The organism is Achromobacter sp. B7 (assembly GCF_003600685.1).
GTDB lineage: Bacteria > Pseudomonadota > Gammaproteobacteria > Burkholderiales > Burkholderiaceae_B > Achromobacter > Achromobacter spanius_B.
In genome coordinates this window covers 5,755,137-5,810,633 of record NZ_CP032084.1, presented here as the reverse complement: position 1 = coordinate 5,810,633, position 55,497 = coordinate 5,755,137, and the positions used below count along the sequence as shown (strand labels likewise).

The following is a 55,497-nucleotide window of genomic DNA, read 5'->3' as shown; positions in this document are numbered from 1 at the left end:
CATATGAAATTTGATCGAGTTAGGGATATACACACAAAAGAGGATCTTGCGGATTTTATTAGGGAGTTTAGAGAAGGGTTGGTGCTTAATCCCGATGACTGGGAAAATCCTAGCTTAGAGAGTTTTTTAGCTGCAATGGAAATCTGGATTAGGTCTATAGATATGTATGCAAAAAACTCTGGAGATAGTGACGTTGTTAGCCCTAGCTGGCGAACTTTTGCGAAGATATTATGTGCATCGAAAGTTTATGAATAGTTGTTCTGTATAGGCTTTACTGAACCCTGGCTCAGGGTTTGTGTTGTTTCATCTGCTTACTGCAAGTGTCGTTTTTCGTTGCTCGGCTTGGTCGTTGTGTATTGACCCAGTGAAAATCTGCTCACCTCATATTCGCGTCGTAAGCACCTCTGTCAAGTGGACGTTGGCGGATAGTCGATGGGAGCGAGGGTTAACCGTAGAAAATAAGGCGTCAGACTGCAATTTCAGTGAGGTTATGCCGGAAAACATAGTCTGGTACCTTATTTTCAGGAAATGGATCTATGTTCAATCAGAATTTATTGCTTATCTATCGACTGTTTATCTCTAAAGGCGGTCGAAGAGCAAATTGGATAGAGGAACGGTTCGGCTTCGATGGCGGTATTGCACTATCTCCTGATGACCGAAGGAATGAGCTGTAGGCGTATGAAACTCTTTTCTCGCCAGGTCAAAAAGCAGAGCTTGAGCAACTTTATCCAGAATTGTTGGATGAGATGAATGGAGTCCCTTACCCGCAATGCGGTGAGCGTCTTGATGCACTGGCTTTTATTCAAGAAATTTCAGCTACTGCATTGTGGAAATATTGTCAGAGAGGGGGTAGAAAATTTCGTCAGAGATTTTGACCGCCTTGACATCTCTGATGAACGTATCAGGCTTTACGATAGCGCGCAAAAATATTAAGGGTACGGCTCGAAGAGACGGAGTGAGTCTCGTAGCGCCAGCATCGGCTACTCCACCGGTGGCTCGCAGAATGGCTTCACCCTTGAACTGGGCGCCTCGGTCGGACGCGGAAAGGCCAACGGCCGCGACGAAAGCTGGACCAACAGCAATATCACGGCGGGTAATGTGCTGGCGATGCAGTCTGGCGGCGACACCACGCTAAAGGGCGCGGCGGGCCGCGCTGATCAGATCATCGCGTCGGCGGGCGGCAACCTGCTGCTGGAGAGCTTGCAGGGCAGCGGCAAGTACGACTCCAAGAACAAGAGTGCGGGCTTTGGGCTGAGCCTTTGTATCCCGCCGTATTGCGTGGGCTCGAGCAGCGTCTCAGCCAACGCCAGCACCGGCAAGATGAACAGCGACTTCAAGTCCGTCACGGAACAGACGGGTTTGTGGGCGGGTGACGGCGGCTACCAGATTGATGTCGAGAACAACACCAAGTTGGTAGGCAGCGTCATCGCCAGCAGCGACCGCGCGGTGGCTGACGGCCTGAACAAGTTGACGACGGGGACGCTGGTTACGGAAGACATCAAGAACACCGCCAAGTACAGCGGCAGCCAGGTGTCGATCGGGGGAGGTTTCGGATTTGGCGGCAATGCCAAGGCGAGCGACTCGGGCCTGGGCACAACCAAGGGCGGCCAGGTGGCTGGCGGCGCGACGAAGGATCACGGCACGTCGGTCTCGACTGGCAGCAGCGGCTTTGGCATGGGCACGCCGGTGGTGGCGGCGGCCAGCGGCAACAGCAGCTCGACTACGAAGAGCGCGATCAGCGGCGGCACGATCGTGATCCGAAATGAAGCCGCGCAGCAAGACCTTACCGGGATGACGGCAACAGAAACGATCGCCGCGCTGAACCGGGATACGACGAATACGTTGAATGCGCTGAAGCCGATCTTTGACAAGGAGAAGATCGAGGCGGGGTTTGAGATTGCGTCGGAGGCCCAGCGGCAGGTTGGTCAGTTTTTGACGAATCGGGCGAAGGAGGCTGATGCGCTGAAGAAGGAGATGGATGCTGAGCCTGAGGGTCCGCGCAAAAGGCAGCTTGCTGCGCAACATGCCGAAGCCGCTAAATGGGCGCCCAATGGCCAGTATCGTTTGATCGCTACGGCAATAGGCGCGGCTGCGGGTGGCAACGTCACCGGGGGAGCGACTCAGTTTGTTCAATCGGCAGCCGTGAACTATCTGCAAGGTCTGGGCGCGTCGAAGATCAAGGAGCTTTCGGGCAGTGTGGGCGGGGAAGGTTCCCCCGGGCATATCGCGCTGCATGCAGTGCTTGCCTGCTCGGGCGCAGCTGCTCAGGGTGCGAACTGCGCAGCCGGCGCGGTAGGTGCCTCGGCCAGCATCGTGGTCAGCAGCCTCCTGCAAAAGATCTCGGGCAAAGACTCGGAGATGCTCGGTGCCGAGGATAAGGACCAACGCGCCAACCAGTTGGTTTCGATCATCGCGGGCATTGCGGGCGCGTTATCGCCGGAACAAGCGGCGACGATTGCGAATGCTGCTCGTCTCGAAGCGGAAAACAATACGCTTCGGGATCACACGCAGGTTCATTCGGCGAGGTTCGACGAGAAGGTGAAGGCCTTGGCGGACTGCGTGGGAGAACGGTCATGCCAGACCGCTGCGGGCCACTTTGAGGGCTGGATTCGGGTTATTGATGAGCGAGAGCTTCCCGCCTGCGGGGGAGTTGGGATCTGCATTCAAAACAGGCTGGCCGAGCGGGACGCCTATACGGCGGGGCTGGCAACGGCTATCGGCAGATTGAAGGATCCGCTGATAGCGGGCATGGATTTGCTGGATGCGCGCAATAAGGGTCTCTATGATCGTTTGACGCTGAAAGACTCTTTGGTTCGTTTTCAGTCGGGGACGCCAGACTACACGAGCGAGGCAGATCGGTTCGTCGTCGAGGCGATGATGTCGTCACCGGTGGTGTTTGCGGCGGTTAGGGGGTTATCGGCGCTAGATAGTGACGGTGGTGGTGGCGGTGGGGCGTTGGCCGTGCGGCCGGGGAAGGGAGCGGCGAATAGTTTGGCCGCGAATCAAGGTAAGGGTAAGGGGAGCCCAATTCCTGTGCCCGAGCCTGCGCTTGCCTCTAACGGTCTGGTATACAAGTCAGACCCGAAACATACGCCGGGGCAGGAAGGGAATAGACTAAACGCGGGCGTGGACCCTCGAGATTCGATTGCATTGTTTGGAGTCTCCATTTTGCCTTCGCCGGGCGGTAAACATCGTTACTCCCTAGATGGAAAGGGCGGGGTGCATAGATTTTCCTTTGGTAATGACGGCTCTTGGCATTGGTCCGGCAGCACCGCAGATAAATTCAATCCACTCGCGAAATCTATTATTCCCGCTGATGTGGAGCGTAAATTTGGCCTGCCAGGAAAATGGAGATAATTATGATATTTGGCGATCCATACAAGTTTGCAGTGCTAGTTGAACATATACCTGAATGGAGCGGGCACGGTTTTAAAAATGGGCTATTTCATTATTTTATAGATGGCGAAATGTTCCCGGATAAGATCGTCACAGCTACTTTAAATGTGGAGTCCGTATTTTTGGACGATGGGAACTCCCTCGTATCTTTCCCCGAGAACAGCGAGCTCTTTGAAGCTCCTAAGGAAGATGCCTTCAAAGCCATGTTGGCCATGATCTCGCCCGAGTTGGTGGATGCAAACGCCGAAGTGCCAGAGGAATTCGAGTCGTCCTACATCTATCTCGCAGCGACCCCTACCAGCACAGATGCGGGTTTCTATTTTTTTTGTGTCACGTACGGAGATTTTGTACGCATTGTTGGCGCAAGAATACACTCCAAAAAACAGGACATGTTTGGAAGCTGGTACTGGGAGAGCGAGCAGGTATTGCACGTCCAAGAGGTTTTTTTAAAAAAAGAGCAAGTTCGGGAAGTAATTAACCAAGTAATTAACTACTGCCAGTAGTTTGTCTCGTATCCAGTGCATGTAATTGAGTGTGCAAGTGCTAAACCGCAGCATAAAATCAGGAATGGGGGGCGGCATTGCGGTCCGGGGTGGCAGGCTACACGAGTGAGGTATATCGCTTGGCTTTGGCTTAAACGGCTTCGTGGTTCGAGCTAAATTTGTCGGCACCTGGAAGCCATTGCCATGATCAGATTAAGACTAATGAGCGAATATTTGGCGGGACCGTTATTTTGTCAAGAGCCAGATAAAATGGGGCACGTTGATGTTGATGATTTGCCCCTTTCTCAAGGGCTGAAAGCTCGAATTAATGAGTGGGACAGTAGGTATCAGGCAACATCAACAGTGATATCCACCCGACTCTCGTTTTTCCTCGCGTAAGGCAGAAATTCAGCACGCAGTCGAGGGAGTAAAGCTGGCTAAATCAATACAACAAGAACTAGAGGGCAGTTATACAGTGGAGTATGGGCCACACCCGGTAATTAGCTAGTGCAAAAGGCGCAGGCGCCTTTGCTACTGCAGGCGGAAGCAAGGCGACGCCGAACTCGAAGCTGCCCAGCGCTAACGGCATCAGCATGGGCGTGCCCGTCGTCATGGTTGCCAGCGGCCAGTCCAACTCCACCCCGCTCAGCGGTATCAGCGGCGGAACGGTCGTCATTCGCGACGAGGCGGTCGAGTTCGGCGTCGCCTTGCTTCCGCCTGCGACCTCGCCCTTGCCGTCGGCGCCGATATTGCTCTGGTCCCTGCCAGCGTCCTTCCCGCCGCTTTTGCCGCCATCCTTGCCGCCGCCAAAGCTCACGCCCCCCGCCCAACTGAACGGATTGCCCTTCGTAGCTGGCGCGGCTTTTGGCGTCGCGGCTGTCAGGGCGCTGGCGGCCAGGACGTTCTTGCCATCGACGACCGCCTTGTCACTGCCGGCAATGACGCCACCGAATAGGCCCGTATTCTTCGCCACATCAATCTGGAAGCCGCCGTCGCCTGCCCACAGGCCCGTCTGTTCCGTGACGCTGGCGTACTGGCTGTTGATCTTGGTGTGGCCGTAGTTGCCGCTGACCGAGTTGGCGCCGTAGCACAGGGGGGTATGCGCGGGCTTACCTGCACGCCCACGCTGCGGTCGCGTGCGGCGTAGTGGCTGATGTCCTGCAGGCTTTCGACAACAAGTTTGCGCCCACCGTCGCCATAATCCAGTCGGCGCTGCCTTGCGCGCCGCGCAAGAGCGTGTCGCCGCCGGAGTGCATGGTCAGGTTGCCGCCGGCCTGGGCATGAGTGTTGTTCCACTTCGTATCCCGGCCATCGCCGCCTGCCGCCAGGTTGAGACTGACGCCGTTCTGGGTTCCACCGATCGAAAAGCCCACCCGGACACTGGCATTGCCGCTCTTGCCGTCAGTCTTCTGGCTGGCGGTACTCTGCTGGGCAGCAAGCAGGATGTCGCCCTGTGCGTCCTGCAGGATGTTGCGGCCCGCGGCCAGGTCGGAGCCGGCCACGACGATGTCGGATTGATCGGCCTTGCCCGCCGCGATGATCGTCAGGTCGCAGCCGGCCCGGCCCCTTGCAATTCTTGGTCGAGCCTGCCCCCAAGCAGCCGACTCAACTCCAACAGGACATGCGCCAGCAGTACGAGCGCCAAATCAAGACCTTCAGGAGGCGTATTGTGAGGCGACGCTGGAGCCGCGCGCCGGAAAAAAGTCGCAGCCCCTGCTAGGCGCGGACGAAAAGTGATCTCGACAATCCGCCAGAGACTGAAGCAGAGACATTGCAATTGCGTAAAGCTCAAAACCACCTGCGGTGCCGAGTTCCCCATGAGAACACACGGGTTGATACATACCCCCCGAAACAAACACCATCCGCATCTGTTTAATTACGCGAATTTTCGCAACTAATATAAGCCAAAACATTTAAGATCGGACCTCAGCTCCGTCGCCTCCTCAAATGGCAAACCATCCAAAAGAGAGGATATATCTATTTCGGAAAGCAGTTCTCCGATAATACGCATGTGGTAATTTCCGACATGCTCCGAAGACCTCCCGGCCGAAAGCACAAGAGCCAAAACCTCTAGCATTAATTTTTCAATCGGCATATCAAACGAGTTCTCAAGCTCACTATAGGCATAGCCCACTTCGCTTTCGCCCTCGACCCACGCACCCCCATGACCAATCTTAGTCCTGCAATAATCGTAATAACAACCTAAAAACCAGGCCCGCATTTCACCATAGGTCACACGTTCTTCCATCACTGCGTCTTCCTTGGCGGACGGAGCATAACTCCTTGATCGTCAAAAAATATTTACTTCGACATTCGGATACTTTGCCCTGAGCTGCTCGACAACATTAAGGCAACTCGCACAAGCAGCCCTTTCCGTCAGTATATTTACTGTTCCTCGTATCGACGTATTATTCCCCTGGTGGCCGGCAATATTATCGAAAATTTTATATTCGGTGTTCATCCCACGATGAACCATGTCTCCGGCCTTGTTGGGTACCGTTTGTGCGGTGAAGAGTCCGTTACCGAAGCCAATAAGTCCCTTACCCGCCTCGCCGGACAAGATTGTTACGGCGAATTTAAATGTGGAATCCGTATTTTTGGACGACAGCAATGCGCTTGTATCTTTCCCCGAGAACAGCGAGTTCTTTGAAGCCCCTAAGGAAGGTGCTTTCAAAGCCATGTTGGCCGTGAAGCACTAGCACAGGCGCGGTTTTTTTTGGCGTTACGCACGTAGATGTTATACGTATTGTTGGCGCAGGAATAGCCACGAAAAGCAGGACACGTTTGGAGACTGGTATCGGGAGACTGAGCAGGTATTGCAGGCCCAAGGTTTTTTAAAGAAGAAAAAATTCGAGAAATAATTGGTCAACTGGTCGAGTACTGTAGGTAGAAAATTTCGTTTCTGCGCGGTGAAAATGTCGTCAGAGAGTAGTGGCCGCGTTATTCGATGTTGTTAGAGGCCTTGGCTGGGCTGACAGTTCTGGTGGACGTATCGGGCTTTCTGGTTGCGGGCAGGAACGCGATTAGCAATACAGTGATCGGCATGCTCATGCCGGCCATTGGTGAAAAGTCCTATTCCGAGTACGTCGTCACGACAGGAATCTCTATTGACATCTACTCACGTGGCGACGGGTGGGGCCACCCAAATGCAATCGGTGTATCTATGTATAGCTCGGTATTCGGCGATGCGATTACTGCGGTTCTTGAGGCAGGAAAGGACTATGAGACGCTTTATCGGCATCCGAGTGCGATCTTGCGTGAGCTTGTCGTTGTGAATGGCGTGGTACGTACCAAGCCCGTCGCCGTGAAGAAATACAAGGATGCGAAAACGTCAACGTGGACAGGACTCCGCTTCCGATCGGAGGGAACTCGTAAGGCATTTTAGAAAAGCTTGGCCGCCAGTCAACGCGCACGACCCCATGCAAGCCGCCTCGGCGGTCCATCCTAGCCGCAGCCCCCGCCCCCCCAAAACCTACCCCGCCCCCCGCCGATAAACCGCCAGCATCCCCGCCAGCCCAATCATCACGCCGCCACAAACTCGGTTCAGCCACCGTAACCCCGAGCCTCTGAACACCCGCACCATCTGCGCACCCAACGCCGCATATACCAGCATCGTCAGCACATTAATCGTGGCGAGCACCCCCGCCACAATCGCGTATTGCACCAATAGCGGTGCCTGAGGATCAATAAACTGCGGCAGGAACGCAGACATGAATAACAGCGCCTTGGGATTGGTCAGCGCCACCAGAAAACTGCGCATCCCCAGCGCCAAGCCGGCCGGTCGCTCTATATCCGTAGCTGCAGACGGCAATACCAACGCAGCATCCGACCGCAGCATCTTCCAGCCCAGATAGGCCAAATACGCCGCGCCCATCCATTTAATAATCTGGAATGCGACTTCAGACGCGGCCAGCACCACTCCCAAACCCGAAGCCACCGAGCCGACCAGAATCAAGTCGGCCAGTACCGCGCCGGCCATGCCCCAGCTGGCGGCGCGCACGCCGTGGCGCGAGCCGTTGCTCATGGCAAGCAGCGTGGTGGGGCCGGGGGTGATGATGGCGACGGCCGAGGCCAGGATGAACAACAGCAAGGTGGCGGTGGACATAAAGCGGGCTCCTAGGCAGCGGCCAGTTTGATCTGGCCAGCGCCATTCGTCCAGGTCCGGCTACCATATCGGTCTTATTCTCAGAATCCCCACCATGTCCACGCGTTCCGACTCCCCCCATCTTGCCCCTCCGCTTTCCTCCGTACTTCTTTCCAGCGCGGGGGTGGTCGAGAGTGTGCTGGACGGCCGTTCCCTGACGGACGCGTTGACCGATGTCAGCGTTGCCTTGCGCCCGGCGACCCAGGCGGTATCTTTTCATGCGATGCGATACCTGGGCTGGGCCGATGCCGTGGGCCGTGAGTTGGTTCAGCGTTATCCCAGCGTGTTGTTCGAATCGCTGCTGCTGGTGTCGCTGACGCTGCTGAAAGAAGAGGGCGAGGCCGCCGCGCAGTTGCCGGGCATGCCGGTTTATGCGGCCCACACGGTCGTGGACCAGGCGGTGACGGCGGCGTCCAATACGCGCAGCCTTGCGTCGTTCAAGGGCATGCTCAACGCCTGCCTGCGCCGCTTCCTGCGCGAGCGGGTGGCGCTTGACGCTGCGGTGGCCGACAGCCCCGAGGCGCAGTGGAACCACCCGGGTTGGTGGGTCAAGCAATTGGGCATCGCGTATCCGCAGGATTGGCAGCGGATTCTGGAATCGGCCAATGTGCCGGCGCCGCTGACGCTGCGCGTGAACCGCCGCCGCGCCAGCCGCGAACAGGTCCTGACGGCGTTTCAGGACGCGGGCCTGGAGGCGCAACCGGTCGGTCAGGCCGGCCTGGTGCTTGGCAGCCCCAAACCCGTGACACAGTTGCCCGGCTTTGCCGAGGGGTGGTGGTCGGTACAGGACGCGGGTGCGCAGTTGGCGGCCGAACTGCTGGCGCCCACTGACGGCATGCGCGTGCTGGACGCCTGCTCGGCGCCGGGCGGCAAGACCGCGCACCTGCTGGAACTGGCCGATATCGATCTGGTCGCGCTGGACGCCGACGGCGAACGGCTGGAACGCGTGGAACAAAACTTGGACCGCCTGGGGCTGGCCAGCAAGCGCGTGCGCCTGGAGGCGGCCGATGCGGCCGACCTGGACGCCTGGTGGGACGGCAAGCCTTTCGACGCCGTGCTGGCCGACGTGCCGTGCACGGCATCGGGCATCGTGCGCCGCCACCCCGACATCCGCTGGTTGCGTCGCGAAAACGACGTGCGGCGCACCGCCACCTTGCAGGCCAGGATCCTGGATTCCCTGTGGAAGACCGTGGCGCCCGGCGGCCGACTGCTCTATGTGACGTGCTCGGTTTTCCCGATCGAAGGGGCGCGCCAGGCGCTTGAATTCCTGCAGCGCCACCCCGAGGCCCAACGGCTGGATGCGCCCGGCCAGTTGCTGCCAGTTGCGCTCGATGCAACACCGGTCGAGCAACATGACGGCTTTTTCTACGCCTTGTTTGCCAAGCAGTCCTGAATCACCAAGAATAGGGGCATGACGGTGTTGCGGTGTCGTATGTCCACTATTTCGCGTTTATTTCTAGGGTTGTTGCTGGTATCTACCTTGCTTTGTTCCGTGCCGGGCGGCGACGTTCATGCCGCCGAGCCCCGGGTGACGCGGGTAGAGCCCGCGGTACGCAATGGCAAGCTCGAGATCGATGCCGACATTGAATTCGAATTGAACCAGCAGTTGCGGGATGCCGCCCAGCGCGGCGTCCCCTTGTATTTCACGGCCGACCTGACCATGACGCAACAGCGCTGGTATTGGTTCGACAAGTCGCTGGTGGACACCTCACGCACGTGGCGGGTCGTCTATAACGCGCTGACGCGGCAGTGGCGCGCGGGCGTCGGCGAACTTTCGTTTCCGGTGGCCTCGCTGGACGACGCCATGAGCGTCATCCGCCATATCCGCAACTGGTCGGTGGCGGATGCCGCCGATTTTGACGCCGGGGTGCTGTACGGCGGGCAGCTGCGGCTGCGCCTGGACACCTCGCTCTTGCCCCGGCCGTTCCAGGTGAATGCGCTAAATAGCAGTTCGTGGGCGCAAGGCACGCCCTGGACGGAGTTCTCGTTCATGCTGAGCGACCAGGAGAAAGATCCCTCATGAGGCTATTGCTTCGGCTGGCCCTGATGGTGGGGGCCGTAAGTGGCCTGGCGTTGCTGGGCCTGCTGGCGTGGTCCACGGGCAATGCGTCGCGCTTTGCGCGTTACTACGATACGTTGCTGGTGCTGAACGGCATTTTCGCGCTGGCGCTGTTTATCTGGGTGGTGGCGCTGACGGTGCGCTTGGCGCGTCAGATCCGGCGTCGGCAATTTGGCGCGCGGTTGACCGCGCGCTTTTCGTTAGCCTTCGCCTTGATTGGCGTCGTGCCGGGGGCGCTGATCTACACCGTGTCGGTGCAGTTCATGTCCCGCTCGATCGAATCCTGGTTCAACGTGCGGGTCGATACCGCCCTGGAAGCCGGCCTGAACCTGGGCCGCGCCGCCCTGGACTCGCTGCTGGCCGACCTGGACGCGCGCGCGCGGTCCATGGCCGTCGAACTGAATCGCAATACCGATAGCGGCGTGACGCTGGCGTTGACCCGTCTGCGCGAGGCCAACGGCGTGCAAGAGGCCATGGTCTTCACGGGCAGTGGCCGCATGGTGGCGTTTTCCACCAGCCAGTACGGCCAGTTGCTGCCGGCGATGCCGCCGTCCACCGTCATGAATCAGTTGCGCCTGTCGCGCGGCTATTCCGCGGCCGAAGCCGACGATCCCGTCACCCCGGGCGCCGAGGGCGGGCTGCATTTGCGGGTCGTGATCCCGCTGACCGGGCCCGACCGCTACGACAATCTGCTGGGTGCCACGTCCGAGCCGCGCTGGCTGCAACTCTTGCAACCCGTGCCGGAACAGATCGCGCATAACGCCAATCTGGTGCAGCAGGGCTTTCGGGATTATCAGGAACTGGCCCTGTCGCGGCTGGGGTTGCGCAAGCTGTATGGCATCACCCTGACGCTGGCGCTGCTGCTGGCCGCGTTTGGCGCTATTGCGGTGGCGCTGTCCCTATCCAAGCGCCTGGTGCGGCCGCTGCTGAGTCTGGCCGGCGGCACGCAGGCGGTGGGCGTGGGGGATTACCGGCCGCTACCTGAACCCCCGGAGCGCGACGAAGTCGGCCAGCTGACGCGGTCGTTCAATGCCATGACGCGCCAGCTGGACGAGGCGCGCCGCATGGTGGAAAGCAATCGTCAGCAGTTGGAACGGTCCAACGTCTATCTGGAAAGCGTGCTGTCGAACCTGTCGTCCGGGGTGCTGGTGTTTGATGAGTCGTTCCGCGTGACGACGGTCAACCAGGGCGCGCAGACGATTTTGGGCGTCGACCTGCGTTCGGTCATCGGCCGGCCATTGGAAACCGTGGACGGCATGCTGGAATTTGCGAACATCGTGCGCCAGGCGTTCTCGACGCACGCCGCGGTGGGATCCGAGCGCCAGCACTGGCAGCAGCAGTTCGAGATCGGCCCGGCCCAGGCCGATGCGCCCACCGCGCCCCAGCCCCTGACGCTGCTGGCGCGCGGCACCCATCTGCGCGTGGACGGGCGCGGCAACGGCTATCTGGTGGTGTTCGACGACATTACCGAAGTGATTTCCGCCAACCGTACCGTGGCCTGGGGCGAAGTCGCGCGTCGCCTGGCCCACGAAATCAAGAACCCGCTGACGCCCATCCAGCTGTCCGCCGAACGGCTGGCCATGAAGCTGGAAGGCAAGCTGCAACCGGCCGAGGCGCAGATTGTGCAGCGGTCCACCAATACCATCGTCAACCAGGTGGCTTCGCTCAAGCAGATGGTGGACGACTTCCGCGAATACGCGCGCACGCCGCCGGCCGTCATGCAGCGCATCGACTTCAATGCGCTGGTGGCCGACGTGCTGTCGCTATACGGCTGGGAGCCGGACGGCGGCATTTCCCGCGCGACGGGCAAGGCCTTGAATCTGGATGTGTCGCTGGCACCGGGCCTGCCCGAGATCGAGGGCGACCCGACCCAGCTGCGCCAGGTCATTCACAACCTGCTGTCCAACGCCCGTGACGCCATCGCCGAGTCGGGCGGCCAGGGGCGGGTCAGCGTGACGACGCAGTTGATGCGCAGCGAGCAGCCGGATCGGGCCGACCAACAGGCCCTGAGATTTACCGTTGCGGACACGGGGCCGGGCTTTCCGGCGCAGGTGATGCAGCGCGCGTTCGAGCCCTACGTAACCACAAAGTCCCACGGGACTGGGTTAGGATTGGCAATCGTGCGCAAGATCGTTGAAGAGCACGGCGGGCGTATCGACCTTGCTAACCGCAAGGAAGGGGGGGCGCGGATTTCCATCTTGTTGACCCGGTTGGCGGTGACCACCGGGGCAGACACTATGGACGCGACCGCGCAAGAAAAGGATAATGCGGCTACGCAATAGGTGGGATGCTTTATGGCCAGAATTCTGGTGGTTGACGACGAAGTTGGTATACGCGAGCTTTTGTCGGAGATCCTTTACGACGAAGGACACACGGTCGAACTGGCCGAAAACGCAGCGCAAGCGCGCGCCGCTCGCCTTCGCATGCGTCCTGATCTGGTGTTGCTGGACATCTGGATGCCGGACACCGACGGCGTAAGTTTGCTGAAAGAGTGGGGCTCGCAAGGGCTGCTCGATATGCCGGTGATCATGATGAGCGGCCACGCCACCATCGACACGGCAGTGGAAGCGACGCGCATCGGCGCCATGGATTTCCTGGAAAAGCCCATCACGCTGCAACGGCTGCTCAAGACCGTGGCGGCGGGTCTGGCTCGTGGGCGCGCCCCGCACCCGGCGCCCGTCGCCGTGCATCCGGCCGCGGTCAGCCCGGCCGTGGCGCTGGAAGACGAGCTTGACCCCCCTGTGTTGACGACGGCGCCGGCCAACGAAGTGCCGGTCACTTCCAACGGCCAGTTGGGCAGCATTTCGCTGGACCAGCCCCTGCGCGAAGCGCGGGACGAATTCGAACGCATCTATTTCGAATATCACTTGGTACGCGAAAGCCACAGCATGACGCGTGTGTCCGAGCGCACCGGCCTGGAACGCACCCACCTTTATCGCAAGCTCAAGCAATTGGGCATCGAGTCGGCGCGCAAGCGCAGCACATGAAAATCCTGATCATGGGCGCTGGTCGCGTAGGCACCAGCGTGGCCGAAAACCTGGTGTCCGAGCAAAACGACATCACCGTGGTGGATACCGATCCCACGCAGCTTCGGTATTTGCAGGAACATTTCGACTTGCGCGTCGTCCATGGCGACGGCTCGCAGGTGTCGGTGCTGGAAGCCGCCGGCGCGGCCGATACCGACCTGTTCATCGCCTGTGCGGCCTCCGACGCCGCCAACATGGTGGCCTGCAAGATCGCCCGCCAGCTGTTCAATATCCCCCGCCGCATCGCCCGTATTCGCTCCGCTGAGTTCCCCGAACACCCGGAACTCATGAGCGAAGAGGGCTTTTGCATTGACGCGCTGATCAGCCCCGAGCGCAGCGTCACTACCTACCTGCATAGCCTGATTGAATTCCCCGAAGCCCTACAGGTCGTGGAATTTGCCGAAGGGCGGGTCAGCGTCGTGACCGTGCGCGTGGGGCATGGCAGCCCGATGGCGCATTCCCCCGTGGACAAGTTGCGCGACGTCTGGCCCGACGTGAAAGCGCGTGTCATTGACGTGCTGCGGGGCGGGCGGCCGCTGCGAGCGGGCAGCGGCACGGTGATCGCCCCGGGCGACGAAGTCGTGCTGGTGGTGGATTCGCGCGATGCGCGCCGCGCCGTGCGCCAGTTGCGTGATGCCGAACGCGCCGTGCGACGCGTCATGATCGCGGGCGGCGGCAACATCGGTTTGCGGCTGGCGCGCCAGCTGGCCGAAGAAAAATACAGCGTTCGCATCATTGAACGCGACCTGAAGCGTTGCGAATACCTGGCGACCCAGTTGCCCGACAGTGTGCTGGTCCTGCACGGCAGCGGCACCGACGAGGCCCTGCTGGAACGCGAAAACATCGAAGACATGGACACCTGGCTGGCGCTGACCAGCGACGACGAGGACAACATCATGTCGTCGCTGCTGGCCAAGCGCCTGGGCGCGCGCAAGGTGATCGCGCTGATCAACCGCCAAGCCTACGGCGAACTGATGCAGGGCAGCCATATCGACATCGCCGTATCCCCGTCGCAAGCCACGATGAGCGAACTGCTGCGCCACGTGCGGCGCGGAGACGTGGCCGCCGTACACCGGCTGCGCCAGGGGGTGGCCGAGGCCCTTGAGGCCATCGCGCACGGCGACCGGTCCACGTCCAAGGTAGTGGGGCGGCCGGTGGGTCAGATCAGCCTGCCCAAGGGCGCCAGCATCGGCGCGCTGGTTCGCGACGACGAAATCATCCTGCCCGATGCCGATACCGTCATTGAAACGGACGACCACGTGATCGTCTTCGTCCCGTCGCGCCGGCAGATGCCGCGCGTGGAAAAGCTGTTTCAAGTTTCGGCGTCCTTTTTCTGATGCACGCACTTTTCAAGCTCCGCCGTGGGCCGGGCGCCGCCGGGTAGGCTGTCATGAAACGCGTCCTGGGCACCCTGTACATATTGGGTCTGACCATGGTGATGTTCGCGCTCACCATGCTGATTCCATTGCTGATCGCCTATGTGGGCGGCGATGCCGCGCGCGATGCGTTCCTGCATGGCTTCCTGATTTCGATGGGCATCGGGGGGACGCTTGCCGCGTTGACCCGGCGCAGCCGCTGCGAACTGCGCGCCCGCGACGGCTTCGTGCTGGTGTCGGCCGTGTGGGCCGGCCTGCCGTTGCTGGCCTCGATCCCGTTGATGCTCTACTTTCACCGGGCCGGCTTGCCGCTGTCGTTTACCGGCGCCTATTTCGAGGCCATGTCCGGCCTGACGACCACCGGCGCCACGGTGCTGACCCACCTGGACACCTTGCCGCCATCCATCAACCTGTGGCGGGCCACGCTGATCTGGATCGGCGGCATGGGCATCCTGGTATTGGCGGTGGCAATTTTGCCGCTGTTGGGGGTGGGCGGCCATCAGGTCGTGCGGGCCGAAACCCCGGGGCCCATGAAAGACGAACGGCTGACACCGCGCATCGCCAGCACCGCCAAGGCGCTGTACGCGGTGTATTTCGTGTTTTCGATCCTGTGTTTCCTGGCGTACCGCGCGGTGGGGCTGTCCTGGTTCGAAGCCTGGTGCCACATGGCCACCACGATGGGCCTGGGCGGGTTCTCCACCTGGGACGACGGCTTCGCGCACTTTGACTCCGTGGCGGTCGAGATGGTGGCCATGGTCTTCATGTTGATCGCCGGCATCAACTTCGCCACGCACTTCAATGCCTTCCGGCAGCGCAGCGCAAACGCGTACCTTCAATGCCCGCAAGCCATTCCGTATCTGGCCGTCGTGCTGGGCGCGGGCCTGGTGATTTCGGTGTTCCTGTACATCAAGGGCGTCTACGCCGAGCCGCTGGAAGCGTTGCGCTACGGCATGTTCAACACCATTTCCATGGCCACCACCACCGGCTATGCCAACACGGATTTTGCCCAGTGGCCCCTGTTCGCGCCGCTGACCATGTTGCTGCTGTCGGGGTTTGCCACGTCGGCCGGATCCACCGGGGGCGGCATCAAGATGATTCGCGCGATCCTGCTGGTCAAGCAGGCGCGCAACGAGCTGGTGACGATGCTGCACCCGCATGCCGTCAGCCCGGTGCGCATCAACGACCGGGCCGTCGAAACCCGCACTATGTCGTCCGTGCTGGCTTTCATGCTGTTTTACGGGCTGTCCATCGCCGTGTTCACCAGCCTGCTGTTGCTGTCGGGGCTGGACCCCATCACCGCGTTCTCGGCCATTTTTGCCAGCATCAACAATACGGGGCCCGGCCTGGGCCCGGTTGGCCCCATGGGCAGTTTTGCGGTGCTGTCTGATTTCCAGATCTGGGTATGCACCTTCGCCATGCTGATCGGGCGCCTGGAATTGCTGACGGTGCTGGTGCTGTTCACGCCCATCTTCTGGCGCAAATAAGGGTCGCCGGACCCCGTTTTTGATCAGGGATAACCCGCTTCAGGGTTATCCCACCCCATCTGGAAAACCGCATATTTCCTGCCGATGCGCGCCCGATCGGCCGGGGACCCGCGCCGTTCCTGAGTTGTAAGCGCTTGCTCACTTATCTTCAGAGGGAAAAACGAGGTGCGTCGCGATGTTGCACACAAATGTCACGATTTTCAATCGTTTTGCCACAAACCTGCGGCTATCATCCATTTCACAAGCTGCCGTCTAGTGCCCCCCGGGACGTCTCCGGGCTTCAAGGTCGAACGGCGCACCCCCTCATACAAACATTCAAAGGAGTCCGGAATGGAACCGATCCCGTTCATTTCGTCGGCCCCCAACACCCTGGGCATCGAACTAGAGTTGCAACTGATCGACCCCCGCAGTTTTGACCTGACCGCAGCCTCTGATGAGCTGCTGGCCCAAATGGCCAATCACCCCATTGCCGACCGCGTCAAACCCGAGATCACGCGGTCCATGATCGAACTGAATTCTTCGGTGCACGAGCACCCCATGGGCCTGTTGGCCGAAATGCGCGAAATGCGCGATGCGCTGGTCGAGGCGGCCGATGCGGTCGGTGTGTCCGTCGCCGGCGGCGGCGCCCACCCCTTCATGCGCTGGCAAGAGCGTTCCATTTCCGACACCCCGCGTTTCCAGTATTTGGCCGAAATGTACGGTTACCTGGCGCGTCAATTTACGGTGTTCGGCCAGCACATCCACCTGGGCGTTCAAAGCGGCGACGACTCCATCAAGTTGCTGCGTCGCCTGTCGCCCTACGTGCCGCACTTCATCGCATTGTCGGCCTCATCGCCTTACTGCGAGGGGGTGGACACGCTGTTCTCCTGCTCGCGCTTGAACGCCGTCAACAGCTTTCCGCTTGCCGGCCACATGCCGCCCGAGGTCAAGGACTGGTATCAGTTCGAGGCCCATCTGGCGCAGTTGCGCGCCTATGGCTTGGCCGAGAGCATCAAGGACCTGTATTGGGACATCCGCCCCAAGCCGGAATTCGGCACGGTTGAAATCCGCGTCTGCGATACGCCGTTGACCGTTGAGCGCGCTTGCCAGATCGCCGCGTTCGCGCAGGCCCTGGCCGTGCTGCTGATGCGCGAGGACGACCCTAGCGACAACGCCTGGCTGTCCTACCGCAGCAACCATTTCCAGGCTTGCCGCTTTGGCCTGCAAGGTAGCTACGTGACGCCGGACGGCCAGCGTCTGCGCCTGATGGATCACCTGCGTGCGCTGTTCCAACGCCTGATGCCGGTGGCGGAAGAGCTGGGCACGGGCGACATGATCGCCGCGCTGCGCGACGATGCCATGCGCAGCGGCAACGATGCGCGCTGGCTGCGTAGCCAGTTCCATCGCCTGCGCGACCTGCCTCTGATGGTGGACGCCATGACGCACGCCTGGCGCGGTGATGCGCCCGCTGCGGCGCCGGCTGAACCCACGGCGGTGCTGCGCCGTCGCATCCGGGCAAATTCCGAGCCGATGCAGCCCTTGTCCGCATCGGAACCGGGCGTCAGCGTGCCGTTGCCGGAACGCTTGCACTGATAGCGCAATGGCAGGAGGGCGACGCGCGCGGGTGCGTGCCGCCCCTGCCGGCCCCGTCGCTTCAGGAGTTGCCGCGTTGCCGGCCGCCAATGGCGCTGACCGAGAGCCGGGTTTCTCCGGCTACCGTGCGGTGCGCGGCGGCGCGCCAGGCGTGGCCGTAGGCCACTTCGATACTCAGCGTGATCAAGCCGTCCGCGTTGCGCTGCCGTTCCAGCGCGGCGCACAGGCGGTCGCGCCAGTCGCGGCCGACTAGTCCGCCGCGACGTCCCTCTGCCGGGTTGCCGCCCAGCGCGCGCACATCGGCCAGGAGTTTTTCGGAGCTGCGGTAGGTCAGCGTCAGGATTTCCTGGTCCATGACCGGGTCGGCAAAGCCGTTTTCCACCAGCAGGTCGCCAAAGTCATGCATGTCCACAAAGGAAGGCGTGGCGGTGGATAAGCCCGCGTCGGTCAGTGCTTGCCGCAACTCGCGCAAGGTGGCCGGCCCCAGGCAGGAAAACATCGCCAGCCCGCCCACCTTCAAGATGCGGCGCCACTCGGCCAGGACGGCGTGTGGCGCGCGGTGCCAGTGCATGGCCAGGTTCGACCACACCAGCTCCAGCGATTCCGGAGGCAAGCCCGTTTCGGCAAGATCGGCGTTGACGAACGCGGGGGCGGCCGGCCCGCGCCGCGCCAGCTTGCCGATCCAGGCGCCCAGGCCGGCCGGTGCATGGCGCTTTCTGGCCAATTCCAGCAGCGGTGCGCAGTTGTCCAGGCCGGTATAAGCCGTGTCGGGGTAGCGTTCGCGCAGCAGCGGCAGGTTGTCGCCCGCGCCGCAGCCTGCATCCAGCATCGCCTGAGGCTGTACCCGGATGTACTGCAAGCGCCCCAACATGCGGCGCGCCACTTCACCGTAAAGAAATTGCGCGTCGGACAAGTCGCCACGACGGGCGAATTGCTTGGGCACGTCGGTGCTGACGATAGGAAGAGAGGGTAGCGGTGCGGATTCTGGAAGGGACATTTCGGTCGCGCCCGCGTCTTGGCCACGGGGCGGAACATGATTACATAAGGGATGGCATCCATTATTGCGCATCCCGGCCGCTGCCTTCGATTGCCCCTACTGGCCTTGGGGCGGCGTCTCTGGTCCCGCGTGGGCTGCGACTGCCCGCTGTGCGGCACCCGTGTGGCGGGCGCGCGCCTGTGCAGCGGCTGTGCGGCCGATATCACCGCCCCGCCGCCGGGCGCCCGGCCGCGTTGTCCGCGCTGTGCATTGCGGCTGCCTGTTGCGGCGTCGGCATGTCCCGCTTGCCTGGGCGCGCCGCGCGCCTACGGGCGGACCATCGCGGCCTTTGACTACACGCCGCCCGCCGATGCGCTGATCCGCATGCTGAAGACCCAGCTGCGGCTGAGCATGGCGCCGGTGCTTGCGTGCTTGCTGGCCGACGCCATCCGGCGCGACGGCGGTTTGCCGCAAGGCGTGTTGCTGGCGCCGGTGCCGGCCAGCCGCGCATCGTTACGCATCCGCGGCATGAATCCCGCAGCCGAGATTGCGCGCAGCCTGGCCACGCAGCTGGATGTGCCGCTGGCGCGCCAGGCGCTACGGCGGCTGCGCGAGACACCCCGGCAGACGGGCTTGGGGCGCCGCGCCAGGCGTCGCGTGGTGGCAGGCCTGTTCGGCGCTACCCCGGTGGTGCGCGGCCGCCATGTGGCGTTGGTGGATGACGTGATGACCACAGGCAGCACCGTGCAAGCCGCCGCCACCGCCTTGATCGCGGCGGGCGCGGCCGGTGTGACGGTGCTGGTGGCCGCCCGCACGCCCTGATCACCGACGGCAGCTTGCCCCGCCCAAATCGGCGACAATTCCGCCACGCGGCCACTCTGGCGCCGCCAGCCGTCTTAGCCTCAGCTTCCTATCGCCATGTTCCACGTCATCCTCGTCTGCCCCGAGATTCCCCCCAACACCGGCAACGCCATCCGGCTGTGCGCCAATACGGGCGCCCAATTGCACCTGGTGCGCCCGCTGGGATTCGAACTGGATGACGCCCGCATGCGGCGCGCCGGGCTGGACTATCACGAGTGGCAGCCCGTGCGGGTGCACGACACATTGCAGGATGCGCTGGATGACACCGGCGCGGACACGTCTGGCATCTACGCGCTGACCACGCACGCCCAGCGCAGCGTGGCCGACGTGGCGTTCAAGCCGGGCGATGTGTTTGTCTTCGGCCGCGAGACGGCCGGGCTGTCGGACGAACATCAGGCGATGTTCCCGCCGCAGCAGCGCCTGCGGCTGCCCATGCGTGCCGGCCAGCGCAGCTTGAATCTGTCCAACGCCGTCGCGGTGACGGTGTTCGAAGCCTGGCGTCAGCAGGGCTTCGAAGGCGGTTCATAAGCCGGCGGCGGCAGGCCCCGTAAGGTCGGGGCCGGGCCTGCCGGTCCAGGCTTCAATCCAGCGACAGCTTCAGCTTTTCAATCACCTGGTCCCAACGCGCTTTTTCGTTCTTGATGCGCAGGGTCAGCGCCTCGGGCGTGGACGGGGCCGGGGTGAAGTACTGCAGCGCCAACTGTTTGCGCACGGCGTCGCTGTTGATGACGCGCGCCAGTTCGCTGTTCAGCCGTTCGATGATGGGCGTGGGCGTGCCCGCCGGAACCAGCACCGCGTTCCACGAAATGGCTTCGAAGTCGGGATAGCCTTGCGAGGCCATCGTCGGCACGCCCGGCAGCGCTTCGCTGGGTTGCAGGCTGGTCACCGCCAACAGCTTGGCCTTGCCGTCGCGCGCCTGCGGCACCGCGATGGCGGGCACCATGAAGCCGGCCTGCACGTCGCCGCCGATGATGGCGGTAATGACCTGCGGGAACCCGGAATAGGGGATGTGCGCCAGGTCCACGCCCGCGCTTTCCTTGAACATCTCCATGGCCAGATGCGCCGAACTTCCCGGCCCCACCGACCCGTAGTTCAGCGAATTGCCGCGTCCCTTGACCAGCTTGACGAAGTCCTGGACGTTATCGACCTTCAGGCTGCCCGGCACGACCAGCACGTTGGGGCTGGTGCCCACCAGGCTGACTGGCGCCAGGTCCTTGACCGGGTCGTAGCCCAGCGTTTTCTTGTACAGCGTAGGAGCGGTGACCAGCGGGCCGTTGATCGTGTAGAGCAGCGTGTAGCCGTCAGGCTTGGCCTGCGAAACCACGCGCGTGCCAATGTTGCCGCCGGCGCCCGGCTTGTTGTCGATCACGATGGGCTGGCCCAGCGCCTGCGACAGCGGCTCGGAAATCGTCCGCGCCAGGATGTCCGGGGACGAGCCCGGCGGAAACGGCACCACCATGTGGATGGGGTGATCCGGCCAGTCGGCGTGGGCGGCGGCCGGCAACACGGCGGCCAGGCTGAGGCACAGGCCGCGCAGAAGCGGGCCGACCCGGAATTGTCGGGTTTGCGTCATGAAGGATGTCTCCTCGGGATGGGCAGGTTTTTTGTTGTCAGGAAGAAATCAAAGATGGCCGCCCAGGGATTCGTCCAGCGGGCCGCTGGCGTGCGCGCTGACGTTCGCAATTTCGTCGGCGCTTTCATCGCGCGGGTCGCGCGCCAGCAAGGCCGACACGGCGGTCATGGGGGCGACGCCGTCAAACAACACGGCGCAGACGGCTTCGGTGATGGGCAGTTCGACATTGATGGCGCGGGCGCGGTCACGCGCGGCGCGGGCGCAACGCACGCCTTCTGCCGTGATGCCGCTGGCCAGGATGTCGGCCAGCTTGCGTCCGGCGCCGATTTCCAGGCCCACGCGGCGGTTGCGGGATAGTTCGCCGGTGGCAGTCAGGACCAGGTCGCCCAGGCCGGTCAGCCCGGCAAACGTTTCGCCACGCGCACCCAGCGCGACGCCAAAGCGCGTCATTTCCGCCAGGCCGCGCGTGATCAGCGCGGCGCGTGCGTTGGTGCCCAGCGCCAGGCCGTCGCCGATGCCGCAGGCCACCGCGATCACGTTCTTCAGGGCGCCGCCGACTTCCACGCCGACCAGGTCCGAGCTGGCGTAGACGCGCAGCGCCGCGCCGTGCAAGGCGGCGGTGGTGGCATCGCGCAAGGCGGTATGGGTGCTGGCCACGGTCAGCGCCACGGGCAGGCCCTGGGCCACTTCGCGCGCAAACGAGGGGCCGGACAAGGCGCCGCCGATTGCGCCGGGCAGGGCCTCGCGCACGATCTCGTGGGGCAGCCTGGCCGTGTCGGCTTCAAAGCCCTTGCACGTCCAGACGACAGGGGTGTCTTGCAGGCCCAGCACCGGCAGGCGGCGGGCCAGTTCACGACAGGTCGCGGCCAGGCCGGCCACGGGCACGCCCAGCACGATCAGCGCACGCGCGTCGTCCGCTTGCAGGCTGCGCAGCGTGGCGTCAAGATCGGACGAAAAATTCAGGGATGGGGGCAGGGTGATGCCCGGCAGGTAGCGCGCATTTTCGTGCGAGGCGGCCATGTCGGCGGCCTGCGCGGCGTCGCGCGCCCAAAGGACGGTGGGGTGGCGGCGGCTGGCGGCCGCCGCCAGCGCGGTGCCCCAACTTCCCGCACCCAGGACGGCAACGCGCAAGCGCGGCAGAGCGGGATGGTTCATCGGGGCGGACGCGCTTACTGGCGGGTGGCGCTGGCGGGCAGGATGATGCCCGAATCGCTGCCATTGCCGTTGCCGTTGGCGGCGCCTTGCTGCTGCTGTTGCAACTCGGCCAGGCGCTGTTCGTACAGCGCTTGGAAGTTCACTTCGGTCAGGTGCAGCGGCGGCATCGAGGTGCGCGTGATCGCGTCGGCGATGTTGGCGCGCAGGTACGGGTACAGCATCGTCGGGCAAACAATGCCCAGCAGCGGATCCAGCTGTTCTTCGGGGATGTTGGCCGCTTCGAAGATGCCGGCTTGCGTGCCTTCGACCAAGTACACGACCTTGTCGTTGATGCGGGTGGTGACGGTGACGGTGACCGTGGTTTCGAACACGGTGTCGGCCAGACGCTGGCCGCCCACGGTGATGCTGACTTCAACCTGGGGCGCTTCTTGCTCCAGGAAGACGTGAGGCGCGTTCGGCATTTCCAGCGAAAGGTCTTTCAGGTAGACGCGTTGCAGGTTGAACGAGGGCGCGTCGTTGCCGCCTTCTTGCTGGGTGTTTTGGTCTTGATCAGCCATGAGTGATTCCGTTGGTGGAGGGGGCAAAAGTAGAGGCGATTAGCCGTTCAGCAGGGGGGCAAGGCCACCCGAGCGGTCCAGGGCCATCAGGTCGTCGCAACCGCCGACATGAGTATCGCCGATGAAGATTTGCGGCACGGTGCGTCGGCCGGTACGTTCGATCATGACATCGCGCTGTGACGGATCGCGGTCGATCTGGATGATTTCCAGGTCGGTCACGCCACGCTGCTCGAGCAGGGCCTTCGCGCGTGAGCAATAGGGACAGTAGTCCTTGCTGTACATGACGACTTTATTCATAGGCGCTCCTCGATAGATTCAAGATTGATGATGGGACAGCCCCGGTTCAGCCCTTTTGGGTGACCGGCAGGCTGGCGGCCGACCAGGCGCGCATGCCGCCATCGAGCGGCACCGCGTCGGCAAAGCCTTGCGCGCGCAGCTTGGCGGCCACGCGGGCCGAATCGCGGCCATTGTCACAAACCACAACCAGCGGCTTGTTCTTGGGCAGCGAGGCGGCTTTCTGTTCGATGTCGGCTGCCGGCACATTTCGTGCCTGGGCGATGTGGCCGGCCTGGAATTGTTCGACGGGACGCACGTCCACCCAGACGGCGTTGCGCTGGTTCACCATCTGGATGGCCTCGCCAGTGCTGACGGCCGAGCCGCTGCGGCCCTTGCGCAGGGCGGGAATCGCCAGCATCACGCCGGAGATCACGGCGACGCCGACGATGAAGACGTTGTTTTTATCGAGCAAGAATTGCAAAAGATCCACGGGTCATCCTGAAGTGCGGCAGCTAGCCGGATATGGGCGAACCCTCGGCCAACCCGCGGGCGCCGCGCCAGGGAATTGGACGAGTGCGCCGGGGCAAAATCAAGGGCAAAATCACTCAATTATAAAATGAGCGCATTCTTTAACCATCCTTTAACTTTAACCCGCGCGGAAAGCGTGCCAAACCATGCATAAACTTGTTCTGATGCGCCACGGCGAAAGCCAGTGGAATCTGGAAAACCGCTTCACCGGCTGGACCGACGTCGACCTGACCGAAACCGGCCGCGAACAGGCTCGCCGAGCCGGCGAACTGCTCAAGAAAGAAGGCTACACGTTCGACCTGGCGTACTCGTCGGTGCTCAAGCGCGCCATCCGCACCTTGTGGATCGCGCTGGACGCCATGGACGCGATGTACACCCCGGTGGGTGTGAACTGGCGCCTGAACGAACGCCACTACGGCGCGCTGCAAGGCCTGAACAAGGCTGAAACCGCCGCCAAGTACGGCGACGAACAGGTCCTGATCTGGCGCCGCGCGTACGCCATCGCCCCGGAACCGTTGTCGCTGGACGACGAACGCCACCCGCGTTTTGACAGCCGCTACGCCAAGATCCCGGCCGATCAGCTGCCCGCCACCGAGTGCCTGAAAGACACCGTGAACCGGGTGCTGCCGTTCTGGAACGATTCCATCGCCCCGGCCATCCGCGCCGGTCGCAACGTGCTGATCGCCGCCCACGGCAACAGCCTGCGCGCGCTGATCAAGCATCTGGACAACGTGTCCGATGACGACATCGTCAACCTGAACATCCCCACTGGCCAGCCGCTGGTCTACGAATTGGATGATGACCTGCGCCCGATCCGCCACTATTATCTGGGCGATGCCGCCGAGATCGAGGCGGCCATGGCTGCGGTTGCCGCTCAAGGCAAGGCTAAGAAGGACTGATATCTCTATGCGTCGCACGGCAGGGTTGTTGTTGGCGGTCATGTTGACCGGTGGGGCGCTATCGGCTCGTGCCGCGCCCAACGACCTTGCCGGCCGCCAGTCTGACGCCGAGCGTCAGCAGGCGGCGCTGCGCGACCGTATCGAGAATCTGCAAAAAGAGATCGACGGGCGCGAAGCCGCCCGCAAGGAAGCCGCCGACGCGCTCAAGCAGTCGGAATCGGCCATCTCGAAGATCAATCTGCGCCTGCGCGAACTGGCCGATGCCGGCCGCCAGGCGCAGACGGACCTGACCAGCCTCGAGAAGCAGATCGGCGTGCAGGAAACGGTGCTGGCCAAGCGTCGTACCGAACTGGCCGATCAGCTTCGCACCCAATACACCAGCGGGCTATCGCCCTGGACAGCGCTGCTGTCCGGCGACGATCCCCAGGTGCTGGGCCGCAATCTGGGCTACCTGGACTACGTGTCGCAGGCACGTGCCAATGCCGTCAAGGCACTGCGGGCCGACATCGACCGTCTGGCCGCGCTGCAAACGCGCGCCGACGCCCGCCGTGCCGAGATTGAAAAAGTCGTGGCCGAAACGTCCGAGCAGAAGGCTGCATTGGTCGGGCAGCAGAAAGAACGCGCCACGCTGTTGGCGCAACTGGAAGGGCAGATCGCCGCCCAGCGCGCCGAAGCCAACAAGCTGGGGCGTGATGACCAGCGCCTGTCGCGCCTGATCACCGATCTGGACGCGGCGATTGCCAAGCAGATCGAAGAAGCTCGCAAGGCCGAAGAGGCACGCAAGAAAGCCGAAGAGGCCCGCCGCATTGAAGAGGCGCGCCGCGCCGCTGAAGAATCCCGCAAACGCGCCGAAGCCGAGCGCCGCGCCGACGAGGCCCGCAAGAAGGCCGAGGCCGATAGCAAGCGGGCTGCCGAAATCGCCGCCCGCCGCGATCGCGATAGCCGCGATGCCCGCGACGCCGCCCAGGCGCGCGAGCAGGTCGAAGCGGCGTCGCGCCAAAGCCGTGGCCCGGTCGCCGTCGCCGATCCGGATGCCGCCGGATTACGTCCTGCTGAACAAAAACACACGCGCCTGACCGATCCGGCCCAGGCGCCGACCCAAGCGCCGACCCAGGCGCCCGCCAAATCGGAAGATCCTCCAAAAAAGGCGGAACCCGCCGAGGCCGAGACCACTCCAACCCGCAGCGCATCGGCGCAGCAGACCCGTGCTGCCCCGCCCGTGGGCGGCGGCAACGGCCTGAAGCATGGCCTGGCCATGCCGGTGCGCGGCCAGGTGCAGGGCCGCTTCGGGGTCGACCGCCCCGACGGCGGCGTCTGGCGCGGCGTGGTGCTGCGCGCGCCCGAGGGCACGCCCGTCAAAGTCGTGGCCCCCGGCACGGTGGTCTACGCCGAATGGCTGCGTGGTTTTGGCAACCTCATCATCGTGGATCACGGGCAACAATACCTGACGGTCTATGCTTACAACCAAAGTCTGCTCAAACGGGTGGGGGATTCGGTGACAGGTGGCGATACTATTGCTACGGTAGGGGCAACCGGCGGCCAAGTGGAATCCGGCCTATACTTTGAAATTCGCCATCGTGGCGCTCCTGTGGACCCGGCCCAGTGGCTGGCCCAATAGGTTGGTAGGTACAAGTCGTTGGTAAATTACCAAACCCCCATCGGCGAAAACAAAATTCGGGAAGTGTGCATGGGCACTCGCAAGTTTCGCGGTTTCGGTCTGATTGCCATCGGTGCGGTGGCTGGCGTATTGCTTAGCGTAGGGGTGACGGCAGTCGCCCAGCGCGGCAGCCCTTTGCCCTTGGACGAGCTCAGGCAACTGAGCAATGTTTTCGCGGCCATCAAGAACAACTATGTCGAAGCGGTCGACGACAAGACCCTGATCGACAACGCGATCTCGGGCATGGTCTCGAACCTTGACCCGCATTCGGCCTATCTGGATGCCGACGCGTTCCGTGAAATGCAGACGGCGACCCAAGGCGAGTTCGGCGGCCTGGGTATCGAAGTTGGCGCGGAAGACGGCTTCGTCAAGGTCATCTCGCCCATCGAAGATACGCCCGCCGCGCGCGCCGGCGTCATGGCCGGTGACCTCATCATCAAGATCGATGACACGCCCACCAAGGGCATGACCCTGAACGATGCGGTCAAGCTCATGCGTGGCGCGCCCAAGTCGCCCATCACGCTGACCATCATGCGCGCCGACCGTCCTCAGCCCATCGTGCTGAAGATCGTTCGCGACGTCATCAAGGTTCGCAGCGTGCGCAGCAAGATGCTGGATAACGGCATCGGCTACGTCCGCGTTGCCCAATTCCAGGAAAAGACCGGCTCCGACCTGGCCAAGCAACTGAAGGACCTGGGCGCGAAAGAAGCGCCCAAGGGCCTGGTGCTGGACCTGCGCAACGATCCGGGCGGCTTGCTGACCAGCGCTATCGGCGTGTCGGGCGCGTTCCTGCCGCCGGATGCCCTGGTGGTGTCCACCGATGGCCGTACGCCTGACGCCCGCCACAAGTATCTGGCCACGCCGTCGGAATACGCTCGTGGTGAAAGCAACTACCTGTCCGGCTTGCCGGCCTGGACCAAGACGGTTCCGATGGTGGTGCTGGTCAACGTCGGTTCGGCTTCGGCTTCCGAAATCGTGGCCGGTGCGCTGCAAGATCACAAGCGCGCCAAGGTGCTGGGCAACCGCACGTTCGGCAAGGGCTCGGTGCAGGTGATCCTGCCGCTGTCCGAATCCACCGCCGTCAAGTTGACGACCTCGCGCTACTTCACGCCCAGCGGTCGTTCGATCCAGGCCACGGGTATCGAACCGGACTTCGTTGTTGCCGACACGGCCGACGGCGACCTGTTCCGCCTGCCGCGCGAAGCCGACCTGCAACGCCACCTGTCCAACCCCGAGACCGCCAACGAGGTGAAGTCCAACTCGGCGCAAGACAACGTGGACGTGCCGACCAAGGTGTTCGAATTTGGCGGCAAGGACGACTTCCAACTGCAACAAGCGCTGAATGTGCTGGCCGGCAAGCCGGTACAGAAGGGTTCGGCGCGCGCCCAGGCCAAGGCGGATGCCAAGGCCGGTGGCGGCACTCCCACGCGCATGAAGATCACGCCGACCGGAGTCGAGCCCAGCAAGGACAAATGAACGACGAGCAACTGCTGCGCTACGCCCGCCACATCCTGCTCGACGAGCTGGGTATCGAAGGGCAGGAAAAACTGCTGGCGGCGCGTGTGCTCATCGTAGGGGCGGGTGGACTCGGTTCACCCGCCGCGCTCTACCTGGCAACTGCCGGTGTAGGCGACATCACCCTTGCTGACGACGACACTGTCGAGCTCAGCAATCTGCAACGCCAGATTCTCCACACCACCTCCAGCGTCGGCCGTCACAAGGCCGAGTCGGGGCGTGACATGCTGGCCGCCTTCAACCCGCAGGCGCGAGTCCATGCCCGCGTGGAACGCTTGCAAGGCGATGCGCTGTCCGATGCCGTTGCCGCGGCGGACCTGGTGCTGGACTGCACCGACAACTTCACCACCCGCCACGCCATCAACCGCGCCTGCGTGCAGCATCGCAAGCCGCTGGTGTCGGGCGCCGCCATCCGCTTTGACGGGCAGGTCAGCGTGTACGACCTGCGCGACGACAACGCGCCGTGCTACCACTGCCTGTTCCCGGAAGCCGACGACGTCGAGGAAGCCAACTGCGCCACCATGGGCGTGTTTGCCCCGGTGGTGGGCATCATCGGCAGCATGCAGGCGGCCGAAGCCCTGAAGCTGCTGTCCGGCGTAGGCGAAAGCCTGTCGGGCCGGCTGCTTTGGCTGGATGTGCGCACCATGCAATGGCGCAGCGTCAACGTACAGCGGGACCCGGAATGCGCCGTTTGCGGCCATCGGGGGCGCTGAAACGGGCTTTTTCGCAACGCGAATTGCAGGGTCCGGCGTGCCCTTATTGCCCTTGCGGACAATATTAAAGGCCTGAAATACCTGCTATAACGCCAGCCAGCCTACCGAAATCAAAGGCGGCAATGTGGACGTGACGGCGTGGAAACAGGACTGAAGTTCAGCTTGCCCAAGTGGCGCCTGACGCGCTGGCTTACCCATTCCGGGCCGGATACGCCCGCGGACATCCGTGCCGCGCTGATCGCCAGCCTGTTCGGCACGCTGCCCATCTTTGCCGGCGGCGTCATCAACACCTTGATGATTTCGGGCGTGGTGACCTGGCGGCGGCCCGAACCGCTATACATATCCTGGCTGCTGCTGGAAGTGGTGCTGGCCATCGTGCGCGTCACGATCCTGCGCGCGGCCTTGCGCGCCGCGCCCAAGGGCGGCAACACCCATACCGACCTCTACATTCTGTTGGCGCTGCTGTGGGCGTTCAGCGTGGGGTACGGCGTCTTCATCACCTTCATCAATGGCGACTGGCTGGCCGCAACGCTGGCGGGCATATCCTGCGGCGCGATGGCGGGCGGCATCTGCTTTCGCAACTATGGCGCGCCTCGGCTGGTGGCCGCCATGATCTTCCTGAGCCTGGGCCCCATGTGCCTGGGCGCCTTGTTTACGGGCGAAATCGTTACGGCCATCGTCTTTATCCAGATTCCGTTCTACCTGGTCAGCATGACCATCGCGTCACATCGGCTCAACCGTATCCTGGTCTCCACCATGCTGGCCGAACGCGCCAGCGAACGCCGCGCCAATGAAGACGCGCTGACCGGGCTGGCCAACCGCACCGGCCTGCAAGTGGCCCTGGAGCGCGTTTGCGCCAGTGCGCGCGGGCACGACAGCGACGCGGCGCTGCTCTATATGGACATGGATGATTTCAAGCGCATCAACGACACCTACGGGCATGCGGCGGGTGACCTGGTGTTGACCACGATCGCCCGGCGCATGCGAGCCATGCTGCGGGTGGACGACGTGGCGGCTCGCATCGGCGGGGATGAATTCATCGTGCTGGTCACCGGCATCGACGCCACGGCGGCGCTGCGGCTGGGCGAGCATTTGCTGCTGGACGCCTTGCAGCCCATCGCGTTGGCGGACGGTACGCGGGTGATTGTGGGGATGTCGATCGGCATCTCGATCATCTCGGCCGGCAACCGCAACCCGCAGGCGGCGCTGGATTCGGCCGATGCCGCGCTGTACCGCGCCAAGGCCAGGGGTGGCCGCTGCTGCGAAGTCGACGGCGGGGCGGCCCGGGTGGACGAAGCCACTGTGGCCGGCGGCGACAGCGCGACGGCGGCGGCCTGAGAGAGGTAAGAGCCGCAGCGGCGCCGGCCAGTACCGGCAGTACCGACATCGCGCGCCCCTATCCATTCCTGGACTGAAAGTTATCAGATAACCTGAAAAGTTGTCTATAATCCGCCGATGCTCACCAAAAGCCTCACCCTGACTGAACAAGTCGCCCAGCAGATCGCCACGGATATCGCCGACGGCGTGCATCCGGTTGGCGCCAAGCTGCCGCCCGGCCGCGTGCTGGCGGACCAATACGGCGTCAGTGCCGCCGTCATCCGCGAAGTCACCGAACGGCTGCGCGCTCAGGGCCTGATTCAAAGCCGCCAAGGGTCGGGCAGCACCGTGGTGTCGCGCACCGGCGGGCAGGGGTTTCAGGTATCCAGCGGCATCGCGGTCAACCGCGAGCAGTTGGCCAACGTCTATGAATTGCGCATGGAACTGGAAGGGGGCGCGGCAGCGCTGGCCGCCATGCGGCGCAACGCCGCCGACCTGACCGCCATGGCCCAGGCGCTGGCCTCGCTTGAAGCGCATCTTGAGCACCCCGAGCAGGGCGTTGAACACGACATCTCTTTTCACGTTGCCATTGCCGCCGCCACGCACAACCGCAGCTATCAAGACCTGTTGCAGTACCTGAACCGACAGCTGCGCCTGGCCGTCAGCACCGCGCGGTCCAACAGCCGCTTGCACGACGGTTTGACCGCTGCCGTGCACCAGGAACACGTCGCCGTATTCGAAGCTATCCGCGCGCGCAACCCCGACCGTGCCCGGCAAGCCGCCGTCCGTCATTTGCAGCAGGCGGCCACCCGCCTGCAACTCGATCAACTTTTTCCCGCAGCCACGCCGACATCATGACCGCATCCGACTTTCCGCAACGCCTGGTCCAAGCCCTGGGCCCCGACACCGTGTTCACTGCCGAAGCGGACATCGCGCCCTGGTTGTCCGATTGGCGCGGCCTGTACAACGGCCACGCCCAAGCCGTCGTGCGCCCGCGCAACACGGCCGAAGTGGCCGCCTGCCTGGCCCTGTGCCAGCAGGAAGGCGTGCCGGTTGTGCCGCGTGGCGGCAACACCGGCCTGTGCGGGGGCGCCACGCCTGACGGCAGCGCCAGGAACGTCGTGTTAAGCCTGGAGCGCATGAACGCCGTGCGTTCCATCGACACCGTCGCAAACACCCTCGTGGCCGAGGCGGGCGCCATCCTGGGCAACCTGCGCCGCGCCGCGCAAGACGCCGGCCGCCTGTTGCCGCTAAGCCTGGCGGCGGAAGATTCCAGCCAGATCGGCGGCAACGTCGCCACCAATGCCGGTGGCGTGAACGTGGTGCGCTACGGCATGGCGCGCGAGCTGGTGCTGGGCCTGGAAGCCGTGCTGCCCACCGGCGAAATCTTCAATGGCCTGCGCACACTGCGCAAGGACAACACGGGCTACGACCTGAAGCAGCTGCTGATCGGGTCCGAAGGCACGCTGGGCGTGATCACGGCGGTGGCGTTGCGGCTGTTCCCCCGTACCGACGTGCGTTCCGTGGTGCTGACGGCGGTCGAGTCGCCCGCGCAGGCGCTGCAACTGTTCGAGATTCTGTTCGAGCAGTGCGGCGCGCGCTTGCAGGCGTTCGAATATTTCTCTGGCGACTGCCTGGACCTGGTGCTGACGCATGCCGAAGGCGTGCAAGAACCGTTTGATCAGCGCTACCCGGCCTACGTGCTGATCGAGCTTGCCGACACCGCCGACGAAGCCGGGCTGACGGCCTTGCTGGAAAACGTGATCGGCACGGCGCTGGAACGCGGCTTGTGCCTGGATGCCGCCGTGTCGGCATCGATGGCGCAATTGCAGACCCTGTGGAAGCTGCGCGAAGAAATCTCCGAAGCGCAGCGTGCCGATGGCCCGCACTTGAAGCACGACGTGTCGCTGCCCATCGAACGCATTCCCGAATTCATGGTGTCCGCCGAGGCCCGCGTGCGTGCGCTGTTCCCGGATATTCGCCCGTTCATCTTCGGCCACTTCGGCGACGGCAACCTGCACTACAACCTGTCCCGCCCCGCCGGCGCGGCGCGTGACTGGGTGGCCGTGAATGGCGCCGCGATTACCGACGCGGTGCTGGACGAGGTCAACCGCTACGGCGGCAGCATCTCGGCCGAACACGGCATCGGCCAACTCAAGCGCGACCACTTCCTGCACAGCAAGGACCCGGTCGAGCTGCGCCTGATGCGCGAGATCAAAAAAGTCATGGACCCGGCCGGGATCATGAACCCGGGCAAATTGCTGTAAGGCAAACTGCCATTGCATTGATCCCGGCGGCTTTCGCGCGCGCGGCCTGCTCCCACATCAGGTAGCAGTCCGCGCCGCAGTCCGCGCCGCAGTCAGCGTCTATTGCCGGTGATAGACCTCGGCGCCCTTCTTCACGAACTCCACCGACTTTTCCTGCATGCCTTTCTGCAAGGCGTCCTTCTCGCTGACGCCTTGCGCCGCGGCATAGTCGCGCACGTCCTGCGTGATCTTCATGCTGCAAAAATGCGGGCCGCACATCGAGCAAAAGTGCGCCACCTTCATGGAGTCCTTCGGCAGCGTTTCGTCGTGGAATTCCTTGGCGGTGTCCGGGTCCAGCCCCAGGTTGAACTGATCGTCCCAGCGGAATTCAAAGCGCGCCTTTGACAGCGCGTTGTCGCGGATCGCCGCGCCCGGATGGCCCTTGGCCAGGTCCGCCGCATGCGCCGCGATCTTGTACGTGATGATGCCGTCCTTCACGTCTTTCTTGTTGGGCAGGCCCAAGTGCTCTTTCGGCGTCACATAGCAGAGCATCGCCGTGCCGTACCAACCGATCAGCGCGGCCCCGATGCCCGACGTGATGTGATCGTAGCCCGGCGCAATATCGGTGGTCAGCGGCCCCAGCGTGTAGAAGGGGGCTTCATGGCAGTGCTCAAGTTGCAGGTCCATGTTTTCCTTGATCAGGTGCATCGGCACGTGGCCCGGCCCCTCGATCATCACCTGCACGTCGTGCTTCCACGCCACCTGCGTCAATTCGCCCAAGGTCTTCAATTCCGCGAATTGCGCTTCGTCATTGGCGTCGTAGCCCGAGCCCGGACGCAGCCCGTCGCCCAGCGAGAAGCTCACGTCATACGCCTTCATGATCTCGCAGATGTCTTCAAAGCGCTCGTACAGGAAGCTTTCCTTGTGATGCGCCAGACACCACTTGGCCATGATCGAGCCACCGCGCGACACGATGCCCGTCATGCGATCCGCCGTCATCGGAATGAACGGCAGCCGCACGCCCGCGTGAATGGTGAAGTAGTCCACGCCTTGCTCGGCCTGTTCGATAAGCGTGTCGCGAAAGATCTCCCACGTCAGGTCCTCGGCCTTGCCATCCACCTTTTCCAGCGCCTGGTAGATCGGCACGGTGCCGATGGGCACCGGCGAATTGCGGATGATCCATTCGCGCGTTTCGTGGATGTGCTTGCCGGTGGACAGATCCATCACCGTGTCGCCGCCCCAGCGTATTGCCCACGTCATCTTCTCAACTTCTTCGCCGATGCCCGAGCTGACGGCTGAATTGCCGATGTTGGCGTTGATCTTCACCAGGAAGTTGCGGCCGATAGCCATGGGCTCGACTTCGGGGTGGTTGATGTTGGCCGGGATGATGGCGCGCCCGCGCGCGATTTCGTCACGCACGAATTCCGGCGTGATGGCGGCGGGGATGGCGGCGCCGAACGATTGGCCGGGGTGCTGGCGCAGCAGGCGCTTGACCATCTTTTCGCCATCGGGACCGCTGTCGCGCAACGTTTGCAGGTAGTGCTCGCGGCGCAGGCTTTCGCGGATCGCCACGAATTCCATTTCCGGCGTGATGATGCCGCGCCGCGCATAGTGCATCTGCGATACGTTGGCGCCCGCCTTGGCGCGTCGCGGCGGGCGTTGCAGGTCGAACCGCATCGCCGTCAGCTTCGGGTCGGTCAGGCGCGCCTTACCGTAGTCGCTGGTCGGGCCGGACAGCACGTCGGTGTCGGCGCGCTCTTCGATCCAGGCGCGGCGCAGCTCGGGCAGGCCGCGGCGGATATCGATCTTGGCATCGGGGTCGGTGTAGGGGCCGCTGCAATCGTAGACGGTCAGCGGCGGATTTTTTTCTCCGCCGAACATGGTCGGCGTGTCGTCCTGCTCGATCTCACGAAACGGCACGCGGATGTCGGGGCGCGAGCCCGTCTCATACACACGGCGCGATCTGGGCAGCGGTGCGACGGCCGCCGCGTCGACTTCGGCGGTAGCGGCCAGGAATTTGGGATTGGCGTTCATGGAAAGCTCCAAGCAAGTGGTTGGAGCCGATCGGGAATGGACTTCCGCCAGGCGTGCAGCGACGCCTGGCGGAAATACGGCTCCCAGCATCGGCATTATCCGTACTGGTACGAAGGGACTCTCTCAACCCGGCGCCGCCTGAAAAGGCGGGACGAGTACCCCTGCGCGAAAGCGAAGTATAGATCGCGCCAACGCGGCCCGGCGCATATGATGATTTGTGCGCATGAAATCATTCAAAGAACGCTTGCTTCCGAGAGCTGGTATTACTGCTTTACATTTGGATTCAGTCTGGGGCGACACCGTCATTTAGGTTCGGTACACTTTTTTCCAACCAACGCCCGGCCTGCCATCGACTCGCCGGGCATAGCTAACTTAAAAGAAGGAATCGAGCATGCAACTGACCCTACGCAAATTGGCGCCCGCCCTGGTTGTCGTGACGTTGGCGCTGGCGGGTTGCAAGACCGCCCCGACGAAACCGTCCGGCGCCGCGGCCACGCCCGAAGCCGGCCAGCAGTCGAGCGTGCCGGCGACCGCATCCTCGGTGGACTTCTACCTGGCGCAACAACAGCCCGGCCCCGGCCTGCGCGAAATCGCACTGCCCGACGGCAAGCTCTACATGCAGGAAGTGCCCGTGCTGACGCGCGCGGATCTCACCGACGCCGCCGCGTTGGTCGACCGCCAAGGCCAGAACTTCGTGGGCCTGCGCTTCTCTGAAGCCGGCGCGCGCAAGCTGACCGACGTCAGCACCAAGAACGTCGGCAACCGCCTGGCGCTGGTGATCGATCAGGAACTGGTCGCCGCCCCGAGCATCGCCGAACCCCTGAACCGTGGCGTGTTGGCCTTTGGTGTTGCGTCGGCGCAAGCCGCGTCCGAAATCGCCGCCAAGATCCGTGGTGATGCACCGCCCGCTCCGGCTGCCGGCGGCGCCGCGCCCGCACCTACGCCCAAGCCCTGATCACTGATCACCGATCTTCCTGCGGATAAGCCGAGGTCGCAAAAGCGGCAGAAGTTGGTTATTTGCAGGCGCTTGAATCAAAATATCCGCACCGAAAGGTGCGGATATTTTTTTTGCCCGCAACCGACGGCGCGGCCATCGCGCGCATCGGATGGGAGGATGAATCAGCCGATTTTGCGGCCGCGCGGCTTGACCGTGCGACGCGCTTGCGCGGTCTCGATGAAGGTTTGCGTCAGTGCTTCAAGCATGGCGCGATCATCGGGTGTCAGGCCGTCGAATTGCGACGGCGCAATGTTGGGAAACGGCCAGGGCGCTTGCGGACGGGGCCGTCGGGCCATGCGTGGCATGGTCTCGGCGACGCCCGCCGCGGGCAGCGTATCTGACAGGTCATAGCCTTCCATGGGTAGTTCCATGGGACCCTTACCGGTCTCCAACCACTCAGGCTCAATCTTCAGAATCTGCGCAAGCTTACGGACGGACCGGCTGGAATGCCGGAGCCCGTTTTCGTAACTGGCGATTGCACTTTGCGAGATTCGCGCAAGACGAGCGAGCGTCTTCTGCGTGTGACCACGCAGAAGACGGGCTTGCTTCAATCGGTCTGAAAATGTCTTCACGAGTCGATTGAAGCTTGCTCATGATTTACTTTGGTGGTTATAAGCATTACCTGGGTGATAGTTTTGGAGGCGAGGACACATGCATGAACGGGGCAACGTGTTCGTCGTGCAACTTGATGAAATGACGAGCAATCATTTTGTCGCTGCTTTGCGTGATTTTCAATGGCAGGTCAGCGCGTGCGCGTCACCGGACGAGCTTTTCGAACGGCTGCGCACGGACGATGTCGACGCGATGGTGTTGCGTGGGCAGGGCGCCGAGGTCCCCAAGCTGATCGCGGCCTTGCGCCGCGCGGCGCCGGACGCGGCGGTGGTGTGGCAGTCGCCGGTGGCCTCGGCGCGCGAACGGGTCGAGGCGCTGGAGGCGGGTGTGGACTTTTATAGTTCGGCCCGTATGGAGCCCGAGGAATGGGACGCGTTGCTGCGCAATGTGCGGCGCCGGCTCTTGCCGCCTTCCACCGACGGCCCTGCATGGCGCTTGGACCAACGCGTGCTGTCAGGCCCAGCCGGCGAACGCTTGCCATTGACGCTGACCGAACGCGACTTTTTTGTCCGCTTGCTAAGGGCGCCCGGCCAGTGCCTGCGGCGCGATCGCTTCTTTCCGTGCAATCCTCGCGAGGGCGCACGCAGCGTTGACGTGCTGGTGTCGCGGCTGCGCACCAAGGCGCGCCGCTTCGATATTGAACTGCCGGTGTTGGCCGTGCGCGGTTGGGGCTATATCTTGCTTCAGCACAGCCCGCCGCAAGAACCGCAGGATTAGAGAACGACCAGGTTATCCCGATGCATGAGCTCGGGTTCGGTCATGCTGCCCAGGATGCGAGCGATCTGCGACGAAGGCTGGCGCAGGATGCGTCGCGTATCGACAGACGAATAGTTGATCAGACCGCGCGCGCATTCGATGCCCTGGCTGTCCACGCAGGCCACCACGTCGCCACGGCCGAACTCGCCTTGCACGTCGGTCACGCCGATGGGCAAGAGGCTCTTGCCTTCGCGCATCAGGGCCTGCACGGCGCCGTCGTCCAGCACCACGCGGCCACGCAGGCGCAGGTGGTCGGCCAGCCACTGCTTGCGGGCGGACCACACAGGCAGCACGGCGCGCAGTTCGCTGCCGATGCATTCGCCCTGTGCCAATCGCGTCAGCACGTTGCGCTCGCGGCCTGAGGCAATGATGGTGTGCGCGCCGCTGTGCGCCGCGCGCTTGGCGGCCAGCACCTTGGTCAGCATGCCGCCCGTGCCGATGCCGCTGCCTGCGCCGCCGGCCATCGCTTCCAGCGCCGGGTCGCCCGCTTGCGCGTGCGACATGAATGTAGCGTCGGGATTCTTGCGAGGATCGGAATCGTACAAACCGCGCTGATCCGTCAGGATGATCAGCGTGTCGGCTTCGATCAGATTGGTGACCAGCGCGCCCAGCGTGTCGTTATCGCCCAGGCGGATTTCGTCGGTGACGACCGTGTCGTTTTCGTTCACGATCGGCACCACGCCCAGGCGCAGTAGCGCGAACAGCGTGCTGCGGGCGTTCAGGTAGCGGTGGCGATCGGCCAGGTCTTCGTGCGTCAGCAAAATCTGCGCGGTGCGCAGGCCGTACTCGGCGAACGCCGCTTCGTAGGCCTGGCACAGGCCCATCTGGCCGACGGCGGCGGCGGCTTGCAATTCGTGCATGACGGAAGGGCGCTTGCGCCAGCCCAGCCGCGCCATGCCTTCGGCGATGGCGCCACTGGAGACCAGCACGATCTGCTTGCCCTGCTTGTGCAAGGCAGCGATCTGCGAGGCCCAGTGCGCGACGGCGGCGCGGTCCAGGCCGCGGCCTTCGTTGGTGACCAGCGACGAGCCAACTTTGGCGACCAGGCGCTGGGCGTGGGTGACGACGGAAACGGCAGGTGTTTCAGCAGACATGGTAGGCGCCGGCTGCGGCGAAAAAAGACGTAATCGAAAGGACTGCGATTATGGCTTATTCGTCACCGCCGCGCGGCGCGGCCGGCTTGTCGGCGTCGGACCGCGTGTCGTCAAAGCGGGGGTCCGGCGCCACATAGGTGCCGTCCGCCTGGTCGCTCGACAGGTGTTCCTTTTCGCGCTCGGCGTCCAGGTAGTCTTGCAGCGCGTACAGCAGGTCTTGCGTGCCTTCGCCCGTCAGGCCGGAAATGGCGAACACGGGGCCCTTCCAGTCGTACAGTTCCAGGAAGCGGCGCTTGGTGTCTTCGGGGTCCGGCACCATGTCCAGCTTGTTCAGCACCAACCAGCGCGGCTTGGCGGCCAGTTCGGGGTCGTAGCGGCGCAGCTCTTCGACGATGGCGCGCGCATCGACCACGGCTTGCTCGACCGGATCTGCATCGGGGTCGGGCGTGGACACGTCAACCAGGTGCAGCAGCACGCGGGTGCGCGCCAGGTGGCGCAGAAACAGGTGGCCCAGGCCGGCGCCTTCGGACGCGCCTTCGATCAGGCCGGGAATGTCGGCCACGACGAAGCTGCGCGACGGCGACGTACGCACGACGCCCAGGTTGGGGTGCAGCGTGGTGAACGGGTAATCGGCGATCTTCGGCTTCGCGTTCGAGATGCGCGTGATCAGCGTCGACTTGCCGGCGTTGGGCATGCCCAGCAGGCCCACGTCCGCCAGCACCTTCAGTTCCATGCGCAGGTAGCGATGTTCGCCTTCCTTGCCGGGCGTCCACTGGCGCGGGGCGCGGTTCAAGCTGGACTTGAAGTGGATGTTGCCCATGCCGCCCTGGCCACCGGCAGCCAGCACGACCTTTTGGTCATGGGTGTCCATGTCGAACAGGACTTCGCCGGTTTCGGCGTCATGGATAACGGTGCCCACGGGCACGCGCAGGGTGATGTCCGGAGCCGCTGCGCCGTATTGGTCCGAGCCGCGGCCGTTTTCGCCGCCCTTGGCGCGATGCAGGCGTGCGTAGCGGAAATCGATCAGCGTGTTGATATTGCGGTCTGCAACGGCATAGATGGTGCCGCCGCGGCCGCCGTCGCCGCCGTCCGGGCCCCCTTTGGGGATGAACTTTTCGCGGCGAAAGCTCGCCACGCCATTGCCGCCTTTGCCGGCGACCACTTCAATGGTGGCTTCGTCTACGAATTTCATGGTGTCTGCGCGTGTAGTGGGTAAATAGGACAGTTGCCCGCCATGGGGCGCTGCCAGGTGGCATTGGAAACTTTACTCGCCAATTGCCATAAACAAAAAAGCTTAAAACAAAAAAGCCCTGCCGCATGCGACAGGGCTTTTGCCGTTCGGCAACGCGGTAAACCGCGTTGCGCTGACCGTGGCTAGTCCGATTACTCGGCAGCGATGATCGAAACGGTTTGCTTGTTCAACGCGCCCTTGAAGCCGAATTGAACCTTGCCGTCGATCAGCGCGTACAGGGTGTGGTCCTTGCCCATGCCGACGTTCACGCCAGCGTGGAAACGAGTACCGCGCTGACGCACGATGATCGAACCAGCGGGAATCAGTTCACCGCCGAAAGTCTTGACGCCCAGACGCTTTGATTCTGAGTCGCGTCCGTTTCGCGTAGAGCCGCCGCCCTTTTTCTGTGCCATGTTTAGCTCCTGCTAAGTGGTACCGAGTCGCTACTTAAGCCGTGATGGCTTCGATGCGGATTTCGGTGTAGTTCTGACGGTGGCCCTGACGCTTCTGATAGTGCTTGCGACGGCGCATCTTGAAGATCTTGACCTTGTCGTGGCGGCCTTGCGCAAGAACCGTTGCCTTGACCACAGCGCCGGAGACGAGGGGCGTGCCAACTTTCAGTTGGTCGCCTTCGCCCACGGACAGCACTTGGTCCAGGGTGATTTCTTGCCCAATGTCTGCCGGTATCTGTTCTATCTTGAGTTTTTCGCCAGCGGCAACGCGATACTGCTTGCCACCGGTTTTTACGACCGCGTACATGGGGTGTTCCTTAAATAGGTAAATGGGTTCATTCGCGCGGCCCGCCCTGCTGGGTGGGATTGCCACTTTGGAAGGTTCGCTTTCCTGTCCGTGTGCCGGCATTTGACATGCGGCGGGCCAGAAGGAAAGGGGCCTGACTGCCAGGTACCGGGTGGAAATATCCCGAACAAGGCACCCAAAGGGTTTACGCGAACAACCGACGTAATTCGGGCATTGCTGACCGAATCCGCAATATTAGCGCGTGACTTTTCAAAAGTCAAAAACCTGTTGTGGGCTAAGGGCTTAGGTGTGGCGCGGGGGCTTCAGGCGGGCGCCACCACGCGCTGGGAGACGTGGCGCGCCACCCGGCGGATGCCCTCCATGATGTCGCGCCGGTGGGCGTCGTCCAGCCGGTCAGTGGGGATCGATGTACTGACCGCCACGCGCTTGCCCGTGGGCGTGACGCCCACATACGCGGCGTAGCACACCAGGCCGGTGGCCAGTTCTTCCTGATCGTGGCCCAGCCCTGTCTGGCGCACCTTGTCCAATTCCTGATACAGCGCGTCGCGCGTGGCCAGCGTGCGGTCCGTCACGCGGGGCAGCGGGTCGGGCACGCTGGCGGCCAGGGCGTCGGGATCCAGGCTGGCCAGCAGCACTTTGCCCAGCGCGCAAGCATGGGCGGGCAGGCGCATGCCCAAGTCGGAGACCAGCCGCACGGGGCGGCGGGCGTCCTCGCGGGCGATGTAGACCACGTCAAAGCCATCCAGCGCCGCGAGCTGCACGACTTCATTGCAGCGGGTCACGAACTCGCCGGCCGCCTCGTGGAACGCGGCTTGCAGGCCGTCGTGGCGCAGGTAGGCGAAGCCCAGCGACATCAGCTCGATGCCGATCAGGTAGCCGCCTTCTTTGCGTTCGATCCAGCGGCGCTGTTCCAGGCAGTCCAGCAACAGGTACAGCGTGCTTTTGGGCAGCTTGCAGGCCTGCGCCAGTTCGGCGGCCTTGACGGGGGTGCGGCGGCTGGCCAGCACCCGCAGGATGTCGTGGGTGCGGCGGATGGCGGGCACATCGTAGTCGGCGGTCATGTTTGTTTGTCCAACCTATTGGACTGCGATTCAGAATGTTGGACATGATAACGGCCTTCTTCTAGACTCGTTGCACCTTTATTGAAATGCCGCCCAGTCGGCATAAAGCGTGGAGACTCATGAACATAGACAACGCATTGCCCGTCGACCTGGCGGGCGCCTTGCTGGTGGGCCGTGTTTGGCGGCCGGCCCCGGTGGACGGGCCCAGCGTCGTGGTGGTGCGCAACGGAGAGGTGTTTGACATCACCGCCGTGGCCCCCACCGTGTCCGATCTGCTGGATCGCCCTGATCGCGTCACGCTGGCCAAAGGCGCGGCAGGCGAATCGCTGGGCGACGTGCGCGCGCTGATGGCCGCCACCTTGCAAGGGCAAGACGGGCCGCGCCTGTTGGCGCCGTGCGATCTGCAACCCATCAAGGCCGCCGGCGTCACGTTCGCCATCAGCCTGCTGGAGCGGATGATCGAGGAAGAAGCGGGCGGCGACGCCAGCCGCGCCGATGAAATCCGTGTGCGGATGCAGGCCTTGATCGGCTCGGATCTGTCTCGCTTGCGTCCCGGCTCCGCCGAAGCCATCAAGCTGAAAGCCGAATTGGTCGAACGCGGGCAGTGGTCGCAATACCTGGAAGTGGGCATCGGCCCCGACGCCGAGATCTTCTCGAAGACGCCCGCGATGGCATCGGTGGGATACGGCGCGCAGATCGGCGTGCTGCCCGAATCGCAGTGGAACAACCCCGAGCCCGAGATCGTGCTGGCCGTGGACAGCCGTGGCGAGATCGTGGGCGCCACGTTAGGCAACGACGTCAACCTGCGTGACATCGAAGGCCGCAGCGCCTTGCTGCTGACCAAGGCCAAGGACAACAACGGGTCATGCGCCATCGGCCCCTTCATCCGCTTGTTCGATGGGGATTTCGACCTGGACAGCGTGCGCCACGCCGATGTGTCGCTGCGCATCGACGGCGCCGACGGCTTCGCGCTGGACGGCGTCAGCCACATGCGCGAAATCAGCCGCGACCCCCAGGACCTGGTACGCCAGGCTTTTGGCGCGCACCACCAGTACCCCGACGGCTTCATGCTGTTCCTGGGCACGATGTTCTCGCCCAGCCAGGACCGCAAGGGTCCCGGCACCGGCTTCACGCACAAGCTGGGCGATCGCGTCCAGATCGCGTCCGAGCGTATCGGCGCGCTGGTCAACGATGTGCAGTTGGCCACCGAGATCACACCGTGGACGTTCGGCGTGCGGGCCCTGTACGCCAACCTGGCCAAGCGCGGCCTGGTTCGATAGGGCGGCGACCGGCGCGCTTGCGCTGACTGGGGGGCGGCAGCGGGCCGCCCCGCACCCGCCGCACCCCGTATAATCGCTGGTCGAATCCCCCGCCATTCCTGGCGGCCCAGCGGTAAGAGCCCCCTCGCGGCTCGTTTCACTTGTCGGATACGTCTTGAATCTCCCCGCGCTTATTGCCCCCATTGCTGACGATATGAAGGCTGTCGACGCGGTCATCCGCGAGCGGCTGAATTCGGACGTGGTTCTGATCCGCACAATCGGCGACTACATCATTGGCGCGGGCGGCAAGCGCATGCGCCCGGCCATGGTCTTGATGGTGGCGCGCGCGCTGGGCTACGAAGGCACGCATCACCAACTGCTGGCCGCCGTCGTGGAATTCATCCACACCGCAACATTGCTGCATGACGACGTGGTCGACGAATCCGACCTGCGCCGCGGCCGCGAAACGGCCAACGCCGTGTTCGGCAACGCCGCCAGCGTGCTCGTTGGCGATTACCTGTATTCGCGTTCGTTTGAAATGATGGTCGAAGCCGACTCGATGCGCATCATGAGCATCCTGTCCGAAGCCACCACGGTGATCGCCGAAGGCGAAGTCTTGCAGCTGCTGAACGTGCACGACCCCGACGTCTCGCAAGACCGCTACCTGCAAGTGGTGCGCTACAAGACCGCCAAGCTGTTCGAAGCTGCCGCCCAGGTGGGCGCGGTGCTGGCAGGCGCCACGCCCGAGCAGGAAGCCGCCGCCGCCGCCTATGGCCGCCACGTCGGCACCGCGTTCCAGCTGGTTGACGACGTGCTGGACTACAGCGGCGACGCCGCCGCGTTGGGCAAGAACGTGGGCGACGACCTGCGCGAAGGCAAGCCCACGCTGCCGCTGATCCGCGTGATGGAAGTGGGCTCGCCCGAACAACAACAACTGATTCGCGACGCCATCAAGACGGGCGACGCCGATTTCGCCGCCGTGGCCGCAGCCATTCAGGCCACCGACGCGCTTGAACACGCCCGCCTGGCCGCTGTGGCCGAAGCGGATCGGGCTCGCGAAGCGCTGTCGATTTACCCCGTTTCGCCTTTTCTGAATTCTCTGCTAGAATTCTGCGCTTTCGCGGTGAATAGAGATCGCTGAAGCCGAAATCCACAGCGGCGCTGAAGTTGGGCGTAGCTAGCTGGTTTGAAAGCGGGTGGGTTGTTGAAGCCAAAAGCAAAAGCTAAACGCAGAAGCCAAAGCAACCAAAGCAGCCAAAGCAAAACCTGATTTTCAAAAAAGCGGAATATAGGTTCTAATAGCGGTCGCTGTTGAAACGGCGGTGATGGAAAGCGAAGGTGGGAAGCGAAAGCAAAGTCACCAGAGCATAGTCGCCGCAGCAGTCGCGAGACATGCAGCGGAAAGAAAAAACTTGGTAGCACTGAGCGCCGCTAAGTTGGTAGTACGAGTTTGTCAGCGCGGTTTTTCAGCGTGGCAAATTCACTGAATCGGGGCGTAGCTCAGCCTGGTAGAGTACTGCGTTCGGGACGCAGGAGTCGGAGGTTCGAATCCTCTCGCCCCGACCACTCATTTGTGGTCGAATTTTTGATGGTGTTCTCGACACCAACAGCAAAAGCCGGAATCGCGACAGCGACGCCGGCTTTTTTGCGTCTGCGAGGCGTTTTTTTGCCTCCGCGCGTCTGTTAAAGTCGCCAGCTAAAGGTCAAAGCCAAGGCCAAAGCCAAGGCCAAAGCCAAAGCCAAAGCCAAAGCCAAAGCCAAGGTCAGGCCAAGCCCAACGCCCTTGCGCTTTCCTGCCGCCTGACACACACACGGGTCCAGCGCGTCTGTCTGCCCCTCCGAAATCCGCCACTCGCCAACATGATTCCTATCCACGGCCAAGCAGAGTCGACCGCGTCAGGCGGCCAGTGCCAAGGTTGCAAATCTGACGAGGCCGCGCCCATCGACATGGCGTTTGCGTTTCAGCCCATCGTCGATCTGGCGTCTGGCCAGGCCTATGCCTACGAGGCGCTGGTGCGCGGGCCTGAAGGCCAGCCCGCAGCCTCGGTGTTGTCGCAAGTGGACGACGCCAACCGCTACCATTTCGATCAGCGTTGCCGCACCACCGCCATCGAACTCGCGGCCAGGATGGGGATGGACCGTTTCCTGTCCATCAACTTCATGCCGAATGCGGTCTATCAACCCGCCGCATGTATTCGCACCACCTTCGAGGCCGCGGAGCGGCACGGCTTTCCGGTGAACCGGATCATCTTCGAAACCATCGAAGGCGAAAGCATCACTGACCGCGCCCATCTGCTGAAGATCTTTCAGGCCTACAAATCCTACGGTTTTCAGACGGCCATCGACGACTTTGGCGCGGGCTATTCGGGCTTGACGCTGCTGGCGGACTTCCAGCCTGACCTCATCAAGCTGGACATGGCGCTTGTGCGCGGTATCGATGTCGATACCGCGCGTCAACGCATCATTTCAGGCGTGCAGAAGATCTGTACCGATCTTGGCATTCGCTTCATCGCCGAAGGCGTGGAAACGGTGGGTGAACGCGACTTTCTGGCGGCGCAGGGCATCACGCTCATGCAGGGCTATTTGTTCGCCAAACCCGCATTCAAGGCGATGCCGCCGATATCCAATGTGGGCTGATTACCCCAAGCCGCCTGTGGCTCGGCTTCGGGCCTCCAGGTCGGCGCCGCGCCGGTAGTCTTCTGCCCGGGCCAAGGTGCGGTAAAAGTCCGCGCCTAAATTGATCAGGTCGTTCATCTCTTGCGTGGTCAGCTTGTGCTGCACGGTTTCAAGACACGCGGCGTAGGCGGCCAGAACTTCTGGCCAGTCCTCGAAGCGCCGCATGGGTGATGTCCTGACGATCATCTGCGCTACCAGTTCCTGGGTATCCATGAAAAGCCTCCTGCTACTTGCCCGGTTGATCGATCACCGGTCACGTCGACCCAGGCACAAGACCGCCCGATGGCGGTCTTGTACCGTTTGCTACGCGCAGAGGCTCGGGGCGTGACCCGTGAATGTCCCGGATTACTTGGGCATCAGCACCGTGTCGATGACGTGGATGACGCCGTTGTCGGCCGCAATGTCCGTCTTGACCACATTGGCATCGTTCACCTTGACCTTGCCGTCGGCGACGGTGACGGCGATGGTGCTGCCCTCAACCGTCTTGACCTGGCCCGCCTTGACGTCCTTGGCCATGACCTTGCCCGGCACCACGTGATACGTCAGCACCTTGCTCAGCGCGGCCTTGTCTTTCAGCAGCGCGTCCAGCTTGTCCTTGGGCACCTTGGCGAACGCGGCGTCGGTGGGGGCGAAAACGGTGTAGGGACCCGGGCCCTTCAGCGTTTCGGTCAGGCCGGCGGCCTGCACGGCGGTCGTCAACGTTTTGAAGTCGCCCGCCGATTTGGCCGTATCCACGATGTCGGCGGCATTGGCCCAGCCGCAGGCCAGGGCAATCGTCGTTCCAATCAGAAATCGCTTCATGGTGTGCTCCAGAATGTCAGGGTTATCGGCGCCCGCATCAAGGCGGGCGCTCAAGAGCGCGTCGCAACTTGGAAAACGCGATGCGTGAGGGTAGAGTAGGCGGCATCTTTCACTTCGTCCATATTTTGAACCTATAAATGCGGGTATTTAACGGTTCAAAGGCGGGTCAAAAATGCCAAACACCTCCAGCACTGACCTAGACGAGGCCGGTTCAACGGCCGCTTACCGCACGGGAGTCGCCGCCAAGTTGGCCGGCCTGCCCGTCGAAACCCTGCGGGTCTGGGAACGGCGCTATCAGCTGTCTTCCCCCGCGCGTTCGGCACGCGGCCAGCGGCTGTACTCGGCCGAGCAAGTGCGCCGGCTAAGCCTCTTGAAGCAGCTGGCGGATCAGGGTCACGCCATTGGCACGCTTGCGTCGCTACCGCTGGAGCAGTTGCAAGCAATGCTGGGCGCGCAGCCCAGCCGGGCCGGCCCGCCGCTGCGCGCCGTGGCGGTTGGCGCCACGCTGGCCCCGCGCCTCTTGGCCGGCGGGGTCGCCCAAGATGGCTCGACGGGCTTCATGGCCGGGCCGGACGTTCACGTGGTTGGCGCCTGCGCGCGCCTGGAAGACGCAGGCTCGCTGCCGCGCCATGCCGACGTGCTGATCGTTGAAATTTCAGAGCTGGACGTGGACGCGCTGGCGCCTATCCAGCGCGCGCGCGACGCCACCGAGACGGGCGCCGTGGTGGTGCTCTACCGCTTTTGTGCCAGCACCACGATTCGGACCCTGCGCGCGCAAGGCTGCCTGGTTGCCCGCATCCCGGCGCAGTTGAACGAGCTGGCGCCGTTGTGCCGATCGGCGGTCGTCGGGGCCAATCTTGGCGCGCTGGCTCCGGCATCGGCCATTGAGTTCGATGAAGAAGCCCTGGCCAAGATCATGGCGATGCGCAACCCGATTACATGCGAATGCCCAAGACATCTTGCCGAATTGCTGATGATGGTGGGCAGCTTCGAACGCTTCAGCTCGCAATGCGCATCGCGTGACGAAGCCGACGCGCAATTGCACCTGGCGTTGCAGCAGGCCGCGGGCCAGGCCCGCGGCATCCTGGAAAACGCCATGGCCCGCCTGCTGCACACGGAAGGCATGTGGCCGCTGGCCGGCTAGGCGCCGGCCAGCTCATCACACCCCGATCGGGCCGCCGTCGGCGCGCTGGATCACCACCGTCGATGAGCGCGGGCGCACCGTGCCCGTGGTTGCGACCGTTGCATCATCCGTCCCATACGCCGGCCAGTTTGCCGGGTGCTGGATGTTCAGGAAGATGCTGGTGTAGTCGGGCGTGAACGCAAAGCCGGTCACTTCGGCTTCGTTCGGGCCAACGAAGAAGCGGCGCAGGTCAGCCTGGTTGGACGGGTTGATGGCGGGACCCGTGCCGGTGCTGTCGGCCAGCGCGCCCGGGATCACGGCCAGCATCTGGTCGTTGGTGGCGCGGGCCACGTTGTTGTTGCGGCCGCCGTCGATGCCGTTGTCCGTTTGAATCCACAGGATGCCGCGCGTGTCGAAGCCGATGCCGTCGGGGCTGGCCAGCTGGTTCAGCGCGGTCAGGCCCGAACGGTTGGTGTCGGCGTCGGCGCCTGCGTCGGAACCGAACACAAAGATATCCCACTCGAACTTGGTCGAACCCGCTTCGTCGTGCCAGCGGATGATGTGGCCGTTGACGTTGTTCAGACGCGGGTTGGGCGGGTTGGTGCCGGTGCCGGCGTTGCGGCTGCTGTTGTTGGTCAGCGTCAGGTAGATGTCGCCGTTGGTCGGGTGGGTGGCGGTCCACTCCGGGCGGTCCATCGGGGTGGCGCCCACGAAGTCGGCCGCGCCGCGCGTGTTGATGAGGATGGCGTCCAGGCTGCCGAACTCGTCGGCCAGCGTGCGGCCGCCCACGCCCGGCGTGGTGCCGACCAGGGGCAGCCATTCGCCCGAGCCGTCCGCGTTGAAGCGCGCCACGTACAGCGTGCCCTTGTCCAGGTACTTGGCGCCGACAGCCAGGCGGTCGCTGCGCTCGGCGTCCTTCGGGTCCCACACGGCCTCGGACACGAAGCGGTAGATGTACTCAAAGCGCGAGTCGTCGCCGCTGTAGAACGCCAGGGGCTTGCCGGCTTCGGGCTTGCTGTAGGCGCAGCCTTCGTGGGCGAAACGGCCCAGCGCCGTGCGCTTGGTGGCGATGCTGGACGGGTCGTACGGGTCGATCTCCACCAGATAGCCGAAGCCGTTCACTTCGTTGCGCCAGTCTTGCGTGGCGTCGATGCCGGTTTGCGTGACGTTGAAGCGCGCGAATTCGCCCAGCACTTCCGACGCGTCGCCCGCAGCGGTCTCCCACTGGTAGCGGCCGGCCGGGCCGCCCGACACGCCAACGCGCAGTTGGTGCGCGGGGCGGGTGCCGGTGTTCACAAAGCAGGCCGCCCAGTTTTCTTCGGCGGTGATGTACGTGCCCCACGGCGTGTAGCCGTTGCCGCAGTTGTTGTTGGTGCCGCGCACTTGCGTGCCGTTGGGCGAGAAGGGCGTCTTGACCCAGTCCGTGCCGCCCACCGGGCCGGCTAGCTTCATGGCGGTGGCCGACGTGAAGCGGCGGTTGTAGCGCGAGTTGTTGACGATGTTCCAGCGGCCGTTTTCGCGGCGCACGTGCAGGATCGCCACGCCATGCGCGTTGATTTCCTTGCGCACTTCCTCGGCCGGGCGCTTGCCCGCCACCAGCGTCGGGCCGTTCGGGTGCAGCGCGGCCTGGTCGATGTACTCGTGGTTAACGGCTAGCAGGCCTTCCGTAGAGCTGCCTTCGATGGGGAAGAAATGCATGCCGTCGTGATGCATGCCGGTGGAGTTGAGCAGGTCGTTGGACGTGTTGTTGCCGTTCTGGTCCCAGGGCTGCGCGTTGTCGTTCAACGGCGTGCCCCACGGCGCAAACACGTGGGCCACGTAGCCTTGCGGCACGACGCAAGCGTCCGTCATGGACGTGGGCAGCGAGTCAAAGCCCAGTTTCAGCGGGGTCGGGGCGGGGGTCTCGGTGCCGCCGCCGGGCACTTCGGGCGTGGGGTTGGGGTCACCGCCGCCGACGGGTTCGTCATCGTCATCGCTGCTGTTACAGCCGGCCAGCCCAAGGCTGGTCATCGTGGCGAAGGCAGCGGCCAAACCGCCGCGCATCACCATGCGGCGCGACAGGTTCTTTTCCAGAATTTCGCTGAAAGGGCTGCTCTGGCTGGGGTTGCGGACGATTTTGTCGGAGATGGATTTGCTCATGTGGATTCCTGGCTTGGGGGCTGTGCCTGAATGGGACGAGCAATACTAGAAGTCGCAAATGAAAGGTTAATGACAGATGGCTGAATGCGATATCGGGCATACGGCGCGCAAACGAAAAGGCCGGCCCCGTTTGCACGGGGCCGGCCGGATGGGCACCGACACGCTTATTTGGTGGCGACCGCCTTGGACTTGACCAGCGGGCAGCCGCCCTGGTCCAGCGGGCGGAAGGCGTTGTCACCCGGAATCGTGCGCAGGATCTTGAAGTAGTCCCAACGCGCCTTGGACTCCGACGGCTTCTTCACTTCCACCAGGTACATGTCGTGCACCAGCCGGCCGTCTTCACGCAAATACGCGTTGCGGGCGAACATGTCGTCGATCTTCATGCCGCGAATCTGTGTCATCACCGCATCGCCTTCGAGCTTGCCGCTTTCCTTCACGCCTTTCAAGAACGTCAGCACGGCGGAATAGACGCCGGCTTGCGCCATGGTCGGGACGCGGCCTTTCGTGCGCTCGGCGTAGCGTTTGGACCAGGCGCGCGTCCGATCATCCATGTCCCAGTAAAAGCCGCTGGTCAATACCAGGCCCTGCGCCTGTTCCAGGCCCACGCCGTCCACATCGGTAATGAACATCAGCAGGCCGGCCAGCTTCTGGCCGCCCTTGATCAGGCCGAATTCGTTGGCCTGCTTGATCGCCATGGTGGTGTCGCCGGATGAATTGGCCAGCGCCACGATCTCGGCTTTCGAGGCCTGCGCCTGCAACAGGAATGAAGAAAAATCGTTGGAAGCGCGCGGGTGCTTGACCGAGCCCAGCGTCTGGCCGCCAGCCTGCTTGACGGCGTTCTCGGTATCCGCCTGCAAGGCATGGCCGAACGCGTAGTCCGCCGTCAGGAAATACCACTTCTTCATGCCGGATTCGGTCAGCGCGCGGCCGGTGCCGTTGGCCAGCGCGTAGGTGTCGTAGGTCCATTGCGCGGTGGAGGCCGAGCACGCCTTGCCGGTCAAGTCCGACGTGCCGGCGGTGGACGCCAGGAAGGCGATGTTGGCGGTGCGCGTGATTTCCTGCACCGCCAGCGCCACGGACGACGTCGGCACATCGACAATGGCTTTCACGTTTTCCTGATCGATCCAGCGGCGCGCGGTGGCAGAGCCGATGTCCGCCTTGTTCTGATGGTCTCCGGCAATGACTTCGATCTTGCGACCCAGCACGGTCGGCCCGAAGTCTTCCACCGCCATGCGCGCCGCCTCGACCGAGCCTTGCCCGGACAGGTCGGCATTCATGCCGGATAGATCGGTCAGGACGCCGATGCGGATGGGCGCGTCGGACTGCGCGTGCGCGCTGGGCAAGGCGAATGCGCCGGCAACAAGCAAGGCGCCAAGTAATGGGTTCATGTCTTTCCTCCAGGTGGGCGTCCGCTCTTTCAGGCGGATCTTTGCGGCGGGGTCGATACGGCGGTGGCGGGGGACAGCAGATGGCACAACAGAAATTGATCGGTTTGCGCATGCGCCAGGTGGCTCGCGTCGAACTGCGCGTCGATGGCGCGCTTGGACAGGCGCAGCGCCAGGGGCGGGCAGGCGGCGGCCTCGCGCGCCAAGCTCAGTGCGGCGGCCAGTGCATCGCCCTGCGGGGCCAGGGCGTCCGCCAAGCCCCAGGCTTGCGCGGTGTCGGCGTGCAAGGTCAGGTCGGTAAACAGCGCCCGCTTGGCGCGCGCCGGGCCGACCAGCGCGGCCAGGCGGGGCAGGCCGCCCCAGGCCAGCGGCAGGCCCAATCGCACTTCGGGAAAGCGCAGCAAAGCGTTGTCCGACAGCACGCGCCAATCGCAGGCCAGCGCCAGCACGGCGCCGCCGCCCACCGCCGCGCCTTCGATCGCGGCGAGGGTAACTTGCGGCAGTTCGGTCCAGGCGCGGCACAGCATTTCGCCACGCGCCAGGGCGCGCTGTGTGATCAGCGGGTCGTCATGGCCCCATAGCGCGGGGTCTTTCAAATCAATGCCGGCGCTAAAGAGGGCCGATGTGCCGGTCAGCACCACGGCGCGGATGTGGTCGTCGCGGGCCAACTCGGTCGCCGCCTCGATCAGCGCGTCCATGGCGGCCAGATTCAGGGCATTGGCCTTGCCGCCTCGGTCATAGCGCACGATCGCCACGCCGCCATCCCGCTCGATTGAAACCATGCTCATGGGGTTCTTCCGTGCCTGTTTGGGAAAATCTGCTGGATATACTACCAAGTATGTTGAAACCCGCAAGACTTCAGGAACGCCTCGGGGGCCACCTGCGGGTAAGTCCGTATCCGGCGGTGCTGGATGGCCGGAAGAAAGTCATGAAAAATAAGGCAAATAACAAGGAAGGAGACATTGATGAACGACGACGTTCGGGCGGCGATTCCTGACCGCCAGGCTTGCGTGCTGCGCTATTTGCTGGAGGCGCAAGCGGAAAAGATACCGGACAGAATCTTCGCCCGTTTCCACGGCGGCCCCACGTGGACGTACGCCCAGACGCTGGCGCGGGTTCAGCAACGGGCGGCCACCTTGCGTCGGGAAGGCGTCAAGCAGGGCGACCGCGTGCTGTGCTGGATGGGCAATGGGCCTGAACTGTTGACCAGCTGGTTCGCCATCAATTACCTGGGTGCGGTGTATGTGCCGCTGAACACGGGCTTGCGTGGGCGGCCGCTGGCGCACGTGTTGGACAACGCGCAGGCGTCGCTGATGGTGGCGCATCGCGCGTTGGCGGGCCGCTTGCATGACGTGGCGCCGGGGGCGCTGACGCGTGTGCTGCTGACCGGAGAAGACCCGCGCGACGCCCCGTTGCAGCCTCCCGCCGGGGTGTCCTTGGCGCCCTTGTCGGACGCGGCCGAGCCACCCCCGCCGGCGCTGCTGGCGCTGGACGCGCCGATCGAACCTTGGGATACGCAGTCCATCATGTACACGTCCGGCACCACCGGCTTGTCCAAGGGCGTGGTCACGTCCTACGTGCAGATCTACACCATGGGACCCGACGCGTTCGACTGGATCACGCCGGACGACCGCTGCATGATCGCCGGCCCGATCTTTCACTGCGGCAGCACGCTGTACGTGTACGCCATGCTCGCCTACGGCGGGTCGATTGCGATGGTGCCGGAATTTCGTACCGACCAATTCTGGGACGCCATCCGCGACACCGAAAGTACCGTGGTGCTACTGCTGGGCGTCATGGCGAACTTCCTGCTCAAGCAGGCGCCGTCTCCGCGTGACCGCGAACACCGCTTGCGCGGCGTCTTCATCGTGCCATTCGGCGAGGACGCGCCCGCGTTTCAGGCGCGTTTCGGGGTGGACCTTTACACCGTGTACAACATGACCGAAATTGCCAGCCCCTTGAGCGCCGGTCCGGGGTTGACCGAGGCCGGGCGCTGCGGCAAGCCGCGGCCCTGGTTCGAACTACGCGTGGGCGATGCGCAAGACCGCGCGGTGCCGGACGGCACGGTGGGCGAACTGCTGATTCGTTCGCATCGGCCCTGGGCCTTGTTCTCGGGCTATTACCGCAACCCCGAGGCCACCGCCGCGTCCATGCGCAACGGCTGGTTCCACACGGGCGACGCGTTTCGCCGCGACGCCGACGGCACGTTTTTCTTTGTCGACCGCTTGAAGGACGTGATTCGTCGGCGCGGGGAAAACATCTCGTCGTTCGAACTGGAAGGGGAAATCTGCGCCCACCCGGATGTGCGCGAAGCGGTGGCCGTGGCCGTGCCCAGCGTACACAGCGAAGACGAGGTGCTGGCGGTGGTCACCGCCGTGGACGGGGCGAGGGTGGACGAGGCGGCGCTGATCGCATGGCTGGCCGAACGCGTGCCGCACTACATGGTGCCGCGCTATGTGCGCGTGGTGGACGACCTGCCCAAGACCGCCAGCGGCAAGCTGCAAAAGCATGTGCTGCGCAGCGAAGGCCTGGCCGACGGCACGTGGGACCGCGAAGCGGCGGGCATCAAGCTGCGCCGCGAACGGCTGGCTTGATCGGGCCGCGGGCTACGCGGGACGGCATGAATGGCGCGCGACGCGTGGCGCGCGATACATGGAGCGAGATACATGGAGCGAGATACATGTATCGCGATACATGGCGCGCGATACCGCGCACGCCATCCCGTGCCGCCCTGCGCTCAGGCGCGCGTGCCCAGGCCCGCGATGATGGTGTGCACGACTTTGTTGGCCAGGATCTCGCGGTCGTCGCGCGTTTCGCCCAGGCGTGGGCGATACCAGACGGCCAGCCAGTTGATGGCGCCCAGCGCCGCCTTGATGGCCACCGATACGTCGTCGATGGCCAGTGATCCATCTTCCACGCCCTCGTAGGCCACGCGCTTGAACAACGCCTCGAAATCGTCGCGGATGGTCATCAGTTCGGCCAGCGTCTGCCGCTGCGCGGGTGTGGTCGCGCCCAGCCGGTGCATGTGCACGCCCTGCACCACAACGGTCTCGAACGCCAGGTTTTCCATCATCGACAGCGCGTGATGCTTGAGCATCAGCGCCAGCCGGTGGGCCGCCGTGCCGGGCTCTTTCATGACCGGTCGCACCGCCTCGAAATTACGCCGCATGCCTTCGCGGTGCACGTCAAAGAACAGGTCCGTCTTGGAGCGGTAGTAGTGGTAGACGCGGCCCTTGGTGGCGCCCAGCCGGCGCGCAACATCGTCAATGCTGGACGCGTGGAACCCTTGCTCCATGAAGCACTCGGCCGCCGCGGTCAGCAGTTCAATGTTGCCCATGCCGTCATCGCGTGCAGCCGTCACCGTAGGTTCCCCATTCATGCGCGTTTCTCCATCCATGCGTCGCGGCAAAGCGCCCAGTTTAGCCAATCGCCCGGGGCCGGGGCGGGGTGCCGCAGCGCGGGGTGCAGGGGCGCCGCCTCGTTCGCACGGCCTATACAAATCCAAAAACCGAAGTTTATACTACTCGGTATGTTTTTGCCCCTGTCATCGTCTTCCCCTTTCACCAACGGCCGTCCATGACCCAAGACCTTGTTCAAGAATCCCTTATCGACCCGCAAGCCCTGGCGGCGCGGGTGTCGCAGGAAATCGGGGTGTCGGACTGGTTGACCGTCACGCAAGAACGGGTCGATCTGTTTGCCGATGCCACCGGCGACCACCAGTTCATCCACGTAGACCCGGAACGCGCCGCGCGCGAAGGCCCGTTTGGTGGCCCCATCGCGCATGGCTTCCTGTCCTTGTCCATGCTGACCGCATTCAGCTTGCAGGTGCTGCCGGTATTCGAAGGCGCCGTCGGCATCAACTACGGCTTCGACAAAGTCCGCTTCCTGACCCCCGTGCGCGTCGGTGCGCGGGTACGCGGCCGCTTCGTACTCAGCGAATTCACGCCGCGTAACGACCGTGAATTCACCACCCGCTATGCCGTCACCGTGGAGACCGAGGGCGCCGCGCGGCCCGCGCTGGTGGCGGACTGGATCACCATGACCGTGCTTGAAGGATGAATGCCATGACCATACGCTTTGATGATCGCGTCGCCATCGTGACGGGCGCCGGCCAGGGGCTGGGCCGCAGCCACGCGCTGCAACTGGCCGCACGCGGCTGCCGAGTAGTGGTGAACGACTATGGTGGCGCGGTGCAGACCGGCGTGGTGCAAACCAGCGCGGTGCAGACCGGGGCGGTGCAGACCAGCGCGGTGCAGGCCGGCGCGGCGCCAACCAGCGCCGCGCAAGCCGTTGTCGACGAGATCATCGGCGCCGGCGGCCAGGCGATTGCCGATGGCGGCAACGTGTGCGACAGCGCCGCCGTCGACGCCATGGTGGCGCGCGCGATGCAGGCGTGGGGCCGCGTGGACATCCTGATCAACAACGCCGGCATCTTGCGCGACAAGACCTTCGCCAAGATGAGCGCCGACGATTTCAACGCCGTTATCGACGTGCACTTGCTGGGCTCGGCCAACTGTGCGCGCGCCGTCTGGCCGATCATGCGCGAACAGCGCTATGGCCGCATCCTGATGACGACGTCCACGTCGGGGATGTACGGAAATTTCGGCCAATCGAACTACGGCGCGGCGAAGGCCGGCGTGGTGGGCCTGATGAACGTGCTGCACCTGGAAGGCCAGAAGCACGGCATCCATGTGAATGCGCTGGTGCCCACCGCCGCCACCCGCATGACGGCCGAGATGTTCGATGCCGACACGCTGCGCGCGCTGGACCCCGCGTTCGTCACCCCGGCGGCGCTGTTCCTGGTGGCGCAGGCGGCGCCCAGCCGCACGGCGTTGCTGGCGGGCGCCGGCACCTACGCGCGCCTGGCCATTGTGGAAAGCGCGGGCATGTATTTTCCCGAACACGAACGCACGCCCGAAAGCATCGCCGCGCACTTTGACGAAATCGCCAGCCTAGACACGCTGATCGAACCGCCCGAAGGCCTGGCGCACGTTGCCCGCATCTTGAAGCGCGCGCAGGAGGCGGCATGAGCGCAGACGCGAACGGCCGCGGTAACGCGACTGCCCCCACCGCCGCCGCGTCCGAAGTTGCCTCCGGCCCCGCCCCGCAACGCGCCACGCCCCACGCGCGCGGCGACTACTCGCGCTTGATGCCGATGACTACACGGCTACGCGACACCGATGTCTACGGCCACATGAATAACGTGGTCTACAACGAATATTTCGACACCGCCGTCAACCAGACGTTGATCGAACTTGGCGTGCTGGACCTGCGCCAAAGCGCGGTGATCGGGTTGGTGGTGCACAGCCAGACGTCCTACTTCCGCCCGGTGTCGTTTCCGGATTCCGTCGTGCTGGGTCTGCGCGTGGGCCGCCTGGGCCGCAGCAGCGTCACCTATGAATTCGCGCTGTTCCGTGGCGACGACGAGACCGCCGCCGCGCAGGGCAGCTACACCCACGCCTATGTCGACCGCGCCACCAGTCAACCGGTTCCGTTGCCATCGGCGTTGCGCCGCGCGCTGGAGCCCTTGCTTCTCAAGTCTGCGTGATGCGCTGCCTTGCGTGGCCACGCCGACCAGAACGCCGCCCCGGGAGCCCCTGTGAACGCCCACACCCTGCCTCGCGTCACGTACTCGAATATCCACGCGGATTTTTCTTCGGTACACGACCTGCTGGACCAGCGCCTTCCCGACTTTGAAACGCGCATGCTGGGCCGCGACCATCGTCACCGTCTGAACGGCGAATTCGTGGCCGGCGAA

Annotated in this window: 55 protein-coding genes and 1 tRNA gene (1 of these 56 cut by a window edge); 32 read left to right on the top strand and 24 right to left on the bottom strand. The window is 63.5% G+C overall.

All coding sequences use genetic code 11. From position 1 onward, the window contains the following. Window positions 1-750: 750 nt before the first annotated feature. Genes DVB37_RS26295 through DVB37_RS26285 form a run of 3 tightly spaced genes read left to right on the top strand, consistent with a single transcriptional unit; the run spans window position 751 to window position 3,899 of the window. A complete protein-coding gene (locus DVB37_RS26295) occupies window positions 751-933 on the top strand; it encodes a hypothetical protein (protein WP_120157194.1) in 183 nt (60 codons plus the stop codon). A 42-nt stretch (window positions 934-975) separates the two neighbouring features. Then, window positions 976-3,357: a hemagglutinin repeat-containing protein gene (locus DVB37_RS26290; protein ID WP_120157193.1), complete on the top strand. Its 2,382-nt coding sequence runs from the start codon at window positions 976-978 to the stop codon at window positions 3,355-3,357. 2 nt (window positions 3,358-3,359) lie between these two features. Beyond that, entirely contained in the window at window positions 3,360-3,899 is a 540-nt protein-coding gene (locus DVB37_RS26285; protein ID WP_120157192.1) for an immunity 42 family protein, read from the top strand. A 436-nt stretch (window positions 3,900-4,335) separates the two neighbouring features. Here DVB37_RS26285 and DVB37_RS26280 read toward each other — a convergent pair whose 3' ends face one another. The 4 genes from DVB37_RS26280 to DVB37_RS26260 all read right to left on the bottom strand — a co-directional run bounded on the left by DVB37_RS26280 (window position 4,336) and on the right by DVB37_RS26260 (window position 6,558). Continuing rightward, complete coding sequence (locus tag DVB37_RS26280) at window positions 4,336-4,851, bottom strand: hypothetical protein (RefSeq protein WP_120157191.1); 516 nt, start codon at window positions 4,849-4,851, stop codon at window positions 4,336-4,338. A 136-nt stretch (window positions 4,852-4,987) separates the two neighbouring features. Beyond that, the gene (locus tag DVB37_RS26275; RefSeq protein WP_240434008.1) at window positions 4,988-5,380 is read right to left on the bottom strand and encodes a hemagglutinin repeat-containing protein; all 393 of its coding nucleotides are present in this window, start codon (window positions 5,378-5,380) and stop codon (window positions 4,988-4,990) included. A gap of 392 nt (window positions 5,381-5,772) precedes the next feature. After that, entirely contained in the window at window positions 5,773-6,126 is a 354-nt protein-coding gene (gene imm2 / locus DVB37_RS26265) for an Imm2 family immunity protein (RefSeq protein WP_120157190.1), read from the bottom strand. A 42-nt stretch (window positions 6,127-6,168) separates the two neighbouring features. After that, entirely contained in the window at window positions 6,169-6,558 is a 390-nt protein-coding gene (locus DVB37_RS26260) for a deaminase domain-containing protein (RefSeq protein ID WP_120157189.1), read from the bottom strand. Window positions 6,559-6,825: 267 nt separating this feature from the next. Here DVB37_RS26260 and DVB37_RS26255 point away from each other — a divergent pair, with 267 nt between their 5' ends. Then, window positions 6,826-7,263 (top strand): hypothetical protein, encoded by a 438-nt coding sequence (locus DVB37_RS26255; RefSeq protein ID WP_120157188.1) that lies wholly within the window; start codon window positions 6,826-6,828, stop codon window positions 7,261-7,263. 87 nt (window positions 7,264-7,350) lie between these two features. On the opposite strand, the gene DVB37_RS26250 is transcribed toward DVB37_RS26255, so the two are convergent. Then, window positions 7,351-7,983, bottom strand: a complete 633-nt coding sequence (locus DVB37_RS26250) for a LysE family translocator (protein ID WP_120157187.1) — start codon at window positions 7,981-7,983, stop codon at window positions 7,351-7,353. 94 nt (window positions 7,984-8,077) lie between these two features. Between DVB37_RS26250 and rsmB the strand changes: the two genes are divergently transcribed. The 7 genes from rsmB to DVB37_RS26215 all read left to right on the top strand — a co-directional run bounded on the left by rsmB (window position 8,078) and on the right by DVB37_RS26215 (window position 17,539). Further along, the gene (rsmB, locus tag DVB37_RS26245; protein WP_120157186.1) at window positions 8,078-9,415 is read left to right on the top strand and encodes a 16S rRNA (cytosine(967)-C(5))-methyltransferase RsmB; all 1,338 of its coding nucleotides are present in this window, start codon (window positions 8,078-8,080) and stop codon (window positions 9,413-9,415) included. A gap of 18 nt (window positions 9,416-9,433) precedes the next feature. Then, entirely contained in the window at window positions 9,434-10,045 is a 612-nt protein-coding gene (locus DVB37_RS26240; RefSeq protein ID WP_046803149.1) for a DUF4390 domain-containing protein, read from the top strand. Further along, window positions 10,042-12,363 carry an ATP-binding protein gene (locus DVB37_RS26235; protein ID WP_120157185.1) on the top strand — a complete coding sequence of 774 codons (2,322 nt, stop codon included), beginning with the start codon at window positions 10,042-10,044 and terminating at the stop codon, window positions 12,361-12,363. The genes DVB37_RS26240 and DVB37_RS26235 overlap by 4 nt, the downstream gene beginning before the upstream one ends. Before the next feature lie 12 nt (window positions 12,364-12,375). Beyond that, window positions 12,376-13,068: a response regulator gene (locus DVB37_RS26230; protein ID WP_046803151.1), complete on the top strand. Its 693-nt coding sequence runs from the start codon at window positions 12,376-12,378 to the stop codon at window positions 13,066-13,068. Beyond that, entirely contained in the window at window positions 13,065-14,444 is a 1,380-nt protein-coding gene (gene trkA, locus DVB37_RS26225; RefSeq protein WP_046803152.1) for a Trk system potassium transporter TrkA, read from the top strand. The genes DVB37_RS26230 and trkA overlap by 4 nt, the downstream gene beginning before the upstream one ends. Window positions 14,445-14,497: 53 nt before the next feature. After that, window positions 14,498-15,967 carry a TrkH family potassium uptake protein gene (locus tag DVB37_RS26220; RefSeq protein ID WP_046803153.1) on the top strand — a complete coding sequence of 490 codons (1,470 nt, stop codon included), beginning with the start codon at window positions 14,498-14,500 and terminating at the stop codon, window positions 15,965-15,967. A gap of 330 nt (window positions 15,968-16,297) precedes the next feature. Then, window positions 16,298-17,539: a YbdK family carboxylate-amine ligase gene (locus DVB37_RS26215; protein WP_046803154.1), complete on the top strand. Its 1,242-nt coding sequence runs from the start codon at window positions 16,298-16,300 to the stop codon at window positions 17,537-17,539. A 61-nt stretch (window positions 17,540-17,600) separates the two neighbouring features. On the opposite strand, the gene DVB37_RS26210 is transcribed toward DVB37_RS26215, so the two are convergent. Then, complete coding sequence (locus tag DVB37_RS26210; RefSeq protein WP_120157184.1) at window positions 17,601-18,536, bottom strand: methyltransferase domain-containing protein; 936 nt, start codon at window positions 18,534-18,536, stop codon at window positions 17,601-17,603. 249 nt (window positions 18,537-18,785) lie between these two features. Here DVB37_RS26210 and DVB37_RS26205 point away from each other — a divergent pair, with 249 nt between their 5' ends. Further along, the gene (locus DVB37_RS26205; protein WP_371683096.1) at window positions 18,786-19,337 is read left to right on the top strand and encodes a ComF family protein; all 552 of its coding nucleotides are present in this window, start codon (window positions 18,786-18,788) and stop codon (window positions 19,335-19,337) included. A gap of 96 nt (window positions 19,338-19,433) precedes the next feature. Further along, window positions 19,434-19,904 carry a tRNA (cytidine(34)-2'-O)-methyltransferase gene (locus DVB37_RS26200; protein WP_120157182.1) on the top strand — a complete coding sequence of 157 codons (471 nt, stop codon included), beginning with the start codon at window positions 19,434-19,436 and terminating at the stop codon, window positions 19,902-19,904. 52 nt (window positions 19,905-19,956) lie between these two features. On the opposite strand, the gene DVB37_RS26195 is transcribed toward DVB37_RS26200, so the two are convergent. The 5 genes from DVB37_RS26195 to DVB37_RS26175 are packed head-to-tail and all read right to left on the bottom strand — an operon-like array spanning window position 19,957 to window position 23,427. Then, on the bottom strand, window positions 19,957-20,949 hold the full coding sequence (locus tag DVB37_RS26195) for a tripartite tricarboxylate transporter substrate binding protein (protein WP_120157181.1): 993 nt from the start codon (window positions 20,947-20,949) through the stop codon (window positions 19,957-19,959). 48 nt (window positions 20,950-20,997) lie between these two features. Then, window positions 20,998-22,104: an NAD(P)H-dependent glycerol-3-phosphate dehydrogenase gene (locus DVB37_RS26190; RefSeq protein ID WP_120157180.1), complete on the bottom strand. Its 1,107-nt coding sequence runs from the start codon at window positions 22,102-22,104 to the stop codon at window positions 20,998-21,000. A 14-nt stretch (window positions 22,105-22,118) separates the two neighbouring features. Then, window positions 22,119-22,661 carry a protein-export chaperone SecB gene (secB, locus tag DVB37_RS26185; RefSeq protein ID WP_006216245.1) on the bottom strand — a complete coding sequence of 181 codons (543 nt, stop codon included), beginning with the start codon at window positions 22,659-22,661 and terminating at the stop codon, window positions 22,119-22,121. Window positions 22,662-22,700: 39 nt separating this feature from the next. Next, entirely contained in the window at window positions 22,701-22,958 is a 258-nt protein-coding gene (grxC, locus tag DVB37_RS26180; protein ID WP_006216244.1) for a glutaredoxin 3, read from the bottom strand. Window positions 22,959-23,004: 46 nt separating this feature from the next. Further along, window positions 23,005-23,427 carry a rhodanese-like domain-containing protein gene (locus tag DVB37_RS26175; RefSeq protein ID WP_046803159.1) on the bottom strand — a complete coding sequence of 141 codons (423 nt, stop codon included), beginning with the start codon at window positions 23,425-23,427 and terminating at the stop codon, window positions 23,005-23,007. Window positions 23,428-23,611: 184 nt separating this feature from the next. On the opposite strand from DVB37_RS26175, the gene gpmA reads away from it, so the two are divergent. The 7 genes from gpmA (at window position 23,612) to DVB37_RS26140 (ending at window position 31,833) form a co-directional block, all read left to right on the top strand. Beyond that, on the top strand, window positions 23,612-24,364 hold the full coding sequence (gpmA, locus tag DVB37_RS26170) for a 2,3-diphosphoglycerate-dependent phosphoglycerate mutase (protein ID WP_046803160.1): 753 nt from the start codon (window positions 23,612-23,614) through the stop codon (window positions 24,362-24,364). Window positions 24,365-24,371: 7 nt separating this feature from the next. Beyond that, window positions 24,372-25,982, top strand: coding sequence for a murein hydrolase activator EnvC (locus DVB37_RS26165; protein ID WP_120157179.1), 1,611 nt, complete (start codon window positions 24,372-24,374; stop codon window positions 25,980-25,982). Between the two features lie 69 nt (window positions 25,983-26,051). Continuing rightward, on the top strand, window positions 26,052-27,497 hold the full coding sequence (locus tag DVB37_RS26160; protein WP_046803162.1) for a S41 family peptidase: 1,446 nt from the start codon (window positions 26,052-26,054) through the stop codon (window positions 27,495-27,497). Then, window positions 27,494-28,249 (top strand): molybdopterin-synthase adenylyltransferase MoeB, encoded by a 756-nt coding sequence (locus tag DVB37_RS26155; RefSeq protein WP_046803163.1) that lies wholly within the window; start codon window positions 27,494-27,496, stop codon window positions 28,247-28,249. Before DVB37_RS26160 ends, DVB37_RS26155 begins: the two co-directional genes overlap by 4 nt. A 138-nt stretch (window positions 28,250-28,387) precedes the next feature. Beyond that, window positions 28,388-29,587: a diguanylate cyclase gene (locus DVB37_RS26150; protein ID WP_104142691.1), complete on the top strand. Its 1,200-nt coding sequence runs from the start codon at window positions 28,388-28,390 to the stop codon at window positions 29,585-29,587. Between the two features lie 117 nt (window positions 29,588-29,704). Further along, complete coding sequence (locus tag DVB37_RS26145) at window positions 29,705-30,424, top strand: FadR/GntR family transcriptional regulator (protein WP_120157178.1); 720 nt, start codon at window positions 29,705-29,707, stop codon at window positions 30,422-30,424. Continuing rightward, a complete protein-coding gene (locus tag DVB37_RS26140; RefSeq protein WP_120157177.1) occupies window positions 30,421-31,833 on the top strand; it encodes an FAD-binding oxidoreductase in 1,413 nt (470 codons plus the stop codon). Before DVB37_RS26145 ends, DVB37_RS26140 begins: the two co-directional genes overlap by 4 nt. A 99-nt stretch (window positions 31,834-31,932) precedes the next feature. On the opposite strand, the gene thiC is transcribed toward DVB37_RS26140, so the two are convergent. Then, on the bottom strand, window positions 31,933-33,846 hold the full coding sequence (gene thiC / locus DVB37_RS26135; protein ID WP_104142696.1) for a phosphomethylpyrimidine synthase ThiC: 1,914 nt from the start codon (window positions 33,844-33,846) through the stop codon (window positions 31,933-31,935). A 391-nt stretch (window positions 33,847-34,237) separates the two neighbouring features. On the opposite strand from thiC, the gene DVB37_RS26130 reads away from it, so the two are divergent. Beyond that, entirely contained in the window at window positions 34,238-34,801 is a 564-nt protein-coding gene (locus DVB37_RS26130) for a hypothetical protein (protein WP_046803168.1), read from the top strand. A gap of 164 nt (window positions 34,802-34,965) precedes the next feature. On the opposite strand, the gene DVB37_RS26125 is transcribed toward DVB37_RS26130, so the two are convergent. Continuing rightward, the gene (locus DVB37_RS26125) at window positions 34,966-35,415 is read right to left on the bottom strand and encodes a helix-turn-helix domain-containing protein (RefSeq protein WP_162941286.1); all 450 of its coding nucleotides are present in this window, start codon (window positions 35,413-35,415) and stop codon (window positions 34,966-34,968) included. A gap of 79 nt (window positions 35,416-35,494) precedes the next feature. Between DVB37_RS26125 and DVB37_RS26120 the strand changes: the two genes are divergently transcribed. Beyond that, window positions 35,495-36,172, top strand: a complete 678-nt coding sequence (locus tag DVB37_RS26120) for a transcriptional regulator (protein ID WP_046803170.1) — start codon at window positions 35,495-35,497, stop codon at window positions 36,170-36,172. Here DVB37_RS26120 and proB read toward each other — a convergent pair. From proB to DVB37_RS26095, 5 genes are all read right to left on the bottom strand, one after another. Continuing rightward, a complete protein-coding gene (gene proB, locus DVB37_RS26115) occupies window positions 36,169-37,305 on the bottom strand; it encodes a glutamate 5-kinase (RefSeq protein WP_046803171.1) in 1,137 nt (378 codons plus the stop codon). The genes DVB37_RS26120 and proB overlap by 4 nt on opposite strands. Before the next feature lie 55 nt (window positions 37,306-37,360). After that, window positions 37,361-38,497 carry a GTPase ObgE gene (obgE, locus tag DVB37_RS26110; protein ID WP_046803172.1) on the bottom strand — a complete coding sequence of 379 codons (1,137 nt, stop codon included), beginning with the start codon at window positions 38,495-38,497 and terminating at the stop codon, window positions 37,361-37,363. A gap of 191 nt (window positions 38,498-38,688) precedes the next feature. After that, window positions 38,689-38,949 carry a 50S ribosomal protein L27 gene (gene rpmA, locus DVB37_RS26105; RefSeq protein ID WP_046803173.1) on the bottom strand — a complete coding sequence of 87 codons (261 nt, stop codon included), beginning with the start codon at window positions 38,947-38,949 and terminating at the stop codon, window positions 38,689-38,691. Between the two features lie 34 nt (window positions 38,950-38,983). After that, a complete protein-coding gene (gene rplU / locus DVB37_RS26100; protein ID WP_006216228.1) occupies window positions 38,984-39,295 on the bottom strand; it encodes a 50S ribosomal protein L21 in 312 nt (103 codons plus the stop codon). A 302-nt stretch (window positions 39,296-39,597) separates the two neighbouring features. Continuing rightward, a complete protein-coding gene (locus tag DVB37_RS26095; RefSeq protein ID WP_120157176.1) occupies window positions 39,598-40,356 on the bottom strand; it encodes an IclR family transcriptional regulator in 759 nt (252 codons plus the stop codon). A gap of 119 nt (window positions 40,357-40,475) precedes the next feature. Between DVB37_RS26095 and DVB37_RS26090 the strand changes: the two genes are divergently transcribed. The 4 genes from DVB37_RS26090 (at window position 40,476) to DVB37_RS26070 (ending at window position 44,252) form a co-directional block, all read left to right on the top strand. Further along, entirely contained in the window at window positions 40,476-41,636 is a 1,161-nt protein-coding gene (locus DVB37_RS26090; protein ID WP_104142698.1) for a fumarylacetoacetate hydrolase family protein, read from the top strand. A gap of 154 nt (window positions 41,637-41,790) precedes the next feature. Further along, on the top strand, window positions 41,791-42,756 hold the full coding sequence (gene ispB / locus DVB37_RS26085; protein ID WP_046803176.1) for an octaprenyl diphosphate synthase: 966 nt from the start codon (window positions 41,791-41,793) through the stop codon (window positions 42,754-42,756). A gap of 348 nt (window positions 42,757-43,104) precedes the next feature. Then, window positions 43,105-43,181 (top strand) — tRNA-Pro (locus DVB37_RS26080). Window positions 43,182-43,475: 294 nt separating this feature from the next. Continuing rightward, entirely contained in the window at window positions 43,476-44,252 is a 777-nt protein-coding gene (locus DVB37_RS26070; RefSeq protein WP_120157174.1) for an EAL domain-containing protein, read from the top strand. On the opposite strand, the gene DVB37_RS26065 is transcribed toward DVB37_RS26070, so the two are convergent. Together DVB37_RS26065 and DVB37_RS26060 are read right to left on the bottom strand one after the other, a co-directional pair. Next, complete coding sequence (locus DVB37_RS26065) at window positions 44,253-44,504, bottom strand: DNA-3-methyladenine glycosylase (RefSeq protein WP_120157173.1); 252 nt, start codon at window positions 44,502-44,504, stop codon at window positions 44,253-44,255. A 132-nt stretch (window positions 44,505-44,636) separates the two neighbouring features. After that, a complete protein-coding gene (locus DVB37_RS26060; protein WP_120157659.1) occupies window positions 44,637-45,092 on the bottom strand; it encodes a fasciclin domain-containing protein in 456 nt (151 codons plus the stop codon). Window positions 45,093-45,264: 172 nt separating this feature from the next. Here DVB37_RS26060 and DVB37_RS26055 point away from each other — a divergent pair, with 172 nt between their 5' ends. Beyond that, on the top strand, window positions 45,265-46,236 hold the full coding sequence (locus DVB37_RS26055; protein ID WP_120157172.1) for a MerR family transcriptional regulator: 972 nt from the start codon (window positions 45,265-45,267) through the stop codon (window positions 46,234-46,236). A gap of 15 nt (window positions 46,237-46,251) precedes the next feature. On the opposite strand, the gene DVB37_RS26050 is transcribed toward DVB37_RS26055, so the two are convergent. From DVB37_RS26050 to DVB37_RS26040, 3 genes are all read right to left on the bottom strand, one after another. After that, on the bottom strand, window positions 46,252-48,354 hold the full coding sequence (locus DVB37_RS26050) for a PhoX family phosphatase (protein ID WP_120157171.1): 2,103 nt from the start codon (window positions 48,352-48,354) through the stop codon (window positions 46,252-46,254). A gap of 164 nt (window positions 48,355-48,518) precedes the next feature. Beyond that, entirely contained in the window at window positions 48,519-49,742 is a 1,224-nt protein-coding gene (locus DVB37_RS26045) for an ABC transporter substrate-binding protein (RefSeq protein ID WP_120157170.1), read from the bottom strand. A 29-nt stretch (window positions 49,743-49,771) separates the two neighbouring features. Then, window positions 49,772-50,527 (bottom strand): enoyl-CoA hydratase/isomerase family protein, encoded by a 756-nt coding sequence (locus DVB37_RS26040; RefSeq protein ID WP_120157169.1) that lies wholly within the window; start codon window positions 50,525-50,527, stop codon window positions 49,772-49,774. 177 nt (window positions 50,528-50,704) lie between these two features. Between DVB37_RS26040 and DVB37_RS26035 the strand changes: the two genes are divergently transcribed. Continuing rightward, entirely contained in the window at window positions 50,705-52,333 is a 1,629-nt protein-coding gene (locus DVB37_RS26035) for an AMP-binding protein (RefSeq protein ID WP_046803191.1), read from the top strand. A gap of 143 nt (window positions 52,334-52,476) precedes the next feature. Here the strand turns inward: DVB37_RS26035 and DVB37_RS26030 are convergent, their stop codons facing one another. Beyond that, window positions 52,477-53,118, bottom strand: a complete 642-nt coding sequence (locus tag DVB37_RS26030) for a TetR/AcrR family transcriptional regulator (RefSeq protein WP_046803192.1) — start codon at window positions 53,116-53,118, stop codon at window positions 52,477-52,479. A gap of 197 nt (window positions 53,119-53,315) precedes the next feature. On the opposite strand from DVB37_RS26030, the gene DVB37_RS26025 reads away from it, so the two are divergent. The 4 genes from DVB37_RS26025 to DVB37_RS26010 form a co-directional block, all read left to right on the top strand. Then, on the top strand, window positions 53,316-53,798 hold the full coding sequence (locus DVB37_RS26025) for a MaoC family dehydratase (protein ID WP_046803193.1): 483 nt from the start codon (window positions 53,316-53,318) through the stop codon (window positions 53,796-53,798). A 5-nt stretch (window positions 53,799-53,803) separates the two neighbouring features. Next, the gene (locus DVB37_RS26020) at window positions 53,804-54,769 is read left to right on the top strand and encodes an SDR family NAD(P)-dependent oxidoreductase (protein WP_120157658.1); all 966 of its coding nucleotides are present in this window, start codon (window positions 53,804-53,806) and stop codon (window positions 54,767-54,769) included. A gap of 119 nt (window positions 54,770-54,888) precedes the next feature. Continuing rightward, window positions 54,889-55,287: a thioesterase family protein gene (locus DVB37_RS26015; RefSeq protein WP_120157657.1), complete on the top strand. Its 399-nt coding sequence runs from the start codon at window positions 54,889-54,891 to the stop codon at window positions 55,285-55,287. Window positions 55,288-55,338: 51 nt separating this feature from the next. Continuing rightward, window positions 55,339-55,497, top strand: partial view of an aldehyde dehydrogenase family protein gene (locus DVB37_RS26010; RefSeq protein ID WP_120157656.1) — the 5' end (the start) only. It continues 1,419 nt past the right edge of the window; only the first 159 of its 1,578 coding nucleotides appear in the window; the start codon lies at window positions 55,339-55,341; the stop codon falls past the right edge of the window.

Bases quoted from the DNA above. Each gene is read 5' to 3' on its own strand.
- rplU (WP_006216228.1), bottom strand. From the start codon at position 39,295: ATGTACGCGGTCGTAAAAACCGGTGGCAAGCAGTATCGCGTTGCCGCT.
- DVB37_RS26065 (WP_120157173.1), bottom strand. From the start codon at position 44,504: ATGGATACCCAGGAACTGGTAGCGCAGATGATCGTCAGGACATCACCC.
- DVB37_RS26060 (WP_120157659.1), bottom strand. From the start codon at position 45,092: ATGAAGCGATTTCTGATTGGAACGACGATTGCCCTGGCCTGCGGCTGG.
- DVB37_RS26145 (WP_120157178.1), top strand. From the start codon at position 29,705: ATGCTCACCAAAAGCCTCACCCTGACTGAACAAGTCGCCCAGCAGATC.
- rpmA (WP_046803173.1), bottom strand. From the start codon at position 38,949: ATGGCACAGAAAAAGGGCGGCGGCTCTACGCGAAACGGACGCGACTCA.
- DVB37_RS26120 (WP_046803170.1), top strand. From the start codon at position 35,495: ATGCATGAACGGGGCAACGTGTTCGTCGTGCAACTTGATGAAATGACG.
- DVB37_RS26160 (WP_046803162.1), top strand. From the start codon at position 26,052: ATGGGCACTCGCAAGTTTCGCGGTTTCGGTCTGATTGCCATCGGTGCG.
- DVB37_RS26030 (WP_046803192.1), bottom strand. From the start codon at position 53,118: ATGAATGGGGAACCTACGGTGACGGCTGCACGCGATGACGGCATGGGC.
- DVB37_RS26250 (WP_120157187.1), bottom strand. From the start codon at position 7,983: ATGTCCACCGCCACCTTGCTGTTGTTCATCCTGGCCTCGGCCGTCGCC.
- DVB37_RS26050 (WP_120157171.1), bottom strand. From the start codon at position 48,354: ATGAGCAAATCCATCTCCGACAAAATCGTCCGCAACCCCAGCCAGAGC.
- DVB37_RS26130 (WP_046803168.1), top strand. From the start codon at position 34,238: ATGCAACTGACCCTACGCAAATTGGCGCCCGCCCTGGTTGTCGTGACG.
- DVB37_RS26155 (WP_046803163.1), top strand. From the start codon at position 27,494: ATGAACGACGAGCAACTGCTGCGCTACGCCCGCCACATCCTGCTCGAC.
- DVB37_RS26165 (WP_120157179.1), top strand. From the start codon at position 24,372: ATGCGTCGCACGGCAGGGTTGTTGTTGGCGGTCATGTTGACCGGTGGG.
- trkA (WP_046803152.1), top strand. From the start codon at position 13,065: ATGAAAATCCTGATCATGGGCGCTGGTCGCGTAGGCACCAGCGTGGCC.
- DVB37_RS26190 (WP_120157180.1), bottom strand. From the start codon at position 22,104: ATGAACCATCCCGCTCTGCCGCGCTTGCGCGTTGCCGTCCTGGGTGCG.
- DVB37_RS26070 (WP_120157174.1), top strand. From the start codon at position 43,476: ATGATTCCTATCCACGGCCAAGCAGAGTCGACCGCGTCAGGCGGCCAG.
- DVB37_RS26235 (WP_120157185.1), top strand. From the start codon at position 10,042: ATGAGGCTATTGCTTCGGCTGGCCCTGATGGTGGGGGCCGTAAGTGGC.
- obgE (WP_046803172.1), bottom strand. From the start codon at position 38,497: ATGAAATTCGTAGACGAAGCCACCATTGAAGTGGTCGCCGGCAAAGGC.
- imm2 (WP_120157190.1), bottom strand. From the start codon at position 6,126: ATGGAAGAACGTGTGACCTATGGTGAAATGCGGGCCTGGTTTTTAGGT.
- DVB37_RS26210 (WP_120157184.1), bottom strand. From the start codon at position 18,536: ATGTCCCTTCCAGAATCCGCACCGCTACCCTCTCTTCCTATCGTCAGC.
- DVB37_RS26020 (WP_120157658.1), top strand. From the start codon at position 53,804: ATGACCATACGCTTTGATGATCGCGTCGCCATCGTGACGGGCGCCGGC.
- gpmA (WP_046803160.1), top strand. From the start codon at position 23,612: ATGCATAAACTTGTTCTGATGCGCCACGGCGAAAGCCAGTGGAATCTG.
- DVB37_RS26260 (WP_120157189.1), bottom strand. From the start codon at position 6,558: ATGGCTTTGAAAGCACCTTCCTTAGGGGCTTCAAAGAACTCGCTGTTC.
- DVB37_RS26230 (WP_046803151.1), top strand. From the start codon at position 12,376: ATGGCCAGAATTCTGGTGGTTGACGACGAAGTTGGTATACGCGAGCTT.
- thiC (WP_104142696.1), bottom strand. From the start codon at position 33,846: ATGAACGCCAATCCCAAATTCCTGGCCGCTACCGCCGAAGTCGACGCG.
- DVB37_RS26220 (WP_046803153.1), top strand. From the start codon at position 14,498: ATGAAACGCGTCCTGGGCACCCTGTACATATTGGGTCTGACCATGGTG.
- DVB37_RS26095 (WP_120157176.1), bottom strand. From the start codon at position 40,356: ATGACCGCCGACTACGATGTGCCCGCCATCCGCCGCACCCACGACATC.
- DVB37_RS26055 (WP_120157172.1), top strand. From the start codon at position 45,265: ATGCCAAACACCTCCAGCACTGACCTAGACGAGGCCGGTTCAACGGCC.
- DVB37_RS26035 (WP_046803191.1), top strand. From the start codon at position 50,705: ATGAACGACGACGTTCGGGCGGCGATTCCTGACCGCCAGGCTTGCGTG.
- DVB37_RS26090 (WP_104142698.1), top strand. From the start codon at position 40,476: ATGAACATAGACAACGCATTGCCCGTCGACCTGGCGGGCGCCTTGCTG.
- rsmB (WP_120157186.1), top strand. From the start codon at position 8,078: ATGTCCACGCGTTCCGACTCCCCCCATCTTGCCCCTCCGCTTTCCTCC.
- DVB37_RS26285 (WP_120157192.1), top strand. From the start codon at position 3,360: ATGATATTTGGCGATCCATACAAGTTTGCAGTGCTAGTTGAACATATA.
- DVB37_RS26295 (WP_120157194.1), top strand. From the start codon at position 751: ATGGAGTCCCTTACCCGCAATGCGGTGAGCGTCTTGATGCACTGGCTT.
- DVB37_RS26025 (WP_046803193.1), top strand. From the start codon at position 53,316: ATGACCCAAGACCTTGTTCAAGAATCCCTTATCGACCCGCAAGCCCTG.
- grxC (WP_006216244.1), bottom strand. From the start codon at position 22,958: ATGAATAAAGTCGTCATGTACAGCAAGGACTACTGTCCCTATTGCTCA.
- DVB37_RS26140 (WP_120157177.1), top strand. From the start codon at position 30,421: ATGACCGCATCCGACTTTCCGCAACGCCTGGTCCAAGCCCTGGGCCCC.
- DVB37_RS26215 (WP_046803154.1), top strand. From the start codon at position 16,298: ATGGAACCGATCCCGTTCATTTCGTCGGCCCCCAACACCCTGGGCATC.
- DVB37_RS26200 (WP_120157182.1), top strand. From the start codon at position 19,434: ATGTTCCACGTCATCCTCGTCTGCCCCGAGATTCCCCCCAACACCGGC.
- DVB37_RS26040 (WP_120157169.1), bottom strand. From the start codon at position 50,527: ATGAGCATGGTTTCAATCGAGCGGGATGGCGGCGTGGCGATCGTGCGC.
- DVB37_RS26240 (WP_046803149.1), top strand. From the start codon at position 9,434: ATGACGGTGTTGCGGTGTCGTATGTCCACTATTTCGCGTTTATTTCTA.
- DVB37_RS26045 (WP_120157170.1), bottom strand. From the start codon at position 49,742: ATGAACCCATTACTTGGCGCCTTGCTTGTTGCCGGCGCATTCGCCTTG.
- proB (WP_046803171.1), bottom strand. From the start codon at position 37,305: ATGTCTGCTGAAACACCTGCCGTTTCCGTCGTCACCCACGCCCAGCGC.
- DVB37_RS26255 (WP_120157188.1), top strand. From the start codon at position 6,826: ATGTTGTTAGAGGCCTTGGCTGGGCTGACAGTTCTGGTGGACGTATCG.
- DVB37_RS26195 (WP_120157181.1), bottom strand. From the start codon at position 20,949: ATGACGCAAACCCGACAATTCCGGGTCGGCCCGCTTCTGCGCGGCCTG.
- DVB37_RS26015 (WP_120157657.1), top strand. From the start codon at position 54,889: ATGCCGATGACTACACGGCTACGCGACACCGATGTCTACGGCCACATG.
- secB (WP_006216245.1), bottom strand. From the start codon at position 22,661: ATGGCTGATCAAGACCAAAACACCCAGCAAGAAGGCGGCAACGACGCG.